Here is a 57,187-nt window from a genome sequence, read left to right on the forward strand (position 1 = left end):
GTTTTCGCGCGGGCCACCTGTCGTAACCGGTGGGTGGCGCGAAAACGGGTGGAGGAGTCGGCGATTCAGGCCAGGCAGCGCAGGTCAGGTCAGACCGTGCAGAGTGGGCGGATCTCGTTCGAGCCACCGGTGGTCGGTGAGGTGAGGATCGTGCAGGCGTTGTAGCCGCGGTCCTCGGCGATTTTGCGGATCTGCTGCCACTGCGCGGTGGTCACATCCGGCGACCGGGAGAGCACGAATGCCGAGGTGCGCTCGGGGCTTCCGACGAAGGCCCAGGAGTAGTCGTCGGCGATGTAGGTGACGACGTAGTTGGTGGGGCCGGACTTGGACTCCTGCGTCGGGACGCCGGGGAAGCTCACGTGCAGCTGCGCGCCGGTGACGGCGTCGTTGACGCGTGCATTGCCGACGATCTTGTTCTCGTCGTTTGTCCATGTGGTGCAAGTATTCTCGACCCGGATGTTGCTCGCATCGATCAGGTCGTACCGCGCCTGGGTGTCGCGCGCGCAGATGAGGTTGAACGGCTGCGGGATGGCGGCGATCTGGTTCCAGGTGCCGAGGTACTTCGTGGTGTCCAGTTTTGCCACCGGCTTCAGCGGCTGAGGGAGTGAACTGGTGTCGGCCGAGGCCGGGGCCGCACAGGCGAGCGCGAACGCGATCGCGATACCACCGATCACTGCGCGGGTGAGTTTTCGAGGTGAGAACGCCACTGTTGCCATCTCCTAATTCTGTTGCGGTTGTAACTGCGGGTGTGGACGCGCTTGTGTATCCACATTGCCGGGCCACCACATGCGAGGCCCGATCAGGCTGAAGAGAGCCGGTATCACCACTGTTCGTACCAGGAAAGTGTCGAGAAGGATACCCAGTCCGACAATGATCCCGATCTGTGTCAGCGTGATGAGTGGCAGGATGCCGAGCACGCAGAAGACGGCTGCCAAAACTATTCCGGCACTGGTGATCACGGCTCCAGTCGAGGCCACTGCTCGGATGATCGCTTGTCTCGTACCGTATTCCGGGGTTTCCTCGCGGGCGCGGATCACCAGGAACATGGTGTAGTCGATGCCGAGAGCGACCAGGAACAGGAACGAGTAGAGCGGGACGTTGTTGTCGAGGCCGGGGAATCCGAAGACGTGTTCGCTGATGAGGCTGCCGATCCCGATGGCTGCGAGAGTACTCAGGACGGTTGTCGCAACCAGTACCGCGGGCGCGACCAGCGCTCGCAGGAACACGATCAGGATGACGAACACCACCGCGAGAATCAGCGGGATGATGACCAATCGGTCACGCTCGGAGGCATTTTGAATGTCGAGGGCTTTGGCGTCCGATCCGCCGACCAATGCATTGGCACCGCGCAATTCGCCGGTGGATGTACGTAGCTCGTCGATGATGTCGAAGGCCTGCTGCGACGCGGGGTCTGCATCGAGGACCACGGACCACTTCGTGAAACCGGTGTCGGACTGTCCGGTCTCTGTTACGGACACCACCCCGTCGGTGGATTCGATGATTCCCTGAATCTGTTCGGCCGCTGATGTTTTCGCGATGATAGTGGTGGGGTCGGACTGTCCGGGTGGGAAGTGTTCGGACAGCTCGTCGAAACCCTCGACGGAGTCGGCGCTGACCCGGAACTGTTCGGTCTGCGAGAGGCCGATGTTCGCCCCGACCAGTCCGAGCGAACAGGCGATCAGTGCGGTCAGGGCGACGGTGAGGACTCGCGCGGGGTGTCGGGAGACCGCACCCGCGATGCGGAACCACGCGCCGCCCTCGGTGGGCACCGGATCGCCGACCTTCGGTACGAACGGCCAAAAGAGTTTTGTGCCGAACAAGGCCAGCAACGGTGGTAGCACAAGCAGTGCGAAGATCACTGCCACGACAAGACCCGCTGCGGCAAGCGCGCCGAGGCTCCGGGTACTCGGTAGCACGGCGAGCAGCAGGGTCAGCAGGGCCAAGACCACCGTCGCGTTGGACGCCAGGATCGCCGGTCCGGCCTGGCGGACCGCCCGTCGCAACGCAATTCGATGATCGGCCTCCGCACGCAGCTCTTCGCGATAGCGAGAGATCAACAGCAGAGCGTAGTTGGTGCCGGCGCCGAACACGAGGACGCTGGTGATACCTGAGGTGGAGCCATCGAACGACAATCCGGTGAGCTCGGCCAACCCGGTGCCGACGGAACTGGCCAGTCTGTCGGCGAAGGCGACGACGATGAGCGGTACCAGCCACAGAACCGGTGATCGATAGGTGACGATGAGCAGCAGGGCGACCACGAGCGCCGTGACGGCGAGCAGTGTGACGTTGGCGCCGGAGAACGAGTTGGCGGTGTCGGCGCCGAACGCCGGGCCGCCGGTGACGTAGGTCGTGAGGTCGCTGGGCAGCCCGTCGTCGGCCGCGGCTCGGAGTTCGTCGACGAGGTCGGTGAGCTTGAAGCCGTTCAGGTCGGCGCTCACCGGCACGATCGAGATCGCCGCCATCTGGTCCGGTGAGAGTGCCACCGGCGGGCCGGTGGGGCTGACTGTGGGGACCGACCGCTCGACGGCGAGCATCCGCTGTTGGGCCGCCGCGACGGCCTCCTGATCCGCCGGGGACAGCGCGTTGCCGTCGTCGCGGACAACGACGAGAACAGCTGGGGCGACGTCGGAGTCGGGGAACTGTTCCAACAGGTCGTCCACCTCGGCGGAGTCGGCGTTGGACGGCAGCGACTGAGGAGCCTCGCCGGCGGAGTCGTTTTCGCCGATGAGCCCCATGGCGGCGATCGAGATCAGGACGATCACCAGTGCGATGCACCACGATCGTCGTCCGGTCACCGAGGCGGCAAGCTGATCCCAAAGGGTGCGAGAATCAGTTGACGTGTCATTTATCGCCATATTTCAGACAGTCTCACATTTTCAAATATTGAGCAACTAAACTATCTTCCGGTGCAGTTGTACCACCGGCAGGAGGAAACCATGTCCGAGCAAGTCCCTTCGGGGGACCCGCGTGCCGAGTTGGAGTTCCAGATGTCGGCCGACGTGCGGGCCCTCTCGGCGGAGTCGGATCAGATCTCGCGGGTCTTCGCCGGGCTCAACGATCTCAGTGCCAATGATTTTCGTGCCCTGCTGCACGTGATGGTCGCGGACTCTGCCGGTGAGCCGCTCACATCCGGCGCGCTCGGTCAACGGATGCAGGTGTCCGGTGGTGCGGTCACCCACCTCGTGGAACGACTGATCGGGTCCGGTCACATCCGGCGTGAATCACACGAGAAGGACCGTCGAAAAGTGATGTTGCACTACGACGATCATGGGATGGCTGTGGCGAGAGCGTTCTTCGCGCCGCTGGGAAAGCACACTCACGACGCGCTTGCGGAGCTTCCCGACGAGGATCTCGAGGCTGCGCACCGGGTGTTCAGCGCGATGATCAGCGCGATGAAGACGTATCAGGACGACCTGAACCAAACGTAGTGACGCGCTGAAACGTCATGTGCTCAACGTTGATCAGGTGGTAAGTACTTCGGGTTGATGTTGTTGTCGTGGTACTTGTCGCCCGCCGGATAGACGAACTTGAACCACGACTGCGCAACAGTGAACGCACGTGGACCGCCGACACAGGTGACGCTGACCGGGCTCACCGCGCAGGTCGAACCGGCGACCGTGATCGACTGCCCGACGTCGAGCAAGGGCGGTTCGAACCATCCCTGGGGGGCGGTGCTGTACGTCGTACCCCGCGGCACCCAGTACGGGCCTTCTTGGCCTCCTGAGATGGCCACGCCCACCGCGTCGCGCGGAGCTCCGCCAGGCCGGCCGTTGCAGCCGACGTACGCGTATCCGGAGCCGAGTGCACACACCCGACCGCCCGGGGTGACGAAGAAGGTACGGCCGTTGTCTTTGTAATCGAGTGAGAAGTAAGGACTGGGGTCGACCGCGACGTAGCCGGAGAGGTTGGGCACCTGCGTGTAGTCGGGCCCTGGAGCGGCTGTAGCAGGCGAGCCGACTGTCAGCGTCGCCGCCGCCGCCAGCGCTGCCGCCACCACGCCGATGAGCTTTCTCATGAATGCCTCCCCAGCATCGCTTGCGTGATGATCATTGCACCACTTCGCGGGTCTGGATGTAGCGGGTTGGCAGGTTCGGGGGCGTGATCGTAACGATCAATTCGCGGCCGGTCAAGATGTTCGGCTGTTCGAGGGACGCCGGGCCGTCGACCGCCTGCCATGGAACGGATCGCCGAAAAGGAACACGCCGAAAGCGGACATGGAGAGACACGCCGCCGGCGAGGTATCCACAGCGTTCAAATATGCGAAACCTTCTCTGAAGTGGCGAAACGGGAGAAAGTCGCCGACTTATCCACAAGTTCCCAACAGGGCGCTAACAGGTATGCGCAGAGCGTCCACAGTTGGTGCACAGGGTGGTGCACAGCTCGGTTTGGCACGTCCGCGTTGACCCCTTAGTGTCTGGCCGAGTGGATTGATGGACCGGCGTGACCGGAGCTGGTCGGGGCTTGTCGGACAGTCCTGCGAGACTGATTTCGAACAGGTGAGCGAGAAGGGGTGGCGTCTTGGCCGTAGTTGACGACCGTGGGCATGCCGAGGCTCGAGAGCAGGCTCCCCCGAGCGAGGATTTCGGTCGTCAGCCTCCCCAAGACATGGCCGCAGAGCAGTCCGTGCTCGGCGGCATGATGCTGTCGAAGGACGCCATCGCCGACGTTCTCGAGAAACTTCGCCCCGGCGATTTCTACCGTCCCGCGCATCAAGCTGTGTACGACGCGATCCTTGATCTGTACGCCAAGGGTGAGCCCGCCGACGCGGTGACCGTGGCGGGGCAACTGGACCGCGCGGGGGAACTGCGCCGCATCGGTGGTGCCCCGTATCTGCACACCCTGATTTCGACAGTGCCAACTGCCGCCAACGCCGGTTACTACGCGGAGATCGTCGCGGAGAAGGCCATCCTGCGTCGTCTGGTCGAAGCCGGCACCCGCATAGTCCAGTTCGGCTACGCCGGAGCCGACGGTCAAGATGTCGCCGAGGTCGTCGACCGCGCGCAGGCCGAGGTCTACGAGGTCACCGAACGCCGGACCGCAGAAGATTATGTTGCACTCGAAGAGCTGCTGCAGCCGACGATGGACGAAATCGACTCCATCGCCTCCCGTGGTGGCCTGTCCCTCGGTGTGCCGACGGGTTTCCACGATCTCGACGAACTCACCAACGGTCTGCACGCAGGTCAGATGATCATCGTGGCCGCGAGGCCTGGTGTTGGAAAAGCCTTGGCGCTCGGCACGCCGCTGGCCACGCCATCGGGATGGACCACCATGGGGCAGGTGCAGGTCGGCGATCACCTCATCGGCGCCGACGGCAAGCCCACGCGCGTCGTTGCTGCTACCGGGGTGATGGCGGATCGGCCTTGCTATGAGGTCGAGTTCTCTGATGGTTCAGTGATCGTCGCCGATGAGCAGCACCAGTGGTTGGTGGACTCAACGGTGTCGACCACCGCCGAGATCGCAGCGGCGTTGGCCGCAGGCCAAGCACCGACTGTCGCCAACGTCGACCCGGTGGAGCTGCCCTTCGCCGACTTGGATGTCGACGCCTACGCGGTAGGCGCTTGGGTCGGTTCGCGCGGAACCCTGGAGTTCGCGGCGCCGGATGTTGCCATGCGTGTCGACGGCGTCGCCGCTGTGGATTCTCTCAACGCACTTGATATCGATCATCTTTCGGCCGACTACCTGCGAGGGTCAGCAGCGCAACGTCTGGATTTGTTGGCCGGTCTGTTAGATGTTGCCGGCGAGGTCGCCGAATCGGGCGCAGTCGAGTTCCGGGGGCCTGCCGCCTTGGCGATGCAGGTTCGCGACCTCGTGTCGGGGCTGGGCTATTCCGTCGACATGCGGTCTGAGGCGACGTCAGTCACTTTTGAAACCGACGACAAGGTCTTCTTTGCCGCGCAGAAAGCGTTGCTACACAAAGAACGTTCAAGAAGTGTTCGGCGTGCTCGAACGATCGTCGACGTACGCCCCATCGCCAGCGTTCCCGTGCGGTGCGTCCAGGTCGACAACGTCGACCACATGTACCTCGCTGGTGAGTCGATGATCCCGACCCACAACTCCACGCTCGCCATGGACTTCTTGCGCTCATGCTCGATCAAGCACCACATGACCAGCGCCATGTTCTCCTTGGAAATGAGCAAAACCGAGATCGTGATGCGGTTGCTCTCGGCCGAAGCGAAGATCAAGCTCGGCGACATGCGGTCGGGCAAGATGAGTGACGACGATTGGACACGACTCGCGCGCCGGATGGGTGAGATCTCTGAGGCGCCGCTGTTCATCGATGACTCGCCCAACCTGACGATGATGGAAATCCGTGCCAAGGCACGGCGTTTGAAGCAAAAGCATGACCTCAAGCTGGTGGTCATCGACTACATGCAGCTGATGTCGTCGGGCAAGAAGGTCGAATCTCGCCAGCAGGAAGTCTCGGAGTTCTCCCGAAGCATCAAGCTCCTCGCGAAGGAGCTCGAAGTTCCGGTGGTCGCGATCAGCCAGCTGAACCGTGGCCCGGAACAGCGAACTGACAAGCGCCCCATGATTTCTGACCTTCGCGAGTCGGGATCGCTGGAACAAGATGCCGATATGGTCATCCTCTTGCACCGCCCTGACGCGTTCGAGCGTGACGACCCACGTGCGGGTGAAGCCGATATCATTCTGGGCAAGCACCGTAACGGTCCGACAGCGACGATTACTGTTGCGCACCAACTGCATTTGAGCCGGTTCGTGGATATGGCGCGAGGGTAGACCGTGATTTGCTAGATATACACCAGGTCTGTCGTGGGCAGGGTTTTGCGCCTCTGGTGAGAAGCTCTGCGCGCAGTAGTTGATGCTGGCCACGCTGTGCACTCTTCAAGATGCAGTGAGTGAAGACACTGGTGACCTGCGCCCCTAGTGCGTCGCTGCATCAAAGCCAGTGCATGGCCTTGTCGGGACTTTGTTCTCGTGCCGCGCAATTGACGGAACTTCGATGGCGTCGAGTTCATGGCCCAGTTACGCGTAAGGCCATTTCGGTCACGCGGCGCAGCTGCTGTTCATCGGCGCCATCGCGGGCATAGGACGACAAGCCGACGAGCAGAACATGCGCGAACGCCGCAAGCGTCTCCGCGTCGGGGACGGCCTCGCCGTCCGCAGTCACTTCTCGCAACCGGGCGGCTGTGATCTCACGGTTCTGGGTGCGGTTCACGCTCAACCCGGGTTCGGTGTTGACCAGGCATCCACGCGGATGCGCCGCGCTCGGATACTCCTCCGACGCGCGGTCGAACATCGCTTTGAGCACCTCGCGTGCATTCGTCCCGTCGAGCCCGGCGGTGGTCACCGACTCCGGACTGGCTTCGTAACGCGCTACTGCCTCCTCGAACAGTGTTCGCTTGTCCACGAACGCCGCGTACAGACTCGGCGCCGATATTTCGAGCTCCCGCGTGAGGTCGCTGATCGAGGTCTGCTCGTACCCGCGCTCCCAGAACAGGCGCATGGCCTTATCCAGGGCGGCGTCTCGATCGAAGCTTCGTGGTCGGCCCATCCTTCGATTGTATAACGATCACTACAGATGTGATACCGTTCTGTATCGACCACTACAGAAGTGTCGCTACGCCACCAATGGCTCCAGAAAGGGCATTCATGAACACCACCGCAGAGACCACCACCGCGTTCCTGCAGCGCCTCGGCGCACAGGACGCCGAAGGTCTGGGCGAGCTCTTCGCCGACGAGATCGACTGGTTCGTGCCGGGCAACCCGGATCTCACCCCGTGGGCGGGCAAGCGGACCCGCAACAGCGAAGTACCGGAGTATTTTCGATCGCTCTGGGCTGCAGTCGAACCCGGTAAGAGCGTCGTCTCAGTCGAGACCATCATCGTGGACGGCGAGAACGCAGTCATCTTTGCCGTCTTCGACCATGTCGCAGTTCCCACCGGCCGACCCTTCCACACCGATGTCGCCCTGCGGCTGACCGTGGCGGACGGAAAGATCACGCGTATGCACCTTTTCGAGGACACCGCTGCGACAGCTGCGGCGTACGCGGCCTGAGTTCTACGGCCGTTCACCGCTGTTTCGACCGCTAGCGGGCTGCTCGGCACGTCCGTGCCTTCGACAGCGACTACGCGTTTCGAGGTGGCCAGCTGAACCGTCACGGCGCCACCGGGCGAGGACTGTGCTCGTTGTCGACAGGCTCGGCTGCCGGTGCGAAACGCATTTCGCTGTCTTCGAGTTTGCTGCGACGATAGAGGAGAGCGTCGCGAAACCAGTCGCCGTGAAACCTCCAGGGCGAGTGAGCAGTTTGGCGCGGAAGCAGGTGGCGGGATCGCTGGATGTAGCCCGACGTCAAATCCACGTAGGGGAGTGTCGGGGCACCGGGATCGGTCGGGATCGGGGTGCAGCTCGCGTGCCCGGACGTGTCCATGTAGGTCAGCAACCGGCACACATACGCCGCAACCAGGTCGCACTTCAGCGTCCAGGATGCGTTGGTGTAGCCGATCGCGAAGGACAAGTTGGGAACTCCGCTGAGCATCATGCCCTTGTAGGCGATGTGATCCGCCGGATCCACCGAGTTCCCGTCGACGGTGATGTGCGCCCCGCCCAGAATTTCTAGTCGCAGCCCGGTCGCGGTCACGATGATGTCGGCGGCGACGATCCCGTGATCAACCAGATCAACTCCCTCAGTGGTGAACTGGACGATCTGATCGGTGATCACAGATGCCTTCTCCGACCGGAGCGTGTCGAACAGGTCTCCGTCGGGTACGAAACACACCCGTTGTTCCCACGGTTCGTATCGCGGGCTGAAGTCGCGCTCCGCGTCGCCAGAGTCTCCGATGGCACGCGCGACCCGCTTGCGTATGGCCGAGCCAACAAGTCGTGGTGCGTGTTTCGCTGCGCGGTAGGCCAGTGTGATCGAGGCGATGTTCTTCCAGCGGATGACCGGGTCAGCGATTGCGTGGGGCAGCCATCGCATCAGCAACCGCGCCACACCGTCATCGGATGGCAGCGCCACCACATAGCTCGGTGAGCGTTGCACCATGGTCACGTGCGAGGCAGCCTTTGCCAAGGCCGGGACGAGGGTCACCGCGGTGGCACCGCTGCCGATCACCACGACATGCTGGTCGGCGTAGTCGAGGTCGGTCGGCCAGTGCTGCGGGTGCACGATGGGTCCGGTGAAATCGTCGGCGCCGGCAAAGTCGGGTAGGTAGCCGCGCTGATGGTCGTAGTAGCCGGTGCACAGGTGCAGGAACGAACAGCTCACCTCGCTGCGATGACCGGCCGTGGTGGATTCCAGCGTGACCGTCCAGCGAGCCTGAACGGAGGACCAGGTCGCCGACAGCATCCGGGTATTCGTCCTGATGAGCTCGTCGAGACCCTCGGCGTACGCGGTGCGGCGAATGTACTGCAGAATTTCCGAGCCGGGGGCGAGTGTGCGTGAACTGCGCCAGGGCCGAAACGAGTAGCCAAGTGTCTGCATGTCCGAGTCCGAGCGGATCCCCGGATACCGGAACGTATTCCACGTCCCGCCGATTTCCTCGCCCGCCTCGACGATCCTTATCGATTTGTGTGGGAGCCGTCGACGAATGAGCGCGGCCGCACCGATTCCGGCCAGCCCCGCGCCGACCACGAGCACGTCCACATGCTCCATCATCGCCTCCACCTGATACGCGATCGCGGCCACGGTACTCATGAGTACCGTTGATCAGCAAAGGTACTCGCGAGTACCGAAGTTCGCAAGTACTTTCTGTGAGAAACCCGCGATCGGGGAGTGGGGTAGGAGTTATGGGTTGAGCGCTGCGATCACCAGATGCACCGCGATCGGCGCCAGCCCGCTGAGGTCGTCATCGCCTCGTTCTATGGCGCGCACCACCATCGCATTGATGCCCGCGACAAGCATCACTGCAAGATCCGCGCTCATCGGGCGAACACCCGCACGTCGCATCGCCTCACCGCGCGAAATTCGCAGTACGAGCTCGGCGTATCTATCGACCCCTTCCTGCTGGACCGCGACGCCGGCGGGGCCGAGGCCAGCCAGATCCCGCGACCATGCGACCGTCAGCATGGGATCGACAGCAAGAAGGTCGAAGTAGGTGGTAACGGCGATGTGGACCTGCTCGCGCCATTCATCCGCTGGATCAACCGCCTCGTCGACTGCAGCAAGTCCCACCGTGGTCACGATCCGTACCAACTCGAAGAAACACGCATTCTTGTCAGAAAAGCACTTGTAAAAAGTCGACCGCGATGTCCGGGCGGTGGCGACAATGTGTGTCACCTGCGTTGCAGGAAGGCCCCGCTCGCGAATTGACTGGGCAAGACCCAACAAGAGACGTTCTCGAGGACCGTCCGTAGATGGCTCGTACGCTGCTCTGGTCACGCCGAAGCCGATTCAAGTTTGTCCACAGCTACTCTTTCGACGGCAACAGTTGACAGGCTAGCTCACACACAAGGGACTCGTAGCGTGGTCCTGGCTGTCGGCGAGCTGACCGATCGCTTGGCGTCGGAACTCGTTCCGTGACTGGTAGCGAAACCAGATGCGCCACTGGATATTGTGAGCGCAAGATTGGGTGAGACTACGGGTTCGCTCAGCAGCCACTGCCAGGTCGGCTTTGTGCTTGGTGTCGGCGGCTCGGAGCAGACCGTCGGGCGTGACGTCAGTGACCCGCGCCGACAAACAATCTCATGTAGAGCAACGTGAGCAGTCTCGTGTATCCGCCGGTGGTTGGGGTAGGGGCCGACGACTATGTCAGCGCGCGTCGCGGTTCTGCGCCTCACTTAGGTGTGCTTGCCCCAGTGCCCGAGCGCGATGATCGCCTCACGCAAGGCGAGCCCGCGATCGGTCAGCGCGTAGGCCCGGGTGTTGTGCCGGAGGGGTAGACGGGTCAGTACGCCGGCCGCTTCGAGCTCGCGTAGGCGGGTCGCGAGCATGTTCGTCGGGACTCCGAGATCGCGCTGCAGGTCGCCGTAACGCTGTGGCCCGTCGAGTAGCCGCTCCACGATGAGCAGGGCCCACCGTGCTCCGACGATGTCGAGGGCGGCGGCGAGGTCGCTCACGTGGCCGGGTCGGCGTCCGGCTTCATCCAGAAGGGTGAGTAGTGGTAGCCGTCGAGGTCATCGAACTGGCGCTGGTACATGAAGGGGTAGTCGTCGGTGTCACCGATTCGCCCGCCTGCGGCGCCCGCGCGCTCGATGAGTTCGTCCACCGCTTCGCGGCTGCCCAGGTCGAATGAGACCGTGACCTTCGAAGGGGTGTGGGGTCCGCCGACCAGCTCCTCGACGCCACCGACGCTCGCGTACATTTCGCGGCTACCGAGCATGACGTACTGCTCGGGAGCGATCGCGAAGCAAGACACGTTGTGGTCGGACATTTCGGTGTTGAGGGTCCATCCGAGGGCGGTGTAGAAGGCTGTTGCGCGCTCGACGTTCTCGACCGGGCAGGTGATGAAGAGGCTCATGCGACCCATACTTGCAAAATGCAAGTGCGACGTCAAGACATCGGCTCGCTGTCGTGCGGTGCGATTTCAAGCGTCATCCTGCACGTGGAGGGTGGACGCTCGTGGCTTCGATCGAGGTCAACTTCGTCGCCAGAGACGAAATTGAGTGCCGCACAGTATGCGGACCGACAGGTCGATGCGTACGCTCGCTTGCGTTTTATGCCCGATCCGATCGGCGACGACGATGACACCGACGACGAGCCTGATGGGCCCTCACGCGACCAGGCCAAAGTCGGAAGACTCTGCGACCTCATGCGTAAGAGCCTCCTGATGCACATTCCGAACCGGACTTACTACCTACTCCACGTACCTCTGACTGACTTCGGGCAATGGGGCGTCGGCGAAACCGGAAACAACCCTGCAGCATTCGTATGGCCAGCCGATCACGCCTGGTGTATTGCATCGGACGTCGACCAGCACTGGGCTGGAATCGGGGCAAGTACCGACACGATCATCCGAATACTTGCAACAGAAGTTAGACATCGTCGCTGCCGACCCCGATGTTGGCGGCCCCGTCTAGTACTCCAAGCAGCAAGATGTGCCCACCCGGCCCGAAGCGCCCACTCCGGGTCGACGAGGGCATCTGGCCCACGCCCTGTAACCGCCTTGGGCCCTTTGACTACTCGGACATGGCAACGCATGTGCAGCGGGACTCGCGAGGATTGTCGGTCCAACACTCCGTGCGTATCTATTGTCGCTCTTCGTGTTTGACGGGCAAGACGGGTCGCTGATGGAACCACCACAATCCGGCACCCAGCAGCGGAGTCACCCACACGACGAGTAGCCATAACGGCCGCGGCCGCGCGACGATTTCCGGCGCATTGAGGACGTTGGCTGTGGCGACCATCGAGGCAGCGACCCACGCCGTTGACGCGAGAACTGCAAGAAGCACGAACGCCACGTCGATCGCCGAAGGGCCTCCGCACAAGCCGGCGTGGGTGCACTCCGAGAGTCCAGATTCTGCCAGCATGACACCCATCCCAATACCGTACCGGCCCTGGGTAGCTGCATTCGTCCCATTCCCTTGGAAAACCCAGGCTGTCAGAAGCAATGGGCCCGCTGGTAGTGGATATTGTGTATGGCTGAAGCCCGAAAGCCTATCGATAGCAACATATTCAACACCTGTCTGGTTCAGATTATGGTTTTGAGTGGATCCGCGCCGATAAGAGCCGGGCCCGCGAAGCACGGCTCACCGCCGACGAGCGACGGGGCAAATAGGCACGTGGCGTTAGATGTGGTTGAGGTCAAGGCTCTGTAGCCAGGAGGCGATGAGTGATGCTGCCTGCTCCCAGTAAGTGTCGAGCATGATGCAGTGGCCGGATCCCGGTATGACATTTGATCGGGTGTTGTAGAAGTCGGCAGTGGCCCGTACGTCGTCGATGCTGACCATAGCGTCGTGTTCGGCTCCGACAACGAGGACCGGGGCGTCTGTAGGCGACGGCTTGTGCCGGATTGGGGCGCGTGATTGCGCCACCGCCAGGGCGCTCTCGTTCTGCAGCCTGGCGACAGTTCGGGTGATGGTCAGCTCCGGAGTGTCTGCGGTGAAGAAGAGCTGCCTGGCCAACGCTCGCGTCCCGAATAGATGTAGCTGTTGACCGGTGATCGCGGCGCGCGCCGCGGCGACCGGGTGGCGTCGAACGGTACGCAATGCTGTGGATCGGGTACCTGATGGTGAATTGGACGCCAAGAGCACCATGGCGGGCACTGGCAGGGAGTGGGCCACCCGCTGGACGATGGTTCCGCCGAGAGAATGGCCGATGAGCACTGGCCGGCGGTGAAATTTCGTCACTGTGTGGCGCACGTCGTCGGCGTAGTCATTGAGGTCGGTTCGCCACAGTGGCCGGTCGGTGTCGCTGGTGCCATGGGCTCGTAAACTCAATGCAGCGCAATCAAATCCGGCAGTGGCGAAGAAGTCCAGGAAGTGCTCCTCCCAGCACCACTGCCCCAGGCAACCGCCGTGGACAAACAGCAGCGGAGGATGATCTGTAGAGCCCATCGCTGTGCGCGTGACGACTTCGAGCGCAATAGACATCTCGAGAATGATCTAAGTCGTAGTCGGGAAGCGTTGTGGATGTGGTGGGTACCAGCAACCCGCAACCGTGACTGCGGTTGCCAGTGAAGTGCCCCAGACAATTTGGGTCCACCGCGGCGACAACTCAGATTCGCTCGAAGCGTCGGTGTGCATGCCTTCACAGTCGCACGGCACGGAGGTAACCGCCCTTGGTTACTTACGGTTGCCGGAGTCTGGTGTGGTGCCGAATGGCGTATGGGTTCGACGGTCTGCGCGTTGACGTTGTCGTGCGCCGTACGCTGCTGCTGTGACGGCGTCGTCGTCTTCCATCCCCGATCCCAAGGCGCCGCCCAGGGTGGATACCGCAGCCACCAGCCACGTCATTGTCGCCAGGGTTGCAAAGTCAAAGGGCTGTCCGGTGTTGTCGGTGACCATCTGTGGCGGCAGGGTCCACCATGCGGTGAACAGCAGTAGTAGGTAGACCCCGGCGTGAAAAACGATGACCCCGATGGTGAGGGTGAGGACGGTGGATGCGTTGTAGAGGACGGCGCGTTCCCGGTCACTAGCGCCGTGGGGGCGTTCCCACAACTTGTGTTCGATGATGAGCCAAGCGATCAGCGCCACGCTGGCCAAAACCGTTACCGCCGTCAGGCGCCAAGGACCCATCGTTGTCGAGAGCTGCCACATGGTCGGGTAGGCCAGACTCACCGCTCCGGTGGCAAAAGCAGCCATCATCACTTTCGACATCCCGGTGACGACATTCCAGGGCCGGTTCGCATACACCATTCCGCCGAGTAGTCGCAGCCTCGAAAGAGCTGAGGGTGCAAGATACCGAACCCTACTGCCGTCCTCGGACCGTGTCAGTCGGCCCTCGGGGTGGTTGTCCTGACTCGAGGGGTGGACGACTTCGGCCACTGCGGCCTGGGTCAAGGCTCGTACGCGGCGGTCAACGGCGATGCCACCGAGGCCGGGTACCGATATGACTGCGAATCGGTCGGGCACGCTGATGTCTGCGATGACTGGTGTCGTGCCGTCGTCACGTCGCGGTAAGTCCGTGAGGTAGAGGACCATGTCCTCCGTGCGACTTGCCGGGTCGATGAGGTCGACAATCTCATCCATGGACGCATCATCGTCCAACGGGTACGCATCGCTGTGCACAGTTACGTCCCACTGGACGCCATCCGAGCCTGCCTCATCGGACTCGTTACGCAAGGCGTCGGCCACGTGTTCGGCGATACCGGCTGGTGCGCCAGTATCGGTGACAAACAATAGTGTCTGTACTTCCCCCGTTGACATAAACGCGTGAATACCCGCTCTGCCTCGACTCAAACCTCCCGCCTCCGCTCAAACCTTGCGCATCGTCCCGAAGCCACTGCAACATGTTCTGCGACCGGCAAAAGTACCTAGGATAACGAAATACTCTGGAACGAAGGTCGTTTCGACTCTGGGTACCAGGGCCCAGCCCCGCCAGCCTTGGTGCCCCAAGGTCTGGCGGTACGTGCAGCTGCCCGGAGCCGGTCTCGTATGTTTACTGCTATGCCTTCTATAGACGCGCTGGGTCGATCGATCCATTACCTCGACGAGGGAAGCGGTCCTGCTGTCCTCTTCGCGCACGGATTCTTCATGGACGCAACAATGTTCGCGCCGCAGATGACCGCATTTCGAGATACCCACAGAGTGATCAGCTGGGACCTGCGCGGGCACGGTGAGTCGGCCGCGGATCGTGCCCCGTTCACGTACTGGGATCAGGCGGCGGACGGGTTCGCCCTGATGGATGCGCTCGATATCGACTCGGCAGACGTCGTCGGGATGTCGCAGGGCGGCTACGTCGCGCTGCGGATGGCGCTGGCCGAACCATCGCGAGTAAACCGTCTTGGTCTCATCGACACCCAAGCGGTGGCCGCTTCGGCCGAAGAGAAGGCGGGCTACGGGGCGTTGTTCGAGCAGTGGCTCGCGCACGGTCCGACCGACGAACTGGCGCTGCCCTTGGCGCAGCAGATCGTGGGTGAGCCCGAGCTCGTTCAGGAGTGGGTCGGGCGCTGGCGGCGGCGCGACCCAGAGCTGATCAGGTATGCCGCCGACTGCATCCTGAACCGCGACGACATCACCGCTCGCCTCGGCGACATCACGTGTCCCGCCGCCATCATCCACGGGTCGGCGGATCAGGCAATCCCGGTGTCCGAAGCCGAGCGCCTGCACACTGACATTTCTGGCGAATCGACGTTGACCATCATCGATGGAGCCCCGCATGCGGCGAGTCTGACGCATCCTGTCGAAGCGAATACCGCTATTGCCGAGCTGCTTTCCCGGTGATGCCGAGGTACAGCTGCAGGTGGAGTCGGGTGGGGTCGGGCCACACTTGAGCGGTCAACGTCAGGTCGACGTCATGGTCGAGGTCTCGGACCAGCATCTGAGACGACTGGCGCCCCTCGAAGACCTCCTGGTCGCTCCAGAACGCGCGGAACTGTTCGCTGACGAAACACTGCGCCAGCACCTCGTCGTATTCCCCGGGATACATGACCATGAGATGGCGCAGCCAGCCGATCGTCAGCCGTGCTTCGGCCTCCCATTCGAGCATGATGCGATGGGAGTCGGGTACGAGAAAGAACCAACAGAGGACGTTTCCCACTGTCTCGAGCCCGCGGTAGATCCGGTAGTAGTCGGTATTGGCATGCAGAACATTCCATTTCGAGTCGAGTATCGCCGCCAGATGCGGTGACAGCATGTCGACGTAGTCGATGTCGTCCTGGGTGATGCCGCCTGGCGGGATCTTGGGCGTTGCCGGCGAGAGCCCAGCAAGTCTGTAGAGGTGTCGAGTGTCTGTCGGGTTCAGTTGCAGTGCCTGGGACAGCTGATCCAAAACGTCCTTCGAAGGACGCTTCTGTTGCCCCTGTTCGATATGCGAGACATAAGTGTTGCTATAGCCGGTGATACGCGCGAGGTCGGACTGTGTGAGAGAAAGGGCCCGCCGGCGTTGGGCGACAAAGGTTCCCAATTGCGGGAGGTCTGTATTCTCGCGGCCCAACAGACTGCCCCACCTATCACTTTGAGTGATACCACTGATAATGGTATCGCGAGATCGTTGACGGACGGTTTACTGACTACCACACTCGAGACCAGGGGAAGCAAGAAGAGGTTGAACCGTCATTACTGAATCTGGCGATGACAAAGGGGGATCCGTCGATGGGGGTCAAGGCAGACTGGGCCGTCGGTTATCCGGACGGGGGCATCGTCGAGTTCGGCTGCAACGAAGCCGCCGCAAAAGCCACGTTTGACATGCAGCGCTCGGCAACCTGGACAACGACGGGGGAGTCCGTCCGCCCACGCTTACTCGCCAGGACAGATCGCCGCGGTCCGTACCGAGAGGTCGAGTACGACGCCGCATTGGCGCGAAGCGCGCAGTCTTAGACGAGCGCCATTCGTCCAGAAGCTCTATCCGCGTCCCGCCGACGACGTCAAGTCTTACGAACCATTGTCGTGGCCGCGTGCGGACTCCGGGCGGGGATACGCGCTGCGGTATTGAGACCGACGCAACCGCGCCATCCGGCTGGCCAAGTCCGGATCGTCGGTCTCATGCCGGTTCGAGATGATGACTGCGACGGTGATGGACGCGAAGACAACGGCGACCACCACTCCGATGACTGCACCCAGCGCAGAACCGCCCGCCCAGAAGAAGAGAGCAAGCGCTACGCCCGCGAAGGTCGCCAGACCGCTCAGGAAGCCCACCCATCCCTTGGCTCGCAGGCGGATGATTCTGCGGCGCCGTCCGATAGCGTCTCCCGGCATGTGATGTCCCTTCGATTGCGGATCGAGCGCGTCCGCCAGACCAGCTAGGCCGAACGCACGTCCTGAATGCAGCCTTGCCGGGCTGTCGAGAGTTGAATACCCATCGCCGGAACGGTTAAACGATCGACAACGTGACGCTAGGTCCATGTCGATGCGTCGCTCGACATCTGCGTGGCGGGACAGAGCGAAAAATGCCTCGCGCTCTCGTTACGGCGACTGTTAGCGTGGCGCTCCGCCCTATAGACCGACCTGAGCAAGGAATGAACACATGACCGCGATGACTGCCGCCACGGACGCCCTGCGTCCACATCCGCGTCAACTATTCAGTCAGCTCACAAAGGTCTCATCATGTCTTCATCTTCGAGAGAATTCGCTTCTGCTCACCTGATCGACCACGGTTGGAATGATCGGGTGGCGCACATGTTCGCGCCCTTGACCGGCGCAAGCAGGGTTCCAGGGCGCGTTGTCTGCGTCTACCGAGGTCACTGCGACGTCGCTACCCCGGCCGGCACCGTTCGCGCGAGCACCCGGCCTCTGACCGGTGCCGATCCGATGTCGGCGGTGTGCACCGGTGACTGGGCGGTGGTCGAAACACCTCCTTCCCCGAGGTTGGTCGCGCTGCTGCCCCGCAGTAGTGCCCTCGTCCGTTCCACCGCGGATCGGACTTCCCGGCAACAGGTGCTGGCTGCCAACGTGGACACCGTCGTCATCACGGTGTCGGCCGCGACACCTGCCAGAAGGGCTCGGATCGAACGCCTGCTCGCCGTGGCCTGGGACAGCGGCGCCACGCCTGTCGTCGCGGTGACCAAAGCCGACCTGTGCGAGGACGTGCTGGCATTCTCGGCTGACGTTTCGGCCGCAGCGGTGGGCGTTGATGTCGTCGTCACGAGCGCGACCACGACGGAGGGGCTCGATGCCCTGACATCGACGCTCGACGGCACTGCTGTGCTGATCGGACCGTCCGGCGCAGGCAAGTCGACGCTCGCGAACGCTTTGCTGGGTGAGGACGCGCTCGCCACGGGGCCAGTACGTTCCGCGGACGGCAAGGGGAGGCACACGACCGTGCATCGTGAGCTGCGTCCGATGCCCGGAGGCGGGGTGCTCATCGACACCCCTGGGCTGAGGGCGTTGGGTGTCGCGGATGTCGGCGCCGCGCTCGAGAACGTTTTCCGCGATATCGACCAACTCGCGAGGCAATGTGGTTTTCGCGATTGCACTCATCGCACGGAACCAGGTTGCGCGGTCGGTGATGCAGTCGCTGCTGGGCGGCTCGCTGCGGATCGGCTGGAGCGCTACTGCAAAATGAAACGGGAAAGCGACTGGGAGGCATCGCGTTCAGACCTCCGGGCGAGCAAGGAACGCAAGCGCCGTGACAAGGCGATCGCCAGGGACCAGCGGGCCATGTACCGGTTCCGCGACCGACACCGCTGACCCTGAAAACCGGCACATAGCGGCGCTCCGAGGGGAATGCTCCCTCGGAGCCCACCTATACGTCGGTTTTCAGGGCGAAACATTCCTGTGGTCACCCGGGAACTTTCTGCTCTGCGGGGTGCTCTTACCTACAACAACCGAGAACGACCACCACCGAGCAAAGGAACACATCATGAGCGTCGAAAACTACGACACCAACGCAGACGGCTACATCGACACCGTCCTGACCGACACCAACGGTGACGGCTGGGCCGACGTCGAAGAGTACGACACGAACTTCGACGGCTGGACCGACACCGTCATGACCGACGTCGACTACGACGGCTGGAGCGACGTCACCGAATACGACACCGACTACGACGGCTACTTCGACACCGTCGCCGCCTGAGCCATCTCCGCCCCTGACGCCCACTGATCGCCCTGGCGATCGGTGGGCGTTGTGGTGCGTGGGGACCACTTGCCAGATCCTAATTACTCATTTAGAGTAAAAGGCATGAACACATGGCAAGCGGCGGAGGCGGTGGATCTGATCACCGCGGCCCGCAGTGCATTTGACGTCTTCGGGCCAGATTCTTCGACACCGGCAGGCAAGCGCGCCGGCCGACGGCTTCACCGCGCACTGATTGCTGCTGTACATCCAGACCGCGCAGTGGCCGCAGGCCTCGACCGTGCAGTCGCCGCCCAAGCGACCGCGGACCTGAATCGGCTCTACGACGCATGGGTGACAGTCGGCTCCAACGTTCAAGGCCCACATGTTGTCGGCCCTCGGAACGTCTTCGCGTTGAGGGAGCGCCTATGGGCCACACCTGCGACTGTCGCTTACGGCACCGAGGATCCGCTGGTACGTGTCGAGATCACGAGGGGCGCCGGGGTCAGCGCCCAGCCGCTCGGGTTCTTACGCGACGCGCTTGCGGCCCAACGGATGGATGCGTTCGTGCCCGAGGTTCTCGAGTCGGCGATCACCGACGGCCATCAGTGGATGGCCTACCGGTTACCGGCAGGCATGCGATCCCTGCGTGACGTGCACGCCGCCTACCCCGCAGGCCTCGACGGACGCGACTGGGCCTGGATGGCCCGCCGCATTCTGATGACTTTGGCTGCGGCCAATCGCACCCACGGTGCTCTGACGCTCGACACGGTGCTGATTCATCCCGACGAACATGGCGTGATGCTGACCGGATGGGGGCCGGCGGGTCGTGGCTGCCACCTCGACGGGGCCGCAGTTGCTGACCTGTTCGCGATCATGCTGAATATTAAAGCTGCCCAGCAGGTCTCGTTCGCGAGGGCGTCCGAGCGGATCTCGCCGTCGAGGCAACTGCACGAATACGACCTGCTCTTGCAACGGCTATACGGAGAACGTCGATTCCGGCGTTTCACGCTCGCCGACCAGACCACAGCGACATCCACCGGGATGCGCTGAACGATAAAGGAGTATCACCATGGGTGGAGGATATTGGGACACCAGCGCCTACCAGGCGGCCGCAGCGTCGCGCCGGACCGCCGGGGTCGACGACTTCGGTTACTCGGCGACCATGCGGAATGTCCCCCGTAACAAGCGCAAAGCCGCGCCGGCCCTCGACGTGTTCGGAGCCCGAACCCGCGAGGCCCGCGATTCGGACGAGCACCCGAACTCGACCCCGATCGTCGTGCTGTTCGACGTCACCGGATCGATGGGACGCGTACCGATCACCGTGCAGCGGCGCCTTGCCGACCTGCTCGGGATGCTCACCAGGGGCGGATATGTCCAAGACCCGCAGATCATGATCGGCGCGATCGGTGACGACCAATTCGATTCTGTGCCATTGCAAATGGGACAGTTCGAATCCGACAACAGGATCGACGAGCAACTTCGCGACATCTACCTCGAGGGTGGCGGCGGGGGTGACAAGCGAGAAGGTTACGCGCTTGCCGCGTACTTCCTGAACACCCGTGCACAGACCGATGCCTGGGACAAACGCGGCAAGAAAGGATACGTCTTCATCATCGGTGATGAGATGAACAAGCAGATCCTGTTCGCGGAGTCGGTGCGCCGCTTCATCGGCGACGATTCCACCGAGAACATCGACGTCGAGCAGGTGTATCGCAGGCTGCAGGAGAGGTGGAATGTCTACTACGTCTTGCCGAACCTGACCAGCTACTACAACGATCCGGAGGTAGAAGCTCACTGGCAGGCCCTTGTCGGCGAGCGGTTTCTCAAGCTCGACAACCCGGACGGAGTTGCCGATCTGATCGCATTGACCATCGGCATCGTCGAGGACGCGATCTCACTCGAGGAGGGATTGGCGGATCTGCAGAGAGCAGGGGCGCCCACGGCCCCGGCCGTCGGCACCGCGCTTGCCCGGATACGCACCGGCACAGCCGTTGTCACCGACGGTGGCCGACTGCCGGCGGATCTGTGATGGACGCAGCAGCGGACGCTCCCGCCGGGGAAGGTCTTCTTCCCGGGCGGGCCGCCGGCGCACCGATCATCGTCGTCGGACTCGGTTACGGCGATGAGGCCAAGGGGGCAACGGTGGACTACCTGGCGTCGCAGATCCCTGACACCGCCGCGGTGGTGCGCTGGTCCGGTGGAGCCCAGGCCGCACACAATGTGTGGCACGGCCCGCGCCACCACACATTCCGGCAGTTCGGCTCGGCGTCGCTGCTGGACGTCCGGACGATCCTACGGGCCCCGATGATGGTGAACCCGCTCAACCTTGCTATCGAGGCGAGCGAACTCGAAGCGCTCGGAATTGTTGACTCACTCGGTTTGATCACGGCCGACGCCCGCGCCTTGGTGACCACGCCCATACATGTCGCGATGAATCGAGCACGAGAGATCCTGCGTGGCAACGCACGTCACGGATCGACAGGGGAAGGTATCGGTGAGACCACGGCGTACGCGCTCGCAGTGGCAGGGCGGGCTCGTGCCGGTTCGATGATCGGCAACTTCGAGGTTCTTGTCGATGCTCCCGGGGGACCGGCACCGACGCTGGCCACCCTGCGAGACCGCGCTGGCACCATCCGGGCACTCGACGCACTGGCCGAGTATGCGGCGCCGCTGTTGGCTTCCGCCGGTGAGGGTGCACCGCACGAGTCGATCGAGACCATCGCCGACGCACTGTGCAGCATCGCCGACCAGATCCGCATCATCGACGACGTCGACACCGAGATCGCGGCCGCGATGGCAACGGGAACCGTACTTTTCGAAGGAAGCCAGGGCGTCCTGCTGGACGAATGGAATGGGTTCCATCCGTTCACGACCTGGTCGACGGTCGTACCCGCCGATCTCATCGAATGGATCTCGCGGACCGGTCACAATCCCTACGTGTTGGGGTTGACCCGCTGCTACGCCACCCGTCACGGCGCAGGGCCGATGCCGACCGAGGATGCGAACCTCCAGTTGCCCGACGTCCACAATCGCGAGGGGCGCTACCAGGGAGCCTGGCGAATCGGTCATCTCGACCTTCCTGCCCTGCGCTACGCCGCTGCGATCACCGGCCAGATCGACGGTGTGGCGGTCTCACACCTCGATGTGCTGGGGACCGCTGACCTGCAGGTGGCCGATGCCTGGCGCGGTGATCCGCAACCGCTGACGCCGTTGCATACAGCAGACACTGCAGTGCTTGAAGAGCTGACCGCACTCGCCTCCGAGGCCCGGCCCGACTACCGTCCACTACCGGTGGGTGTCGACGCTGTCACCGACCTGATCGCGGGAGCAACGGGGGCTCCTGTGGTCGTCACCGCCGCAGGTCCACGTCGTACCGACAGGAGCTTCATTGTCCAACGCCCCTCTCTCAGGGCCTGATAGCAGCTACCTGAGCATCGTCTGCGTCGACGTGGTCGCACTCACCTACGACCGCAGCGCTCGGCGGGTGCTGATCGGGACACATCGTCGGGAGATCGCTCCCTTCCGCGGCAGGCAGGCGCTCCCCGGAGTCGTGGTGCACAGCGGTGAACGACTTCGAGACGCCGCAGGCCGGGCGCTGATCAAACTCGGGATCACCGCGCCGCCGCCTGCGCTCGGACAGCTGCGTACGTTCGACGAGCCGTCCCGTGACCCGCGGGGTCCGTCGCTCTCGATCGCGATGTGGGCGGCGTTGCCCGATCACACTGTGTTGCCGCAGCAGCCGGCGTTGTGGGCGCCGATCGACGCGGCACCCGCGTTGGTGTTCGACCACAACGAGATGGTCAGCGACGCGCGCGCAATTCTTGCGGAAAAGCTCTGGCGCGATATCGAATTCACCCGCAATCTCACCGGAGTCGAGTTCACCGCAACCGATGCGGTCGCGATCACCGAACAACTCAGCGGAAAACCACCGCATCGCGCAAATCTCAACCGGGATCTCGCACACCTGGTCGACCTGGTGGAAGCGGGCACCGCACCCGGGACCGGTGGAAGGCCGCCGAAGCTGTGGAGGTGGGAGGCCTGACGGCCTGACCTCAGATGTGTGCGACCTGCCGCCGCGCTGACCGTCGGTTGACGATTACCCGGTAGGTCCGCTGCAGGATGGTGGTGCGGGCGGTCTCGGGATCCATGAAATCGTTCTCGGCCAGCGGGCTGTCCTCGCCGTCGATGACGTCGTGGTCGAACTCCACGAGCGTCTTTCCCTCGCCGCAATGCAATTCGACTGCAGCGATGAGCGAGGACGTCTTGTCGAGGGTGCGCTGGAACTCGTCGGGAGCGATGTCCAGGTGCTCGCCGAGCAACCGGTTGCGTACGCCTCTGATGGCGGATCGCTGGTCGTCGCCGTTCACCGTTCCGGGTCGTACCTCGACTGCGAGATCGCATTCACTGTCGAAGCCGAGCGACCGGTTGTTGAGATTCGAAGAACCCACACGCAACAACTCGTCGTCCATGACCAGGATCTTCGCGTGGACGTAGATGGGTTCGCCGCTCTTCGTGACGGGATGGTATGCGCTGAAGCGGTTTTCGGTGTCGGCCTGCCACAGCATCTTCAGCAGGGTGTGGCGGGCACCATCCATCGTCGCCTGCTCGAGCCAGCCATCGGCATGCCGCGGGAGGACCAAAACGATCTCGGGCCCCTGCGGTTCCCGCAGCCTCCCTGCGATGGCTTCGGCGAGCGTTCTCGATGCGAGATACTGGCTTTCGATGTAGAGGTACTTCTTCGCGCCGGCGATGGCCGCCAGGTACAGCGCCTCGACTTCTCGAACTTCTTCGCGCCCTGGGATTGTGGGCAGTGTTCTGGCGATCGCCACATCCACGGACCGCATCGTCGGCTCGAGCTCTCGCGGCCAGTGGTCCGCCAGGCCCTCGGTGATCGGTTCGAGCACCTGCCCGGTGGCCGCCTTCCACCGATCGCGCGCCATTTCTCCCACCGCTCGTGCGGCCGCGCCGTCGACCGCGGTGGTGGCATCGTGCCACGGTCCGTAAGACCGGCCGTTGGGTTTCGTACGGTAACCGTTTCGGTCGTTGTGGTCGGATGTGTCCCACCGGTCGACGGTCATGTCGATGCCACCGCAGAAGGCGATCTGATCGTCGATGACCAGGATCTTCTGATGGTGCGCAGCGCCGACAGGGTGCGCGGTGTCGATTTCGAAATGTAGTTTGCGGTCGGTCAGCCAGTTCTCCACGAAGATCGGCGCCATGCCGCGAGTGACCGCGGCGAACGCGCCGAGGCTCCACTTGAGCAGGTGGATCTCGAGATCCGGGTTCTGTTCCGGCAGCCACTTGAGGAAGTTTCCGAGCCGATTGGGTCCATCGAGGGTCTTATCGGCCGGCTCGAGTTTGATCCTGGTGTCGAAATCCCAGCCGATCAGGATGATTCTGCGGCGTGCCTGCAGCATTGCGGCCTTGGCGTGCCGGAAGTAGTCAGCGGCGTCGACGATCACGGTCAGGCGGTCGGCTTCGGCGATCTGCCAACAGGTGTCGCCGGGCACCAGCACGGCTCGTTCATCGCTCACGGGTCACTCGATTTCCTTCGGCGCGGCTGATTCGGTCGATATCTGACAGTCGCGCATCACAACAAGATGGGTCACCCGGTACTCCGTGTGCCACATACAGAGTAGAGAGGGTGCGATGCCGCGACCAGATGGGCGTCGGGATTCGACCCGATCGGCCCTGTGGTCGCGCTGCGCTGCGGTTCCTCTCAGCGGTCGGCGAGGGTGAGCGACGCGCGCATCTGACTGAACCGGAACAGTGCCGGTTCGCCGACCTGATCCTGGTAACGCTCGATGACGTCGTCGACAAACGATCCGACGTCAGTTCCTGGGAGGCGGTTGGTCCAGTCCGTGGCGCCGACGGCAAACCACTGCGAAAAGGCCTCGATAGAGTCGAACTGCCACTGCAGATTCTGGACCTCCAGAGCGGAGACCGCGAACCCCGCCGTTGCTGCGAACTCCCGGAAACGGTCGGGTTCGACGTGAAGTACGGCGGGTCGTAGTCGGAGAAATGCTCGCGCCAGCGCGGACCCGTCGCCACGTCCGTCGCGACGTCTTCGATACTGCGCTGGTCGGTGGCGCAGACCATCTGGATGACCGCCCGGCCGCCGTTGTCGAGACCACGGGCGATCCCCTGCAGTGCAGCCGTCTGATCGCGCACCCAGTGCAGCGCGTTGAAGGACACCGCGATGTCGAAGTCGTGGTCGAACGGGAGCGCCAGGGCGTCGTCGACGTGGAATTGCACCCGGAGTTGTTCGGCAGGCACCCGGGTCAGGGCTTTGTCGATCATGCGTCGGGACGCGTCGACCCCCACCACGGACCCCTCCGGCAATCGCTCCGCCAACTGCATGGTGATGAACCCGTCACCGCATCCGACGTCGAGGAGGCGCTCATCGCCGGCCAGTTCGAGGCCACGAATGGAGACCTCGGCAACCATGCGCTGCAAGGCGCTGACGTCGGAGTATCGATCGCCATCCCAGTCGACCACGCGGTCCTCCTTCACAAGCCCCCGTTGTGTGGACAATTGTGCCGCACGGGCTACGGATTGCTATTTTGAAAACACACGTATTCAGATAGGAGTCGCAATGGGGGAGAGCACTCGGCGGATGTCGCGAGCTGAGATGGACGAGATCGACAGCAGCTTCTTTGCTTCGTCGTTGCTGTCCATGGGACGTTCGATGAGCACGGCGAACGTGATCATGCAATTGGCCAATCCGGCCGTCGGGTACGGCGTGGCCCGGAGCACGGTGGAAAACGGCCGCCTCGACAAACACCCGGTGAAGCGAGCGCGCACGACCGGGTCCTATCTCGCGGTGGCCGTGTTCGGCAATGCAGACGACCGCAGGCGCTTCCGGCAGGCGGTCAACCGTCAGCACGTGCAAGTGCGGTCCGACAGCGACAGCCCGGTGTCGTATGACGCGATGGACGTCGACCTTCAGCTCTGGGTCGCTGCCTGCCTGTACATCGGGTGGGAAGACATCTACGAACGTGTCCGCGGGCCGTTGACCGGGCAGGATCGTGAGACGTTCTATCAGCAGGGCAAGGTTTGCGGTTCCACTTTGCAGATGCCCGCCGAGAGCTGGCCGCGGGATCGTGATGCGTTCGGTCAGTACTGGGATGAGCAGTCGAAGCTGATCTCGATCAGTGATGAGGTGCGCGAGTTCCTCCTCGGCATCGCCAACTTCGACTACGCCCACCCGGCCATCAAGCGGCGATATGGACCGGTGAAATACCGGCGAACCATCGGTTATCTGCCGCAACCGTTTCGGGAGGCGATGAGGGTTTCCTGGACAGAGGAGGACCAGCAGTGGTTCGACGGCTATGTCGCCGGCCTCGTCGCACGGGAGCGCACAAAGCCGCTGTGGCTTTCGCAGCTGGGTTTTCGCCTGCTCTTGTGGGACGTCCGGGTGCGCTGCCGCCTGGGTCGCCCACTCGTCTGAGGGCTCGGTTCGCCTATGCCTGCCCACGATCGATCCCATCCGGATGGCGTTCTGCCACGAACTCCTATGAGATGCAACCGGAGAAGGGGCGGCGAGGATGGCTACCAGCGTGAAGGCGTCACAGGGCAACATGCGGCAGCGCGCCGCCGACGAGGTGCGCGTGCGGGTTCCCAGCGACCGCCCGACGAGCGGCGACAAGTTCATCGAGTTGGTCAATCCCGACGGCACCGTGACCTCGATCTGCCAGCGCGCAGACGGAACCATCGAGGTTCACACGGCGGCGATGGCACTGTCGGGACACGCAGTAGGGGTACCGCTTGCGGGATCCGCTGCGCCCGTCACCAGCAAGGACGTAGCGCGCTAGACCGGCGAACCGTCGTCTGTCGACGGCTTCGGCGATCTGGGCTCTGCCCGAGCATAGGTTGACTTATTCTGAGTCGCATGGGCACGTTCGCAGACACCCGCATCTATGGCGGCCAGTCGATGGCTGTGCGACGCGCCGAACGTCGGGCCAAGTTCATCGAAGCGGGGCTGACGGTCTTCGGCGGCAAGGGGTACGCGAACAGTTCTGTTGCCGACATCTGCGCGGAGGCAGGTTTGGCGCGCAGTCAGTTCTATTCGGAGTTCGGTAGTCGGGAAGATCTGTTGCTAGGCGTCTATGACGCCGTCCAAAATGATTCCCAGGCGGCTGTTGTCGCAGCGCTCGAACGCGAGGGCGCCGACGCCGAGAGGGCTCTGCTGACCGCTGCCGCGATGGCAGCCCTGGTTCGCTCCGTGGGCGACGACCCGCGGCGGGCCAGGATCGTCTTCGTCGAGATGATCGGCGTCAGCTCCCGTGTTGAAAAGCATCGCGCGAACCGCCGAGCGTTGTGGGCGGAGTTCATCGCAGCGACGATCGCCGAGCGTTCGGACGGAGATTTCACCCCGCCGGGTGGATACAAGTTGGCCACCACGGCCTTTCTCGGAGCTCTCACCGAATTGGTGCACGCATGGAGCACCAGCGACCCACGGCCGCCGATCGATGATCTCATCGCGGTGATCACTGCCGTTCTCAACGCGCTGGTGCGGCAGCCGGCCCCCTAGTCGGGGCACAGAGTGGATCAGGGCGCTACGAACCCGCCGCCGCCGGGAAGTGATGGCTGCCCGGCGTTGGGGTATGCCCAGGAGCCGGTGATCGACACGGTGAAAGCAACAGGGCCAGAACCGGTGTGCACGGTCTGATGGGTTGGTGCCGGGTCGAGGAAGTAAGGGCACGGCTTCACGACGCTGGTGCCGCGGTCGCCGGTGCGAACATTGACGTAATTGATCCGGACGAGCGAACCCCCGACTGTGGTCGCACAGGTCTCAGGACTGGCAGACGTGGAGAAGGTCGTCTTGCCCGGTGCGGCCGACGCGGCGTTCACCGAGGCCAGGTGCGGGCCAGGTATCACCAGCCCGCTGACTTTGACTCCGATGGCAGGTATCTGGAGTACCGATACCGGTGCCGCGGTAAGGGTCGGACCGACGGGCGCTGCTGACGCCGCGGGTGCTCCGGACACGGTGAATGCGCAGGCCGCCAGCAGGCTCACTGCTACTGCACTGAACTGTCGCGAGAACTTCATCTTCACTCCCCGGTTTGTTGACGACGAACCTTTACCTACCTATCGCAGCTTCCGGCGGCCCGTTAGCCGAACGTCTTTCCTGTCTTGCCCTCAAACGTCATTCGGCCGAAAGGAGTGCGGCGTAGTTTGAGGCCCGGAGGAGTCGACGACAGGAGATCCGATGCGGTCCATCATCACAACCGGTATCGGTACGGCAACGGCGGCAGGGGTTGGCGCTCTTGCGTCGCGGGATGCGGACTCGCGCTGGTACCGGCGGTTGTCGAAACCGCCGTTCCAGCCACCCGCAGTCGCCTTCCCGATTGTGTGGACGGCGCTCTACGCCGACATCGCGATCAGCTCGGCCGTCGCGATCGACACCTTGAACGACGAGATGCGGCATATCGACGCAGCGGCGTTCGAGCGCGCGCTTGCAGTCAATCTCGTTCTCAACGGCGCGTGGACGTGGGTGTTCTTTCGAGCGCACCGCACCGGTGCCGCCGTGATCACCGCTGCCGCCCTCACCGTCAGTGGCGTGGACCTGGTCCGCCGGGCCGTGCCGGCATCGCCGCCTGCCGCGGCAGCGCTGGTGCCCTATGCCGCATGGAGTGCGTTCGCGACAGCGTTGTCGACCGAGATCTGGCGCCGCAACCGCTGACCCGCGTCATCCTGCGGCGGGCGACGATGTGGTTGTCGTGGTGGTGGTTTCGGTCGGCGCCGGCTCTGCGGTGACCGTGGGCTCGGGCGCCGCGGTGGGCGTTTGGGCCGTCGGCGGCGGTGCGACCGTGGTGGTCGGCGTCGTCGCCCACGTCGCAGAGGTCACCGCGACCGACTGCGGTCCGCTCGCCCCGATCAGCGACACCGTCCAGACACCCGCCGAGTCCGTCGCAGAGGCGACCGCCGAGGTCTGCAGGTTCGACGACAACACGGTGCGGGTCAATCCGTCCGTGCAGCTCAATACCACCGGCGAAGCGCTGGGGTCATCTGCCGTGCAGGTCACTACGGCACCGGCGCCGCTGAACGACAGGCTCGAGATGACATCGCCACTGCCCACGAACTGGGTGGGTGACGGCGGTGCGGGCGCGGCAGGGGGCGCGCTGAACGGAGCTTCGGGTGCTGCGGGCGCCGGCGCGGCAGCCGAGCTGGAGGCGCCTGGAGCCGGCGGCACCACCGCGGGAGATTCGACCGTGGTGCCGGCAGATGCCTGCGAGGTCGACTCCGACGGTCCCGCCGCGGTGTCGGTCGCCGACGATTCCGTCGTGCCGGGGGACTCCTGCGCCTGGCGCAGGACGTTCTCGGCCGGCTGACCGTCTGCTTGCACGCCATTTGCGTCCTGCAGGACCGGGTCGTCGGTGGTGAACGGGACGTTCAACTGCGCCGGCGTGGGAAGCGTGCCTGCCATCGGCGGGAGCCCGGTGGTGTCGAGGATGCCGCCTGCGGTGCGCAGGAACGGTACGAGGGTGTTGAGGTCGATGAGTGTCAACTGCTGCGGGGCAACAGCTTCCGGTCCGGCCACCACAGTGGTGGTGTTGTTGATGACGGTGGTGTGGTGGTTGTGGTAGTTCACGGACACCACTTCACGGGTCGCGTATCCGGGCCAGGGGGCGTTCACGGTTCGGTAGCCCGCCAACGGGGTGCTTGCCGGTGGTGCGAGCGGATTTCCGCACGAGCACTGCACCCGTGGAACGCCATAGGCGTCGATGAGCACGGGGGTGCCGGCTTGCAGCACCGACTGATAAGGCGTCGCACCGCGTGAGGAGTAGGTGTGGTTGGTGACCCTGGTGTCGTTGCCGAGGACGACTGGGGTGAGGGTGTCCAGGTAGTAGGGGATCTGATCGACGGTGATGCCGAAGACCCCGGCCCACACCCTCGCCGTGGCGGGATTGCTCAGCAGATGGTTGGCCAAAGCTGCCGTGTCGCAGGGGGGTTCGTTCGAACTGGCGTAGAGACCGGGCGCGGTACCGTCGACGACCTGCCCGAGCGGCGTGGCACTGCCTCTGACGACGACGTTGCGCACGGCTGGGTCGAGCGGGCGGTTCGTCAGCGCCACCGTCGGTGAAAACGGTGCATTGCTGACACTGCTCGCCGATTCGAGTACCAGTTCGGGGGCCGGGGTTGCCTGGGTCTTGCCCGCCCCGGTGAACATCATCACCGAGGCGACGCCCAGGACGCTGAGCAACAGGGCGGCGACCACCGCGAGGACGAGGACGATGGTCCGGTTGCTCTTCGGAGTCGGCGGGATCGGGTGCGTCGGATACGTGCCGTACGGATAGCTCATGCGAGACCTCACAGGTTTTGGCGACCCACCCAGCGGCACGGCCTTCTGCTTGATTCTCTGATGTGGCGGCCGAAAGGTTTCACCTGTGCCGCAAGTTCATATGTTCAGGTGACGACCAACCGCGCGATGTCGGTGGCCTGCTGTTGCATCGGAACCTGCAAGGTCGTGGGGCCCTCGATCTCGATGGCGATCAGGGCCTCGTCGACGCAGATGGTCAGCTGCCCCTCGGCATCGGTCGAGTTCTCGAAGTCCTGGGTTTGCCACCAGGCCGATTCCCCCAGATCGTCGACCGGAATGACCGGGTACAGATGGTCGGAGGGTTCGACGCAGTGGACCATCCCGTCATCGAATTGTTCTGCGAACGACAGGTTCAGGTCTACTTCCACCTCCCCGTCGGAGGATTCGAAACTGCACCCGACGGTCTTGTAGTTGAAGTCGTCGATGGTGCTGACTCCGCCGCTGGACTCCGTCGGCAGTTCGAAGTCGATGGAGAATATCGAGCCGAGGTCGTCATCTGTCAGGCCGGCGCAGTCGTCGCGCAGATCCGTGGCCGATGTGGCCGACGGGGTGGTGGCCGACACGGCTTCGGTCGTCGAAATCGGAGCCTGCGCGGACGAAGTCGTCGTGGACCTGCTTTCGTCCGACGAGCCCGCACCGCCGTCGGAGCAGCCGGCCAACACCGTCGTACCCAGCGCCGCCGCACAGAAGACTGTCGCCACTGCTCGTCGCATGATCCATCCCTGCTGTTCCGGGCCGCATCGGTCGGCCGTCGGAAACGAGAGTAGGACCAAGACGGTCACTCCGGAACCGAAAATGTAGGGAGGTCCGGTGATCGCACGACGTGCAGTCGGCGACCGATCATCGCGGAGTGTGGCGCAGGTGCCGACTGACATCACCGAAAAGGTCGATGGTGACCTGTCGGTCGGCGAACCTCCAGTGCCCATCCACGTAATCGAACCGGTCGGCGTAGCGTCCGGCGACGATGGTCTGCAGGGGCAAGTCCGACAGCGCCTGAAGAACCGTGAAATACGAACGGGCTGTTGCGATACCGGATTCCTCATCGATGTCGATGAGCAGGTTCGTCGTCACATGATTGGTCTTCCGGGGTGCCGTCGGCGTACGTGACCACGGTCTTTTCGAACATCTCCTGGAGGGCCTCTGCCCCGTTCGCCGACCCGCCGCCACCGCCGAACGTCGCGTGTTCCAGCAGCCTCCCGACACCGGCGAAGTCTCCGGCGTCGACCAGTTCGGCGTAAATGGCGATCAGATTCTGGATGGCCCGATCGCTCGATGTGAATCGTCTGTTCTCGGACTCGGCAAACACGGCAGCGGGCTCCTCACGGTTGGCGACGAAGCCCATCGTGCCCTGCTGGGTGCGATCGAGGTGCGTGATCGGCCGTGCTCAGCGCTCGCTGTCCAGCGCCGCCATGTGTTCTTCCGGATACCGGGAACCGGCCGCAGCACCGGCAGGAACCGCAGCCTCTATGGTCGCCAACTCGTCCGGGGAGAGCCGGATGTCCACGCTGCGAAACGATTCCTCGAGTCGGGCCACCCGGCGGGTGCCGATCAGCGGCACGATGTCGTCGCCCTGGGCCAGCACCCATGCGATCGCCAACTGCGCGACGGTGACGTCGCGCTGGGCCGCGATCCGGGCCAGCGGCTCGACCAGGGTCAGGTTCCTGGTCAAGTTCTCACCCTGGAACCGCGGGCTGTGCGAACGGAAGTCGGTCGGCTCGAGCTGGGTGTCCGAGGTGATGGCGTTGCCCAGCAGGCCCCGGGAGAGAACGCCGTAGGCGGTGATGCCTATGCCGAGCTCGCGCGCGACAGAGCGGATCTCGTCCTCGATCCCTCTCGAGATCAGCGAGTACTCGATCTGCAGGTCGGCGATCGGGTGCACCGCGGCGGCGCGGCGGATGGTGTCGCTGCCGACCTCCGAGAGTCCGATGTGTCGAACGTATCCGGCGTCGACCAGTTCGGCGATGGCTCCGACGGTGTCCTCGATCGGAACGGTGGGGTCGAGACGGCCGGGTCGATAGATGTCGATGTGGTCGACGCCGAGTCTGGTCAGGGTGTAGTTGAGGAAGTTCTTCACCGCAGCCGGCCGGGTGTCGAAGCCGACCCAGTTGCCACCGGGGGCGATCATGCCACCGAACTTGACGCTGAGTTGGACGTCGTCGCGGTTGCGGTCACGGAGCGCTCGCCCGATCAGGAGCTCATTGTGACCCATGCCGTAGAAGTCGCCGGTGTCGATGAGGGTGACTCCCGCGTCGATGGCGGCGTGGATGGTTGCGATCGATTCTTTGTCGTCGGCAGCTCCGTACGAGCCGGACATGCCCATCGCCCCCAATCCGACGCGAGAGACCGAGGGACCTGTTTTTCCGAGTGTTGCCTGTTGAATGCTCATGCACAGAGACTGCAGCGGATGTGGAGTCGGTGGCAGAGACCGGTCATCGGGGGATCGCCGGTCCCTGGATGGTGAGCTGGGGACGGTGCACAGTGGACGGGGTGAGCAACCGAATGGACCGCGCCGAACTGGCCGACTTCCTGCGCCGCCGTCGCGCGGCCCTGGTCCCGCGTGATGTGGGACTGCCCGAAGGTATCCGCAGGCGCACGCCAGGGCTACGCCGCGACGAGGTCGCGTCGCTGGCGGGAATGTCCACCGACTACTACACCCGTCTCGAACAGTCTCGCGGTCCTCATCCGTCGACGCAGATCGTCGCGTCGATGGCCCGTGCGCTGCGCCTCACCGACGACGAACGTGACCACCTGTATCTGCTGAGCGGCCACGCGCCGCCACCGCGCATCGGCGGGGACTCCCACGTCGGGCCCGGGCTGCTGCATCTGCTCGACAAACTCGACGACATCCCCGCCTGCGTGGTCTCCGATCTCGGCGAAACGCTTGCCCAGAACCGGATGAACGTGCTGCTGGTCGGCGACCAATCGACGGTGACCGGACTCGACCGGTTCCACACCTGGCGCTGGTTCACCGATCCTGAAACCCGGACCCGGTTCAATTCCGAGGACTGGACTCGAATGAGTCGCAAGCATGTGAGCGACCTACGGGCCATAGCGGCCAAACGCGGCGGCGACGTCGTGGTGGCAGAACTGGTCGGCGCGCTGCAATCGGTGAGCGACGAGTTCGTCGGACTGTGGTCTGAGCACCACGTGGCCACCAGGACCAGCGCGCTCAAGAGGTTCATCCATCCGGAGGTCGGCGAGATCGCCTTGCTCTGCGAAACACTGGTCACCCAGAAGGAAGATCAGCACCTGCTCGTCTACTTTCCGCAACCCGGCACGGAGGCGAGAGAGCGACTCGATCTGCTCGGAGTCATCGGGACCCAGGTCCTCGGAGATGGTGAGCACCTGACCAACTAGATCTGGCGGGTTCGTCGCATTTCTTCAAGCCACGGCATCGGTGTCGTGCGACACTCAGGTCATGACAACCACAACAGTTGACCTGCTCCGACCGGTATTGGCCGATCTCGCAGTCGTGGTCGAGAACTCCGGCGGGCACGAGAGCGCACCGACCCCGTGTACCGAACTCGATGTGGCACAGCTGCGTAACCACATCGCGGGGTGGCTGACCACGTTCGCCTCCGGATTCGCCGATCCCGAAGGACGGGCCGAGGCCGCCGGCGCCGACGTGCCACCGGCGGCCGCAGACGCCGCTGCGGCGATCCGCTCCGCTGCGGACCGCCTCGACACCGCCGTGAGATCCGGAGCCGACCAGCGACCGCTGTACCTCGGTGAGAGTCCGATGCCCGGTGAGATGGCGATGTCGATGATCCTGTGGGAGTACATCGTTCACGGCTGGGATCTGGCGGTGGCGACCGGTCAGGAGTGGGACCCGGCCCCTGAGGCGGCCGCGGTATCCGCGGAGTTCGCGCCGACCATGCTGACCGACGACTACCAGGGCCCGGGCAAGACCTTCGGCCCGCGAGTGGAGACATCGGCCGACGCCACTGACCTCGACACCTTGCTGGGACTGTCCGGCCGTGATCCGCACTGGAGCGCCCCCGCCTGACCGTAACCGCCCGAATCTGCTTCGGCGGTAGAGTCGGCGTGTGACCGAAACCTTCACCGCACCTGTTGTCGCCGCCGGACTCATCGGCGGATTCGCTGCCGCCAGATACAGCGGCCGTCGCGAACTCGGTGGGGTCGTACTCGCCGCCGCGGGCGCCTGGTGCACGACCGAATGGTTCAAGGCCAAGGGGCCGGTCGTGGCCGGTTCGCTCCTCGGCGGCTATCTCGTCGCCTTCGGCGCTTCGCATCCGCTGACCAAGAAGATCGGCGCCTGGCCCGCAGTGTTCGCGGTGACCACCGCGGCCGCCGGTGCGGCATACGCGGTCGCCGACCACTGATCCACCACCGTCCGATGCCGACGTGAGCGACCACTGATGTCCGGGCTCGCGCTCACCATTGGTCTGCTCGCGGTGCTGCTCGTGGTGGTGGCGGCCGTCGCCCTGCGGGTCCGCACTCGGCCGACCCTGACGACGCCGGCCGAACGGGCGGTCCATGCGACGCTGCACACCGCTTCGATGGCGGCCCGTCCATTACGGCGTGGACTGGACGCGGACTCCGCGGCCGAGGCGGCGCCTCACCTGCGTGGGCTCACCGCAGCCGATGCTCTCGGTCTTGCCGACGCGAACGGCGTCGTCCTCGCTTGGACCGGTCCACACGGGCGTCTGAGCACGCACTTCGCCGACGCTGCGGTCCGCGCCTCCGAAGAGGGTCGGCGAATCCTCATCAAGGCCGACCAACTCGACGAACCCGGCGTCCGGGCGCTGGTGGTGCAGCCACTCCTGCCGGGTGAGTCCGGATCGGTGGGGGTGATGGGCGTGGTGACCCGCACCCAACCGGGGCCAGGAATGCTGTCGGCGATCGCCGAGGTGGCGCGTTACGCGGGCAATCAGATCGAGCTCGCCGAACTGGACGCGTCGCGGGCCCGGCTCGACCGCGCCGAGGTCCGCGCCCTCCGCGCACAGATCAGCCCGCATTTCATCTACAACGCACTCGGAACCGTTGCGTCGTTCGTGCGCACCGATCCCGAACAAGCCCGTGAACTGATCCTCGAGTTCGCCGACTTCACCCGGTACTCATTCCGTGCGGCAGGGGAGTACACGGTGCTCGCCGACGAATTGCGCAACATCGATCGCTACCTGACGCTCGAACGCGCCCGGTTCGGCGGCTCGCTCGAGGTCCGGCTCCAGGTGGCGCCCGAGGTACTCAACGTGGTGTTGCCGTTCCTGGCCCTCCAGCCTTTGGTGGAAAATGCTGTGCGCCATGGTATTTCAAGCAAGCCCGACGGTGGAACGGTGACCATCGTTGCCGCGGACGAGGGTACCGATTGCGTGATCAGCGTCGAAGACGACGGTATCGGGATGGACCCCGACCTCCTGCGGTCCGGCGATCTCGACGCCATCATCTCGGGCGTGAGCGGTCACGGCGCCGGCGAGAGCGCTCACGTGGGGCTGGCCAACGTCGACGACAGACTGCGCGCGGCGTTCGGGAACGACTACGGGTTGGTGGTGGAGACGGCACCCGGGGCCGGCACCAAGGTCAGCATGAGGGTGCCGAAGTTCCGTCCCGGTGTGGCGGTGTGACTGCGGTCGTCATCGCGGGGAGACAGTGGCGTTGTCGGCCACGAATCTGCGAACCAGGACTTTCTGGATCTTGCCGCTGGGCGTGCGGGGAAACTCCTGGACACCGTGGATCTCCTCGTCAATCGTCCCGATGTCACCGGTGCGGTACCAGCCCTCGCTGTCGAAAACGGTGTCGGTCAAGACATCGTCGGTGTAGCCGATGAACAGATCTGGTCCGCGGGAGAGGATCTCGCCATCGTCGGCGAGCGCGATCTCGACACCTGCGAGGGCGCGACCGCGGGGTGAAGCCGGGATGTTCGAGCAGGCTCGTCACGAAGAACGGTGCCCCTCCGCCGACCTTCACACCGCGCTCCTCCATGAGCGCTATCACGCGCTCCGGATCCCAGATGTCGATGAGATGCACCCGGATGCCCACTCATCACCGGCAGCAGCAGTGCGCTGACCATCCCGATGAAGTGGCCGACAGGTGCTCCGGTGATCTGTGGATGGCTGTCGGCAGGGTGTCGTGAACCGAGTTGTCGCGTCTCGAATCCCAGGGTGCGATGGCTGTGCACCACGCCTTTGGCTGCGGTCGTGGTCCCGGATGTGAAGGCGATCAGGGCAGGGTCGGAGGGATCGATCGGCACCGTGTCGGTGAAGGGGTCCGACGCCTCGGGCTCGGAGTCCGCCAGCCAATCGGCGTGCTGCCGTTCCACCACGGCGAAGGTGCCCGGCCACGGCCGGGTTGCCGAGTGCACCTCGAAGGTGATGTCGCCGTGCTCTGCCAAACCGCTGCTCAACAGGTCTCCGATGGTGTCATCGGTCCACCAACCACTCTTCACGTAGTGCGCTGCGAGGTGGTCGGGGGTGAGACGCATGCAGACACTCCCATTCAATCATTGTTAACATTGACAGGATAGAATTGTTGCACGCCATCTCTTGCGGCGGCGCCGAGTACGCCATCGCACTTCGACGTGTTCGACGTGGCACTATAGATACGTTGTGACGCAGAACTCATCGCCGCCGAACCGGCACGGACCGCTGACGGTGCTGGCTGTCGACGATGAGGCACCCGCCCTCGACGAGTTGGCCTATCTGCTCGGTAACGAAGAGGCTGTCGGCGAGGTGGTGACGGCTGCGGACGCCACAACTGCCCTGCGGGTGATCAAAGATCGGCCCGACACGATCGACGCGGTGTTCCTCGACATCAACATGCCCGGCCTCGACGGTCTCGAACTGGCCGGGGTGCTGGCTGCGTTCGCCAATCCGCCCGCCGTGGTGTTCGTGACCGCGCACGACGATCGCGCGGTCCGGGCGTTCGACCTCGGCGCCGTTGACTACCTGCTCAAACCACTTCGAGCACAACGGCTCTCCGAATCAGTGCGAAGGGTGGTCGAACTTCGAGAGCAGCGTGACGTGTCGACCACCCCGCCAGGTCCCACCGCGGAAGCCGATTCCGATGAGGTGATCGCCGTCGAGATGGGTGGTGCCACCACTCTCGTCCAACGCTCGGCGGTGTTGTGGGTCGAAGCAGAGGGCGACTACTCCAGACTGCACACCGAGACCGGCTCCCACCTGGTCCGAATACCTATCTCGACTCTCGAAAACCGATGGGAGAAAGCGGGATTCCTCCGGGTGCACCGCTCCTACCTGGTGTTGCTGCGACGGGTCACCGGGATTCGCACCGTCGGATCGGGGACCGTGGTCTGTCTCGGTCCCGGCCAGGACGGTGCCCCCGTCGAACTCCCGGTCAGTCGGCGGCATACGCGCGAACTCAAAGACCGTCTGGTTCGAAGCTCCAAGCAGGGTCGATGACCTCCCCGGCCGGCGCCCCGCGGCCCCGCGAACGCGTGGTGCTCGCCAAGCGTCGCGGGGCTCGAAAAGTCCGCTCACGGGTAGAGGTGCAAGAGCACACGGAGGTCGGCGATGCCCTGATCCGCGGTCTGATGCGAGCTCAGCTCGGACTGGCCTTACGGCTGGGTGGCCTGACCCTGCTGGTGCTGGGAGCGATCCCGTTGCTGGCGGCCATCTTCCCCGAGCTCTCGGACGTGACGGTGTTCGGTGTCAGACTTCCGTGGCTGGTGCTCGGTGCGGGGGTCTACCCGATGTTGCTGGCCGTGTGCTGGCTCTACAACCGGCTGGCGGACCGCAACGAACACGAGTTCGCCGACCTGGTCGACGACTGACGCAACCCTGAAGATGCAGACGATATCCGGCCAGTCGGTGCCACTGCCGACATTGATCGCGCTGATCGCCGCTGCGGTCGCAACGGTCGCGATCGGAACCTATGGGGTTCGGCTGGCGCGCACCACCTCTGACTTCCTGGTCGCTTCCCGTAGCGTGGGGTCGAACTGGAATGCCGCAGCGATCTCGGGCGAGTACCTGTCGGCGGCTTCATTTCTCGGGGTCGCCGGACTCATCGCGAAGTACGGTGCCGACGCGCTGTGGTATCCGATCGGGTTCACCGCCGGCTACGTCGGACTGCTGCTGTTCGTCGCCGCACCGCTGCGCAGATCCGGTGCCTATACGGTTCCCGACTTCGCGGAGTTCAGGTTGGGCTCCAAGCGACTTCGCAAACTCGCCACCGGAGTGGTGGTGCTGATCTGCATCCTCTATCTCGTCCCCCAGCTCCAAGGCGCGGGCTTGACCCTCAACATCCTGCTGGGCGTGCCCGCGTGGGTTGGGGCGGTGGTGGTCGGGGTGATCGTGATCGCCAATGTCGTCGGTGGCGGCATGCGATCGATCACCTTTGTCCAGGCGTTCCAGTACTGGCTCAAGCTGACCGCGATCGCGGTACCCGCACTGGTGCTCGCCGTCCACTTCTACGGAGATGATCAGAAATTGGGTTCGGACGCACCCCCGACGGTGGCCGAACAGACCACAGTCGACGTCACCACGGACGTCGTCGTGCGGGTCTCGGGCGACCTGGTGGTGACCGCGGTCGGACAGATCGATGGTGTCGAGGTCGGGGGGCCGGTGCGCCTGGACCCCGGCGACCATGAGATCAGCGGGGGTACGTCGCTGGAGCTGGCCGCGGGTTCTTCGGTGCCCGTGGTCGCCGGCGCGCCCGCCACCCACGACGAATGGGCCGCGCCCGGATGGGGTTTCGGCGGCGACCATCCGATGTATCAGGTGTATTCGCTGATCATCGGGATCTTCCTCGGCACGATGGGGCTGCCGCACGTGCTGGTGCGGTTCTATACGAACCCCGACGGCCGGGCCGCCAGGGCGACGTCGCTGGCCGTGGTCGGCCTGCTGGCAGTCTTCTATCTCTTCCCCACCCTGCTCGGTGCCTTTGCCCGGCTGTGGGTTCCGCAGCTTCTGATCACCGGTGCGTCCGACGCCGCGGTGCTGCTCCTGCCGGGGACCGTGGTGTCCGGCATAGGTGGACAACTGTTGGCGGCGCTGGTGGCCGCCGGTGCGATCGCCGCCTTCCTCGCCACGTCGTCGGGCTTACTCGTCAGCGTCGCCGGCGTTCTGAGCACCGACGTCCTGCGCGGACGAGTCCGCGACTTCAGGATCGCGTCGCTGCTCGCAGGCATCGTGCCGCTGTTGCTGGCGGTCGCGGTCACCTCCATCGATCTGTCCCGCACTGTCGGCCTGGTGTTCGCCGTTGCCGCCTCCACCCTGTGCCCGCTGCTGGTCCTCGGGATCTGGTGGCGGGGACTGACTGCGACCGGCGCCGCGGCCGGACTGATCGTCGGCGGTGTCGTTGCCGGCGGGGCGGCGCTGGCGACGTCCGTGGGTGGCTTCTCCGACAACCTCCTCGGCGGTTGGCCTGCGGCGCTGGCGGGTTATCCGGCTGCGGTGAGTGTGCCGTTGGCCTTCGCGACGATGCTGGTCGTCAGCAAGTTCACGGCGGCGCAGATCCCGTCCGACGTCGGTCGTGTGTTGACCCGACTACACGCGCCGGAAGGCCTCGGCCTGGGCAAGGACCGCGAGGCGAACCTGAATCCGGGGGAGCGACCGCACGCGGAGTGAGTGCCGTTCGTCGCAGATTTCCGACCGTTCACCGCATAGATCGACAGCTCGCCGTGTGAGCGCCGCCACACCATTCTGTTGTGACCCAGACCTCACTAATGTTCGAACGAGTTCTCCATCCCTTCACACCAGGAGTCTCCCGTGACCACATCAGACCTGAGCCCGGAGGCGTCGCCCGGACGACCTGCCCCGGACGCGCAGGCGTTCATCGACATGCAGGCCAGTCCGGAATTCCAGGACCTGCGCCGTCGACTCCGCGTCTTCGTGTTCCCGCTCACGGCGTTCTTCCTCGCCTGGTACATGCTCTACGTGCTCGTCGCCACGTACGCGCACGAGTTCATGGCCACCAAGGTGTGGGGCAACATCAACATCGGCATCATCTTCGGACTCGGCCAATTCGTGTCCACGTTCATCATCACCGCCGTCTATGTGCGGTTCGCCAACCGTGATCTCGATCCCCGCGCGGCCGCCATTCGTGACGAGCTGGAAGGCCCGCTCAAATGACCACACTCGCCGCGGACGCCGCATCGGTAGGCAACCCCGCCCTCAACATCGCGATCTTCGTCGCGTTCGTCGTCATCACGATGACGATCGTGATCCGCGCCAGCAAGACCACCAAGAAGGCCTCCGACTTCTACACCGGTGGCGGACAGTTCTCCGGACCGCAGAACGGTTTCGCGATCGCCGGTGACTATCTCTCGGCGGCATCGTTCCTCGGTATCGCGGGCGCCATCGCCGTGTACGGCTACGACGGCTTCCTCTACTCGGTCGGCTTCCTGGTCGCCTGGCTGGTGGCATTGCTGCTAGTCGCCGAATTGCTGCGTAACACCGGCAGATTCACGATGGCCGACGTGCTGAGCTTCCGGCTTCAGGAGCGTCCGGTTCGCATGGCGGCCGCACTGTCGACCCTCACGGTCTCGCTGTTCTACCTGCTCGCCCAGATGGCCGGTGCCGGTGGACTCGTCGCGCTGCTGCTCAACATCGACGGCAAGTTCGGCCAAGGCGTCGTTGTCGCCGTGGTCGGTGTGCTGATGATCGCCTACGTGCTCATCGGTGGCATGAAGGGCACGACATATGTGCAGATGGTCAAGGCCGTGCTGCTCATCGCCGGTGCCGGCGTCATGTTCGTCCTGGTGCTCTTCGCCGTGAAGGGCAACTTCTCGCAGCTGATCGCCGACGCCCAGGCCACCGTCAGTGGTTCGGCGAGCGAGGCGGTCGCGAATCGCGACATCGCCGCGCCCGGTGCGAAATATGGGATCAGCGACATGTCGAAGCTCGACTTCATCTCGCTCGGCATCGCCCTGGTCCTCGGTACCGCGGGTCTGCCCCACGTCCTGATGCGCTTCTACACGGTTCCCACCGCCAAGGAAGCTCGTCGCTCGGTCACCTGGGCCATCGCCCTCATCGGCGCGTTCTACCTGTTCACCCTGGTTCTCGGCTATGGCGCAGCGAAGTCGGTCGGCCCGGACAAGATCCTCGCGGCGCCCGGTAAGGAGAACTCGGCGGCCCCACTGTTGGCCTTCGAGCTCGGCGGGACGATCTTCCTGGCGGTGATTTCGGCGGTCGCGTTCGCAACGATTCTCGCCGTCGTCGCCGGCCTGGCGATCACCGCGTCGGCGTCGTTCGCACACGACATCTACGCCAGCGTCATCAAGCGCGGCAACGCCACCGAGGAACAGCAGGTGCGGGTCTCCCGGATCACGGTGGTTGTCATCGGCGTCATCTCGATCGTGCTCGGTATCGCGGCCATGGGTCAGAACATCGCGTTCCTGGTGGCGCTGGCCTTCGCGGTCGCCGCCTCGGCCAACCTGCCGACGCTCCTGTTCTCGCTGTTCTGGAAGCGCTTCAACACCACCGGCGCGCTCTTCAGCATCTACGGCGGCCTGCTCACCTGCATCGGTCTGATCGTGATCTCGCCGGCCGTGTCGGGTAAGCCGACATCGATGTTCCCGGACGCCAACTTCGACTTCTTCCCGATGTCGAACCCGGGCATCGTCTCGATCCCGGCGGGCTTCATCCTCGCGATCATCGGCACCTACGTCGGTGGCCGTCGCAAGGAGAACGCGGCCAAGCAAGCCGAGATGGAGGTCCGCAGCCTGACGGGTGTAGGAGTCGAAAAAGCAGTAAGTCACTGAGTTATTTACTCGCTCCACCGGCACCGACCCCAGCATTCCGTCAATGCTGGGGTCGGTGTTTTTCGGAGGACGTGGCCGCGGTTGTTCTGGACTGCCGACGAACGAGCGCCAGCGAGGTGAGGAGAAGGGAAGAACGACCGCCTGATGGCCACATCCGACAAAGCGAGCGGAGCGAGCAGATAGCTCAAGCGAGTAGGCGCCACAAGCCGATGATGCCGACGATCACGATCACCGCGCGTAGTGCGGTGGGGGAGAGTGTGCGGCCGTACTTGGCGCCGATCACGCCTCCGGCCAGGGAGCCGATCGCGATGAGGCCGGCGGCGGCCCAATTGATGCGGTCGAAGGCGACCACGGTGTACGCCACCGCGGCAACAACGTTGACGATCAGCGACAGCAAGTTCTTGGCCGCGTTCAGGCGCTGGATCTTGTCGTTGACGATGACGCCCATCGCGCCCATCAGCAGGATGCCCTGCGCGGCGGTGAAGTACCCGCCGTAGATGCCGACGAGGAACGTCGAGCCCGTCAACAGCCCGGTCCGGGTCGGGCTCAGGAAAGTGTCGTGGACATCGTCAGGGTCCGCGGTCATTCGGGACGCCGTCCACCGCTGGATCCGAGGCTGCAAGATGACCAGTACGAGTGCGAGAACCAAGAGCACCGGAACGATCGTCTCGAAGGCCTTTTCCGGGAGGTGCAGCAGAAGCCAGCTACCGATGATCGCACCGACCAACGACGCCGGGATCTGCCACTTCAACCGTGGCCACTGTCCGGCCAGCTCGCGTCGGTAGCCCCAGGTCCCGGAGACGCCGCCCGCGACGAGACCGACGGCGTTGGTCATGGTGGCGGTGACGGGAGGGAAGCCGAACGCGATCAAGGTGGGGAAGGTGATCAGGGTGCCGCTTCCGACCACGGCGTTGATGGCCCCGGCACCGACACCGGCGAACAGGATCGCCACCACTTCCCAGATCGACATTGGTATACCGTGCCACGCTCGGTTTGCGACGCACCAATCGCCTGACTGGGCTTCACTGGTCAGTGATGAGTTACGACGTCTCGGTGACCGACGACAATCTGTCGGCTCGGCCGCAGGAATATCCCGGTCGGCTTGTGCCCGGTCCCGGGTTGCTGCACGAGGGCCGGTTCTCGACCGCACTCGGCGTGGACGATCTGACTGACGTCCTTCGCCGCCACGGGCTCGCCGATCTCGCCGGACGTACGGCGGTACTCGCGATCGGGTCCAATGCCTGTGCCGCGGTTGTCCTCCGAAAACTGGAGTCGGTGGGTGTCGACGCCACGGTGCCGTTCCTCTCGGGTAGCGCGCCCGGTGTATCGGTCGGGCACAGCGGACACCGCAGCGTCGCGGGGTACATCCCAGCTGCGCCGTACGCCACGGTCGACACCCGGAACACCTTCATCATCAACATGTTCTCCGGCCAGCAACTCGCGGCCATCGATGAGACCGAGCCCAACTATCGGCGCATCACCGTCGAGTGTGACCTGGCTGGACGAGGTTCGGCCGAACTCTACGTGTCCCGGTGGGGTGTGATCGCGCCGCCGGGCGGGCCGGTCCTGTCCTTGATGTCGCAAACAACACTGTGTCGCCGGCTGAGCGATCAGTGCCGGGGCTTCCAAGAGGCTCAGGCAGACGTCAACACCCGAACCGTCGCTGACCTCCTCATCGAGCGGGGCTGGGCGCGGGACCCCGGTCTGGGGTGAACTAACCTCGCGGGTGTTGACAACTCTCGCCCGTCGGATCGGAACAGGAGGTGATCGGTGTGGCTTGGCTGATCGTCGTTGCCGCTGTGGCGTTCGCGGTGCTGACACTGCTCGGCTTTCTCTGGTTCGCCTACGACTCGAACAAAAGAGTGCGTAGGTTCGCCAACTCGACCGATCTGGTGCCGGGTAAACCGGGTCGTGCGCCGGTGGAGTGGAAGAAATCGCCGGAACCGGAAGCCCTGCTCCATCGCCGAATCCGTTATGCGATGGGTCTGGTCTACGAGAATCCGTCCCTGCGCAATGACGATGAACTGCGGGCCGCCCGGGAGCGCCTGGACGATGCGGTGTTCGTGCTCGACGACGAGCTGATCGCGGCCGCGGCCGCGCCCGATCGGGATGACGACGACTTCCGACGGATCGGCTGGGCCGTGCGCTGGCTGGAACTACTGCCCGGCGAGTTGTACTACGCGCCGAAAGCGGAAGCGCTGGTCAAGATCGATGCCGCCATCGCGAATCTGCGCGACCCCGCAGAGCCTCCGCCTGTCGAACCCGAGAACCCGGACGATCCGGACGAAGAGGCCTGATCCGAGTCAGGGGTCAGCTCCGCGCGGCAAGCGGGGCGACGACTTCGGCGATTGCGAGACACGAAGTGAGCCCGGGAGACTCGAACCCGAACAGATTGATCAGGCCGTCGATGCCGTGCTCGGATGGGCCCTGGATCAGGAAGTCGGCATTGGGTTCACCCCGGCCGGCCAGTTTGGGCCGGATGCCGGAGTAAGCCGCGCTCAGCGCATCATCGGGTAGCTGTGGCCAATACTTCCGGATCTCGGCATAGAACGCATCTGCTCTGCCTGCGTCGACGGTGTAGTCGACTGCGTCGCTCCACTCGACATCCGGCCCGAACCGGGCCTGGCCCGCGAGGTCGAGGGTGAGGTGCACTCCTAGTCCACCGTCGGCGGGTATCGGGTAGACGAGGTGGGAAAACGGCGCGCGACCATGCGTGAGCGAGTAGTAATTCCCCTTGGCCAGTGCGCGTTTCGGTATCCGCTCGACGGGAAAGCCGTCGATCGCGTGCGCTACGCCCCAAGCGCCGAGACCTGCGCAGTTGATCAGGATGGCGCACCGGACCGGCGTTCCGTCCAGGTCGATTTCGAGCCGTCCGTCGACGATGCGGCCGGATGTCACCGGTGTACGAAGGACAGTGGTGGTCCCTGCGTCACCGGCGTCGCGGTGCAGAGCCGACATCAGCCCGTGGCTGTCGACGATTCCCGTCGAAGGCGACAGAAGTGCCTCCACCGCAGCAAGTTCCGGCTCGAGAGCGGTGAGTTCGACGGCACCGACCCGGCGCAGGTCGAGCACACCGTTCGCGGCGGCCTGTGCCTTGATCTCGGTGAGCCTCGACACCTGCTCCGGATCGGTGGCGACGATGAGCTTTCCGAGTCTGCGATGCGCGATGCCGCGGTCGGCGCAGTAGCGATAGAGCATCTCGCGACCGCGCACGCACAGGCGGGCCTTCATACTTCCGGTGGGATAGTAGATTCCGGCATGAATCACTTCTGAGTTGCGGGAACTGGTCTGCGTTCCGATCGCGCCTTCTGCATCGACGATGATCACTTCCCGACCGGCGAGAGCGAGTTCTCTGGCCACCGCCAGACCGATCACACCGGCACCGACCACCAGGCAGTCAATTGTCTCGGCCACTGGCACTCACCTCCGCGTCTCGTCTGGTCGTGCGACATCGGTGTGGTATCGCCCTGGAGAGGTTACGTCGCGACCGGGTAAGCCCTCACCGCAACCGCGATATCGCTATCGTCGTGGCAACCAGGATCGAAGGTAGGTGAAGCGTGGGCATCGAGCGGATGTTGACGGTGAGCGGTGTGGATCTATGCGCGGAGTCCTTCGGCGATCACCATCACCCCGCTCTGCTACTCATCGGCGGCGCCGGATGTTCCATGGACTACTGGGAGGCCGACTTCTGCGATGAACTCGCAGCAGCCGGTCGTCACGTCATCCGATACGACTTCCGCGACACCGGCCGGTCGGTGAACTATCCGCCGGGAGCGCCGACCTACACCTCGCGTGACCTGATCGATGACGCCATCGGGTTGCTCGATGCCCTCGACATCGACGCGGGGCACGTGGTGGGGATCTCCATGGGCGGTGCCCTCGCTCAGCTCCTGTCATTGACGCACCCTTCGCGAGTTGCGACGCTGACGTTGTTGTCGACCACTGCGATCGGCCCGGTCGATGCCGATCTGCCAGGACCGAACAAGGCCCTCAGCAGGCATTTCGCTGATCCGCCGCCGGAGCCGGACTGGGGAGATACGGCGGCGGTGACCGATTACCTCGTGGACGACCTCCGTGCCTACGCGGGTCAGCTCGCTGCGAACACCGCTGCTGTACGAGAGCTGGTGCAGGGAATGGTTGTGCGTACCAAAAACATCGAGTCCAGCGTGAAGAACCATTCGATGCTGCCGGATGCCGAAGCTCCGTCGGATCTGCGTATGTCAGCGATTTCAGCGCCGACGTTGGTCATGCACGGCACCGCCGATCCGCTGCTCCCCATTGAACACACGGAGTCCCACGGTCTCTAGCGACTGTGCTCTGGGTGTCAGACTGCCGCTCGCGGAGTCGTCGATGCACGGACTCGCACATCCCATCGGTCGCGAGCGATCGACTTCGCGATCTCACCAGCACGAACAGCGCTGTTGGACAGCAGCGATGACGAGATGCCGTGCGTGTGTTCGGTCCCTCCTTGCAGGAATACGCCGCCGGGGAGGGCTGTCTTCGTGACCAGGCGGTAGTCGCGAGCGACCTGAGCGCCGTGGGCGTCGAACGCGATGCTGTCGGTGAGATCACCGAGGATGACGCGCAGGTTCATCGGGTTGAAGCCCGTCGCGCACACCACGGCGCCGCAGATGATGTCCTCGGTCAGGCCGGACGGTTCGTGGCGCACGGTCACGACCACCTCGTCTGCGCGTTCGACGACTGCGACGACCTGCGACGCGCCGTGTACGAAGAGTCGGCGCTGCCCGCGGACCCGTTCGTCGTACTCGCGCGCGTACAGCTCTTCGATGAGCGGCAGGTCGACGGCCGAGTAATTGGTACCCCGGTGGTATCTCATGAGCTGCTGCCGAAATTCCGGTGTAGCCGAGTGGAAGTCGTCGACGGCGCCGGGGTCGAAGATCCGGTTGGCGTACGGGCTGTCGTCGGCCGGACTGTAGCCGTACTTGGCGAAGACCGCGTGGATGTGTGAATCCTGATGGTGGGTGTGCAGGTACTCCACCACTTCGGCGGCGCTCTGGCCGGCGCCGATCACCAGGAAGCTCGTAGGAGTGGGATCCGGGAGTTCGGACAGATGTGCCAGCAGTTGATGATTGTGGAAAACCCGCTTCGATGCGGCCACGCCGTGAGGCATCTTCGCCGCCAGCCCCGCTGCGACCACTATGTTGCGGGCGTGCACCACGCCGGCATGCCGTCCCTCCACCCGGACTGCGAATGTGTCGCCCGTGCTGTCGATGGAGACCACCCGGCTTCCGTACGAGACGTCGGCGTCGACACCGCGGGCCGCCCACTCGAGGTAGTCGTGAAACTCGTGGCGCGTGGGGAAAAATGTCTGGAAATTGACGAACTCGGTGAGTCGGTTCACCTCGGACAAGTAGTTCAGGAACGTGTAGCGGCTGCGTACATTGCGCTGCGTCGCCAGGTCTTTGAGGAACGACACCTGCATGGTGGTGCGGGGCAGCAGCATCCCCGGATGCCAACCGAACTGCTCTTTTGTCTCGACGAATCGCGAAGTGAGCTGTTGCTCCGCAGGCAGTTCGGCGTTGAGCTCTTCCAGCGCTATCGCGAGGGCAAGATTCGACGGGCCGAACCCGACGCCGAGGATGTCGACGACCTCCGTGTTGTGGTCATTCATGGTCCGCATCCTTTCCTTGTCCGTGGATGTTCCACGCGGTCCACAACTGGGCGAAGGGGCCCGGCGTGGCGAGTAGTTCTGCTGGTGTTCCCTGCTGGACCAGTACTCCGCGGTCCATGACGACCACGCGGTCACATGCGACCGCCTGGCTCAGTCGGTGGGCGACGATCAGGGTGGTACGTCCTGCGGTGGCAGCCGCAGCCGAACGATCGAGGTCCCGGGCGCCGAGGCTGCCGGCCTCCGCGGTGGCCTCGTCCAGTACCGCAATCGGTGGGTCGATCAGCATGAGCCGGGCGAGCGCGAGTTGCTGTGCCTGGGCATCGGTGAGTTGATGACCGCCTTCTCCGACGACGGTGTCCAGGCCCTGTGGCAGCTTCTCGGCCCAGTCGAGCGCGCCGACTCCGGCGAGTGCCGATCGGATGTCGTCGGGTTTCGCCGCCGGTTTCGCCAGTTGCAGGTCCTCGCTGACGGTGCCTGCGAACACGTGCACCTCCTGGCTCAGCACGACGACGTGTTGGCGAATGGTGTGATAGGGCAAGGCATGTAGATCGACTCCGCCGATGGTGGCGGACCCCGAGGTCGGGGCATACGTGCCGGCAGCGATGGCCGCGAGGGTGGACTTGCCCGCCCCGCTCGGACCGACGAGCGCCACAGACGTCCCGGGTTCGATCCGGAGGTTCACCCCCCGCAGTACGGGACGCTCGGCCGCGTACTCGAAGTGCACATCGCGGAGTTCGAGAGCGCTGTCGGCCGGTACTGTTCCGCGTCCTCCTGCGTCTGCCTCATGCGTGGTGTCGGCCTGGGCGACGCCGACGAGTCTGGTCAGGCCGGCTGCTGCCAACTGCAGATCGGCGAAGCTGTACAGGATCATTCCGATCGGGTTGAACAGTCGGTGGAAGAGCAGTGCTGCGGCGGTGGTCGCTCCCACGGTGACCGCGCCGTCCTCGACGAGGATGAAACCGACCACCAGAATCGCTGTGAGGCCGATGAACTCGGCCCTGTTGACGCGCCCCACCAATCGTGTGAACAGGGTGAAGGCCGAGATGGAGATGTCGCGGGCGGTCGCCGATGCTGCGTCGACCCGCGCGATCTCCCGCTCCTCGATTCCGTAGGCGTGTACGGTCCGCGCACCGACAATCCTCTCGACGAGCACCTGGGAACGCTCGGCGACTGCTCGGCGTTCGGCGCTGTAGCGGGGTGTCGAGCGTGGCAGGTACCAGTGCAGCGCCAGGCCGTACAGGGGGATCGCGATGGCGCCCGCCAACCCGAGCCGCCAGTCGAGACCGGCCATCGTGATGATGCTGACGACGGTGAGAACCGCGGAGATCACGACCGTCGGCAGGACCGTCGAGACCGCTTTGCTCACCGCAGCAACATCATTGCTCACCCGGGAGAGCAGGTCGCCCCGGCCGGCGTCCTCCATGGTGTCCGCGGGCAACCTCAACGCGGTTCGGATGACCGACTCCCGCAGGTGCGCCAGTAGGTCGGACCCGAGCGCGGCGATGACGTACATCGAGAACCCGGTGGCCAGTCCGCCCAGCAGGGCGGCGGTGGCGGCGACCGCGGTGATCGGCAGCAGGACCGAGAGCCTGCCTTCGCCCGCCACCTCGTCGACCAGGATCCCGAGGACGAGCGCAGGCGCGACCGCAGCGATCCCGGCGATCAGTGAGGCCACTGCTATCCGCGTCAGGGCGGGCCTGCGTTGAGCCAGTGCAACGGCCAACCAGTGGCGCGTCGTCGCACCGCTTGCCACCGGGAGCGCCGTGTTGCCTGTCGGGTCGGGCGCGAGCGTCATCGGAGCACCGCCTCGCGGTATCGGAGGTCGGCCGTGGCGAGATCGGCATGGGTACCTTCGCCGCGCACCCTGCCGCCGTCGACGAAGATCACGCGGTCGGTGGAGGCCAGCAGGGCAGGACTGCTCGTGATGACGATCGTGGTGCGATCGGATCGGCCTTCATGGCGCTGTCGATAGAGTTCGGTTGCCACCGTTCGTTCGGTGACGGAGTCGACCGAGGTCGTCGGATCATGAAGTACGAGAACCGAACTGTCCGAGGTCAGCGCCCGGGCCAGCGCGACCCGCTGGCGCTGACCTCCGGACAGGGACTGCCCGCGGTCGGAGATCATCCGGCCGATCCCGTCCGGATGGGAGTCGATGAGGTCGGCAGCCGCGACGGCCCGCAGGGCAGCTGCCGCGTCCGACTGGGCCGCGGCAGGCGCGCCCGTTGTGACGTTGTGCAGCAGGGAACCACTGAACAGGTCCGTCACGTGTGGTTGCACCAGCAGTGCCCGGGGGAGCTCGGTCAGATCGGCTGCGGCCGCAGGTATGTCGGAGACCCACACCTCACCGCGGGTGGGCGTGGCCTGTCCCGCGAGCAGGTCGATGATGTTCGTACCGTCGACAGGGTCGACGACCACCACACCCAGACAATCGCCGGGTTTGGCGACCAGACTGAGTCCGTGCAGCGATGCATACTCGACATCCCGGAACTCCACGCCGTGCGGTCCGGGACCGAGCCGCGAGACGCCGGCCGGTTTGATGAAGTCTGCGTCGGCGATCAACGCCAGACGTTCGGCAGAGGCGCGGGCAGTTGCTGCCTTGCCCGGTAGGAGCGAGAGCATGGCGAGCGGTTCCAAGAAGAACTGAGCCAGCCCCAGCACGGTGATCAGTTCGCCGATGCTGATGCGGCCTTCGAGCGCGTACCACCCCCCTCCGGCTGCGACCGCCACCGCCAGGATCGCGCTCACCCCGATAGCCGCGCCCATGAACGCTCCTTGGCCGGCGGCAGTCCGGCGCATGGCCGTCAGTGCGTGTCGGCTCGCGCTGGTGTACCGCTGTGCTGCGGCATCTTCGGCGCCCAGACCGCGCAGTGGTCGCAGTCCGGCGATCAGATCGGTCGCAGCGCCCGTCGCTGTGGCGATGCGGGTCTGCTGGGTGAGGGTCTGACGGGTGAGCAGGGGAGCGGTGAGCTGCAGAAGAGCCAGTACGAGCGGTACCCCGAACAGCACCGCGAGACCAAGCGGCACGTCGATGACCAACAGGGCCACCGCGCACACGGCGAGCGCGGCCAGAGCGCCGAGTGCTTGTGGTAGGTAACGCAACAGCGCGGCGGTCTCATCGGCGTCGGTGCCTGTGACGGCCAGCAGTTCGCCGCTTCGGAGATCGGTCCGCAATCTCCGCGGACCGAGTATCCGCCGCACTGCGTCCATGCGCAGCCGATGCGCCTGATGCAGTGCTGCCCTCATTCCGAGGCGGGCGCCGAGGCGGTAGCAGATCGTCAGTGCCAGGAAGACCCCGCCGAGCACACCGATCCACAGTGCCAGGGCTCCGAGGTCGCCACCATCGACGGCCTGGTCGACGATGACGCCGATCAAGATGGGCACCGCGACCTCGCACATCTGATGTAGGCACAGCAGTACCGAACCGGCCGCGAGTGTTCCACGCCGATCACGCAGGCTCTGCCGGATGATCATCCAGCCGGTGGTCGAGTGTCGCGACGTCATTCGCCGGCCTCGACGGTGCTGGCCGAGCGCGATTCCTGCTCGAGATGTCCGGCGATGATGGGACCGGCCGAACGCAGCGCACCGGGGCTGCACATCTGCCAATGTGTGACCGGTAACGGGTGCTGGGTGCCGCCTGCGACATGGGGAGCCCAGGAGTCGAACGCTGCCGTCGAGCCGGGATCATCCGCGTCCGCGGAGAAGAAGAGCAGGTCTCCGCCGAATGTTCCCGGAACATGTGTGTGGAGCAACGCTGCGTGGTGCTCGGCTGCGGCGATCAGGCGCTCCACCTGCGGTTGTCGCAGTCCCGGCGGCATGTCCTCGATCTCGGCGAGCACGTCGGCTATGGAATCGGTGGTCAGGTGACTGAGGTGATCTGCACCGACATCGCCGAGGCCGAGTGCGCCGAGGATGTCTGCGGCGCGCAGTCCGGCGTCTTCGGTGAGCGAGGCGGGAACCGCGCTGCTGTCGAGGATGATCAGTGACCCCACCTCGGCGCCCGCACGCTCGAGCTGTACCGCCATGGCGTGCGCGATGACGCCACCCAACGACCAGCCGAGTAGGTGGTACGGCCCTTCAGGGGCAATGCGGCGAATCTCCCGGATATAGCGATCCGCCGTGGCCGCAATCGAGTCGGCTAGAGGCTCCTCGGTGTGCAATCCGGGTACCTGGAGGCCGTAGACCGGTCGGTCGTCGTGGAGGTGGCGGACGAGACCGGCGTAGCTCCACGACAGGCCGAGAATCGGATGGATGCAGAACAGTGGTGTCGCCGTGCCGGTCTCGCGGATCGGGAGTACGACGTCCAGTGCGGAATCGGCAGCCACCGGATCGAAGGTGTCGATACGTCGGGCCAGCGCGAGCACGGTCGGATCAGAGAGGAACCACTGCAGTGGAATCGGGCGACCCAGCTGTTCGCGGATGGTTCCGAGCACCCCGATCGCGGTGAGCGAATTGCCACCAAGCGCGAAGAAATCATCGTGGACACTGACTGTCTCGAGACCCAAGGAGTCGGCGAACGCGGCAGCCACGATGACTTCCGTCTCGGTGGCGGGCGGGCGATGGGTCGACCCCGAAACGAAATCGGGTTGCGGGAGCGCCTTCTCGTCGAGCTTCCCGGTTGGGGTGAACGGAAGGGAGTCGGTTGCCATGATCACGCCGGGCAGCATGTGCCGTGGCAAGAACTCGGCCGCGAACTCCGAGATCTCACCGGTCGGTGATCCGCCGTGTGCGGGCGCGACAACGTAGGAGACGAGCACGACCTGTCCACCTGGACCGGGCCGGGCAATGGTCACGGCGCGATCGACGTGGGGATGTCGCGTGAGGACCGCGTCGATCTCACCCAGTTCGATCCGATGTCCGCGGATCTTGACCTGATTGTCGGATCGTCCGTGATAACGCAACTCACCGTCGGGCATCCTCGTGACGAGGTCGCCGGTCCGGTACATCCGCGCACCGCCGCCGGCAAAGGGGTTGGCCGTGAATCGATCTGCGGTGAGCGCTGGTCTGCCGTGGTAGCCGCGGGCGAGCGCTGGGCCCGCCAGGTACAGCTCGCCGGTCACCCCTGCGGGTACCGGGCGAAGGCGTGAATCGAGAATCAAGAGTTCGAATCCGTGGACCGGTCGTCCGATGGTCACCGCGTGCCCGGCATGCAGCTCGGAGACCGTGGCGATGTCGGTCGCCTCGGTGGGGCCGTAGCCGTTGCGCATCTGCCGTCCCGGTGCCCAGCGATCGACCAGCTCGGCGGAGACCGATTCGCCGCCGACGCCGAGAACCAGCAGGCCGGGCAGGTCGACCGGATCGAGCATGCCGAGCATGGTCGGGGTGATCAGGGCGTGGGTGACACCGTGATTGCCGATGAGATCAGCGAGTTCGCCAGGTGTCAGATCGGGCGGGGACACGACCAACGTGGCCGCGGCTGACAGGGCAGAGATCTGTTCTCCGACAGCCATGTCGAAACTCGGTGACGTGTTGTGCAGGACGCGTGCCGTGCTGTGCACACGGTAACTGTGCAGACGTTCCGCGGCGAGATTGGCCAGCCCCTGGTGGGTGACGACGACACCCTTGGGCGTACCGGTCGAACCGGAGGTGTAGATCATGTAGGCAGGGTGGCGAAGATCCGTCTGGTGGTGGCACGGGGACTGGGCGGGAGTGTTGAACGTCGTCTGCGGAAGATCGTCGAGAACAATCCATGTCACCGAGTCCGGCAGGTGTGCTCGGCGATCGCGAGTGGTGATGCCCAGTGCCGCCCCGCAATCGGAGAGCATGTGGGCGATGCGATCAGCGGGATAGTGCGGATCGACCGGGACGAACGCCGCACCGGTCTTCGCGACCGCCCACACCGCGCGTACCGAATCCAGCGAACGGGGCAGGGCGACGGCGACGAACGTCTCGGGGCGGGCCCCGCGGTCGATGAGCAGACGGGCGAGACCAGCTGTCCACTCGTCGATGTCGCGGTAGCTGTACTCGCGGTCCCGCCAGAGGACCGCGGTTCCCGCTGGGTTCGCATCCACCGCCGTTGCGATGAGCTCCGCCAGGGTGGACGGTGGCACCGCGCTCGGGCCGCGCATCGGAACGAGTTCGGCGTATTCGCGCTCCGACAGCAGCTGCAACTGTCCGGTCGGCGATTCGGGTTCCTCTGCGACAGCCTGCAGGACTCGTAGCAGCCTCTCGGACAGCGCTTCGATGCTTCCACGGGTGAAGGCATTCTCGTGAAAGGTCAGGCGCAGGGCCAGTTCCGGGCCAGGATTCGCGGTCAGGGACAACGGATAGTGGGTGGCCTCGGTGCCGTCAACGCCTGTGATGCGCATGCCATCGATGGAACCGGCCGCCGCGATCGCGTCCGCGTCGAGTGGGTACGACTCGAAGACGGTCAGGGTGTCGAAGACGGAACCGGGACCGGCGGCGGCCTGTACATCGACCAGGCCGAGGTAGTGGTGCTCGAGAAGCCGGGTCTGCTCGGCCTGTTGTCGTTGCAGCAGGGCCGAAAGCGGTTCGTCGGCGTTGATCTCGACCCGGACCGGAACGGTGTTGATGCACAGTCCGACCATGGCCTCGACGCCGTCGAGATCCGCAGGTCGCCCCGAGACGGTGGCACCGAAGACGACATCGTGCGAATCGACCTGCTGCGCGATGACGATCGCCCAGGCGGTCTGGACGATGGTGTTGAGGGTGACGCCGAATCGGGCTGCGACCGCGCTCAGTTGGGACGTCCTGACCTCATCGACGACACCGGTCACAGAGTCGATCTGTCCGGTCGCGGTGTGGTTTTCGACCAACAAGGTGGGCTGGTCGCACCCGCGGAACGCATCGGCCCATGCTGCCCGTGAGAGGTCGTGATCCTGTCTGTGTACCCAGAGCAGGAAATCGCGGTACGACGGGGCGGGCGGAAGAGCCGTGGCGTCGGCGCGTGTCGCATAGAGCACCAACAGGTCTCGGAACAGCAGCGGCATCGACCAGCCGTCGACGTTGATGTGATGGAGGGTCACCACGAGCTGCCACCGGTCGAGCTGGGTTCTGATGAGGGCGAACCGCAGCAGCGGAGGGCGCTCAAGGCTGAACCGTTGGGCGAGTTCGCTGCGGCGCACGGCATCGACGGCACGGCTGGTCTCGTCGAGGTCCAGATCGCTCACGTCTACTTCTTGCCAGTCGGGTTCGAGATGGTCGACCACGATCTGCATGGCTGCACCGCCGCCGCTTGTGACGAACGCGGTCCGGAGATTCTGGTATCGCCCGACCAGGGCAAGTGCTGCAGCCCGCAGACGCGCGCCGTCGACCACACCTTCGAGGTCGAGCACGGTCTGCGACACGTAGACATCGCGGACGGGCGTCAACTGAGCGTGGAAGGCAAGACCCTGCTGCAGCGGAGACAACGGCCAGACGTCGGACATGTCGGGGTAGCGCTGCAGCCAGCGGTCGAGGTCGGCCTGGGGGACCTGGAACGGATGAAGATCGGAGGGAGTGAGCTCTCCACCAATGGTTCTCACGTGATCGGTGAGCACTTTCAGCGAGCTCGTCCAATACTCGGTCAAGGTACTCACGTCCGAGTGGGAGAGCACACCGCTCGCATACCCGAAGACTGCGGAGAGGACGGCGGACCCGTCCGACTCCGAGACGAGCGCGTTGATGTCGAGCGCGGCGGCCGCAGGCATGTCCCGGTCTGCATCGGGCTCGAGGATGCCGTCGGCCGCGGGCAACCAGCCGAGCTGGGCCAATTCCTCGGGAACAGTCTGTGCGCCCGTGCGTCCGAGGTAGTTGAAGCTGATCTCGGGCGGATGAGCCATGGTGAGGGCAGCGCTCGATACCGGGTTGAGGTGGCGCAAGATCCCGAATCCGATCCCGCGCCGCGGGACGGCCCGGAGGTGTTCTTTCACCCGCTTGAGGACCGCGACCGCGGTCCGCCCGGTGAGGGTCGCGGGCAGCTCGAGTCCGCTCAGGTCGAATCGGACCGGGAAGACGCTGGTGAACCAGCCGACGGTGCGGGACAGATCGGCGCCCGGAACCACGGACTCTTCACGGCCGTGGCCTTCGAGCTGCGCGAGCACGGACATATTCCGGTCGCCGTGCTCGGCCCGCCAGATGCACAGGGCGTGCATCAACCCGGCCAAGAGCACGTCTTCGACGTTGCTGCGGAAAGCGTTCGGTACCTCATCGATCACGGCCCGGGTGAGATCCCGGTCGAGTTCGACCGTGATCCGCTCGACACGTGCGACGGTATCGAGCCGGGGGTCGAGGTGTCGAGATCCCAGCGGGTGATCCGGCGCCGTGAGCACCGACTCCCACCACGGCAGTTCGTCGGTGGCTTCCGGTGCGATCGCATGCTCGAGCAGGGCATGCGACCACCTGCGCAACGACGTGCCCACCGGTGCGAGTACAGGAGGCACTCCTGCCGATATGGCAGCCCACGCGGAAATCATGTCGGGCACCAGAATTCGCCACGAGACGCCGTCGACGATCAGATGATGGAGCACGACGACGAGTCGACCGGAATGGCCGGTATCGATCCAGACGAATTGCATCATGTCGCCGGAGCGAGGGTCCAAACGGCCCAGGGCTTCTCGATATTCGGCCGATGTCGTGGTACTCGGGTCGGTGCCGGCGGGCACCTCGACATGTCTGACCAGACGGTCGACCGCGACCGAACCGGCCGGCTGAATTTCCAGGCCGGCGTCGGTGAGGACGGCCCGCAGGGCATCGTGGTGATCGATGGTCGCCGACAGGGTGGCCACGATGCCCGCTCGATCGATACCGTCCGGGAGCACGAGCACCAGACTCTGGGAAAAGCGCCCGAACCCTCCGGGTCGTTGGACCATGTCCCGCATCACCGGGGTCAGGGGCAGCGAACCGGTGCCGCCGCCCGGAAGCTCCTCCAGCCGTACGTCGTCTGCCGGATCGGTGCCGGCCACCTTGGCCAGCGCGGCGATGGTCTTGTGTTCGAACACGTCCCGAGGGGTGAAGTGCACACCTCGGGCTCGGGCGCGGGACACGAGCTGTATCGAACCGATGCTGTCGCCGCCGAGCGAGAAGAACGAATCGTCGACTCCGATCCAATCTCGTCCGAGCAGATCTGCCATCAACTCGGCGATGGTGGTCTGAACCGCGTCCGCGGGAGCCCGGTAGGGCGTCGTAGCGGTGGCGAAGTCGGGCACGGGCAAGCGATCGTGATCGAGTTTTCCGTTGACGGTCAGCGGAAGTCGATCCACCACCACGTAGGCCTCGGGCACCATGTGCGCCGGTAGCGCAACTGCCAGGGCAGTGCGAACCGCGGCGGTGTCGACGGCGACGTCTGGACGCGGCACCAGGTAGACCACCAGACGGTCGCCGTGGTCGGTGGCTCGTTTGAGGACCACCGCCTGCCGGACGCCGGGTAGGCGACTCGCCGCGGATTCGATCTCGCCGAGTTCGATGCGATAACCGCGGATCTTGACCTGGTTGTCGGATCGGCCGTGGTAGCGCAGTTCGCCGGACACCCACGACACGAGGTCGCCGGTCCGGTACATCCGC

General features: G+C 64.6%; 53 protein-coding genes and 3 pseudogenes (1 of these 56 cut by a window edge). 27 read left to right on the plus strand and 29 right to left on the minus strand.

The features are described from left to right. Positions 1 to 89: 89 nt before the first annotated feature. The gene (locus J3S28_RS00270; RefSeq protein ID WP_207835558.1) at positions 90 to 716 is read right to left on the minus strand and encodes a lipocalin family protein; all 627 of its coding nucleotides are present in this window, start codon (positions 714 to 716) and stop codon (positions 90 to 92) included. Between the two features lie 3 nt (positions 717 to 719). Beyond that, positions 720 to 2,855: an MMPL family transporter gene (locus J3S28_RS00275; RefSeq protein ID WP_207835560.1), complete on the minus strand. Its 2,136-nt coding sequence runs from the start codon at positions 2,853 to 2,855 to the stop codon at positions 720 to 722. Positions 2,856 to 2,936: 81 nt separating this feature from the next. Here J3S28_RS00275 and J3S28_RS00280 point away from each other — a divergent pair, with 81 nt between their 5' ends. Next, positions 2,937 to 3,428 carry a MarR family winged helix-turn-helix transcriptional regulator gene (locus J3S28_RS00280; protein WP_207835573.1) on the plus strand — a complete coding sequence of 164 codons (492 nt, stop codon included), beginning with the start codon at positions 2,937 to 2,939 and terminating at the stop codon, positions 3,426 to 3,428. 23 nt (positions 3,429 to 3,451) lie between these two features. Here J3S28_RS00280 and J3S28_RS00285 read toward each other — a convergent pair whose 3' ends face one another. Continuing rightward, on the minus strand, positions 3,452 to 4,015 hold the full coding sequence (locus J3S28_RS00285; RefSeq protein ID WP_207835574.1) for a hypothetical protein: 564 nt from the start codon (positions 4,013 to 4,015) through the stop codon (positions 3,452 to 3,454). Between the two features lie 503 nt (positions 4,016 to 4,518). Here J3S28_RS00285 and dnaB point away from each other — a divergent pair. Next, entirely contained in the window at positions 4,519 to 6,738 is a 2,220-nt protein-coding gene (dnaB, locus tag J3S28_RS00290; protein ID WP_237340894.1) for a replicative DNA helicase, read from the plus strand. 235 nt (positions 6,739 to 6,973) lie between these two features. Here the strand turns inward: dnaB and J3S28_RS00295 are convergent, their stop codons facing one another. Next, positions 6,974 to 7,513 carry a TetR/AcrR family transcriptional regulator gene (locus J3S28_RS00295; RefSeq protein ID WP_237340895.1) on the minus strand — a complete coding sequence of 180 codons (540 nt, stop codon included), beginning with the start codon at positions 7,511 to 7,513 and terminating at the stop codon, positions 6,974 to 6,976. 98 nt (positions 7,514 to 7,611) lie between these two features. On the opposite strand from J3S28_RS00295, the gene J3S28_RS00300 reads away from it, so the two are divergent. Beyond that, entirely contained in the window at positions 7,612 to 8,016 is a 405-nt protein-coding gene (locus J3S28_RS00300; RefSeq protein ID WP_207835575.1) for a nuclear transport factor 2 family protein, read from the plus strand. A gap of 100 nt (positions 8,017 to 8,116) precedes the next feature. Here the strand turns inward: J3S28_RS00300 and J3S28_RS00305 are convergent, their stop codons facing one another. The 8 genes and pseudogenes from J3S28_RS00305 to J3S28_RS00335 all read right to left on the minus strand — a co-directional run bounded on the left by J3S28_RS00305 (position 8,117) and on the right by J3S28_RS00335 (position 14,691). Next, on the minus strand, positions 8,117 to 9,655 hold the full coding sequence (locus tag J3S28_RS00305; protein ID WP_372435921.1) for a flavin-containing monooxygenase: 1,539 nt from the start codon (positions 9,653 to 9,655) through the stop codon (positions 8,117 to 8,119). 90 nt (positions 9,656 to 9,745) lie between these two features. Next, the gene (locus J3S28_RS00310) at positions 9,746 to 10,141 is read right to left on the minus strand and encodes a hypothetical protein (protein WP_237340896.1); all 396 of its coding nucleotides are present in this window, start codon (positions 10,139 to 10,141) and stop codon (positions 9,746 to 9,748) included. A gap of 21 nt (positions 10,142 to 10,162) precedes the next feature. Continuing rightward, positions 10,163 to 10,339: pseudogene (locus tag J3S28_RS28850) on the minus strand (TetR family transcriptional regulator); the annotation flags it as partial. Between the two features lie 398 nt (positions 10,340 to 10,737). After that, on the minus strand, positions 10,738 to 11,016 hold the full coding sequence (locus tag J3S28_RS00315) for a winged helix-turn-helix transcriptional regulator (protein ID WP_207835580.1): 279 nt from the start codon (positions 11,014 to 11,016) through the stop codon (positions 10,738 to 10,740). Then, entirely contained in the window at positions 11,013 to 11,417 is a 405-nt protein-coding gene (locus tag J3S28_RS00320) for a VOC family protein (protein WP_207835583.1), read from the minus strand. The genes J3S28_RS00315 and J3S28_RS00320 overlap by 4 nt, the downstream gene beginning before the upstream one ends. 727 nt (positions 11,418 to 12,144) lie before the next feature. Next, positions 12,145 to 12,435, minus strand: coding sequence for a hypothetical protein (locus J3S28_RS00325; protein WP_207835590.1), 291 nt, complete (start codon positions 12,433 to 12,435; stop codon positions 12,145 to 12,147). A 249-nt stretch (positions 12,436 to 12,684) separates the two neighbouring features. Then, a complete protein-coding gene (locus tag J3S28_RS00330) occupies positions 12,685 to 13,488 on the minus strand; it encodes an alpha/beta hydrolase (protein ID WP_207835593.1) in 804 nt (267 codons plus the stop codon). A 192-nt stretch (positions 13,489 to 13,680) separates the two neighbouring features. Next, positions 13,681 to 14,691 (minus strand): hypothetical protein, encoded by a 1,011-nt coding sequence (locus J3S28_RS00335; RefSeq protein ID WP_307796704.1) that lies wholly within the window; start codon positions 14,689 to 14,691, stop codon positions 13,681 to 13,683. A gap of 312 nt (positions 14,692 to 15,003) precedes the next feature. Here J3S28_RS00335 and J3S28_RS00340 point away from each other — a divergent pair, with 312 nt between their 5' ends. Then, positions 15,004 to 15,780 (plus strand): alpha/beta fold hydrolase, encoded by a 777-nt coding sequence (locus J3S28_RS00340; RefSeq protein WP_207835597.1) that lies wholly within the window; start codon positions 15,004 to 15,006, stop codon positions 15,778 to 15,780. Here the strand turns inward: J3S28_RS00340 and J3S28_RS00345 are convergent. After that, complete coding sequence (locus J3S28_RS00345) at positions 15,755 to 16,492, minus strand: helix-turn-helix domain-containing protein (protein ID WP_207835599.1); 738 nt, start codon at positions 16,490 to 16,492, stop codon at positions 15,755 to 15,757. The genes J3S28_RS00340 and J3S28_RS00345 overlap by 26 nt on opposite strands. Before the next feature lie 137 nt (positions 16,493 to 16,629). On the opposite strand from J3S28_RS00345, the gene J3S28_RS00350 reads away from it, so the two are divergent. Further along, positions 16,630 to 16,875, plus strand: coding sequence for a hypothetical protein (locus J3S28_RS00350; protein ID WP_207835601.1), 246 nt, complete (start codon positions 16,630 to 16,632; stop codon positions 16,873 to 16,875). A gap of 54 nt (positions 16,876 to 16,929) precedes the next feature. Here the strand turns inward: J3S28_RS00350 and J3S28_RS00355 are convergent, their stop codons facing one another. Then, positions 16,930 to 17,253, minus strand: coding sequence for a hypothetical protein (locus J3S28_RS00355; protein WP_207835603.1), 324 nt, complete (start codon positions 17,251 to 17,253; stop codon positions 16,930 to 16,932). A gap of 348 nt (positions 17,254 to 17,601) precedes the next feature. Here J3S28_RS00355 and rsgA point away from each other — a divergent pair, with 348 nt between their 5' ends. The 6 genes from rsgA (at position 17,602) to J3S28_RS00385 (ending at position 23,096) form a co-directional block, all read left to right on the plus strand. Continuing rightward, on the plus strand, positions 17,602 to 18,684 hold the full coding sequence (gene rsgA / locus J3S28_RS00360; RefSeq protein ID WP_207835619.1) for a ribosome small subunit-dependent GTPase A: 1,083 nt from the start codon (positions 17,602 to 17,604) through the stop codon (positions 18,682 to 18,684). A gap of 172 nt (positions 18,685 to 18,856) precedes the next feature. Further along, the gene (locus J3S28_RS00365) at positions 18,857 to 19,072 is read left to right on the plus strand and encodes a hypothetical protein (RefSeq protein WP_084839588.1); all 216 of its coding nucleotides are present in this window, start codon (positions 18,857 to 18,859) and stop codon (positions 19,070 to 19,072) included. 105 nt (positions 19,073 to 19,177) lie between these two features. Continuing rightward, complete coding sequence (locus tag J3S28_RS00370) at positions 19,178 to 20,104, plus strand: protein kinase family protein (protein WP_207835636.1); 927 nt, start codon at positions 19,178 to 19,180, stop codon at positions 20,102 to 20,104. Positions 20,105 to 20,123: 19 nt separating this feature from the next. Beyond that, positions 20,124 to 21,083, plus strand: coding sequence for a hypothetical protein (locus tag J3S28_RS00375; protein WP_207835638.1), 960 nt, complete (start codon positions 20,124 to 20,126; stop codon positions 21,081 to 21,083). Then, positions 21,083 to 22,471, plus strand: a complete 1,389-nt coding sequence (locus J3S28_RS00380; RefSeq protein WP_207835641.1) for an adenylosuccinate synthetase — start codon at positions 21,083 to 21,085, stop codon at positions 22,469 to 22,471. Before J3S28_RS00375 ends, J3S28_RS00380 begins: the two co-directional genes overlap by 1 nt. After that, complete coding sequence (locus J3S28_RS00385; RefSeq protein ID WP_207835643.1) at positions 22,443 to 23,096, plus strand: NUDIX hydrolase; 654 nt, start codon at positions 22,443 to 22,445, stop codon at positions 23,094 to 23,096. The genes J3S28_RS00380 and J3S28_RS00385 overlap by 29 nt, the downstream gene beginning before the upstream one ends. 10 nt (positions 23,097 to 23,106) lie before the next feature. Here J3S28_RS00385 and J3S28_RS00390 read toward each other — a convergent pair whose 3' ends face one another. Next, a complete protein-coding gene (locus J3S28_RS00390; RefSeq protein ID WP_207835660.1) occupies positions 23,107 to 24,588 on the minus strand; it encodes a phospholipase D-like domain-containing protein in 1,482 nt (493 codons plus the stop codon). A 185-nt stretch (positions 24,589 to 24,773) separates the two neighbouring features. Next, positions 24,774 to 25,552, minus strand: a pseudogene (locus J3S28_RS00395) (class I SAM-dependent methyltransferase). 97 nt (positions 25,553 to 25,649) lie between these two features. Between J3S28_RS00395 and J3S28_RS00400 the strand changes: the two are divergent. The 3 genes from J3S28_RS00400 to J3S28_RS00410 all read left to right on the plus strand — a co-directional run bounded on the left by J3S28_RS00400 (position 25,650) and on the right by J3S28_RS00410 (position 27,587). Next, positions 25,650 to 26,504, plus strand: coding sequence for an oxygenase MpaB family protein (locus J3S28_RS00400; RefSeq protein ID WP_207835663.1), 855 nt, complete (start codon positions 25,650 to 25,652; stop codon positions 26,502 to 26,504). 97 nt (positions 26,505 to 26,601) lie between these two features. Continuing rightward, positions 26,602 to 26,868: a hypothetical protein gene (locus J3S28_RS00405; RefSeq protein ID WP_207835665.1), complete on the plus strand. Its 267-nt coding sequence runs from the start codon at positions 26,602 to 26,604 to the stop codon at positions 26,866 to 26,868. 77 nt (positions 26,869 to 26,945) lie between these two features. Then, a complete protein-coding gene (locus J3S28_RS00410) occupies positions 26,946 to 27,587 on the plus strand; it encodes a TetR/AcrR family transcriptional regulator (protein ID WP_207835669.1) in 642 nt (213 codons plus the stop codon). A gap of 17 nt (positions 27,588 to 27,604) precedes the next feature. Here J3S28_RS00410 and J3S28_RS00415 read toward each other — a convergent pair whose 3' ends face one another. Beyond that, entirely contained in the window at positions 27,605 to 28,105 is a 501-nt protein-coding gene (locus J3S28_RS00415; protein ID WP_207835672.1) for a hypothetical protein, read from the minus strand. Between the two features lie 160 nt (positions 28,106 to 28,265). On the opposite strand from J3S28_RS00415, the gene J3S28_RS00420 reads away from it, so the two are divergent. Further along, positions 28,266 to 28,739 (plus strand): TspO/MBR family protein, encoded by a 474-nt coding sequence (locus tag J3S28_RS00420; RefSeq protein WP_207835674.1) that lies wholly within the window; start codon positions 28,266 to 28,268, stop codon positions 28,737 to 28,739. A gap of 6 nt (positions 28,740 to 28,745) precedes the next feature. Here J3S28_RS00420 and J3S28_RS00425 read toward each other — a convergent pair whose 3' ends face one another. The 5 genes from J3S28_RS00425 to J3S28_RS00440 all read right to left on the minus strand — a co-directional run bounded on the left by J3S28_RS00425 (position 28,746) and on the right by J3S28_RS00440 (position 32,763). After that, the gene (locus J3S28_RS00425) at positions 28,746 to 30,359 is read right to left on the minus strand and encodes a DUF6777 domain-containing protein (RefSeq protein WP_207835677.1); all 1,614 of its coding nucleotides are present in this window, start codon (positions 30,357 to 30,359) and stop codon (positions 28,746 to 28,748) included. 104 nt (positions 30,360 to 30,463) lie between these two features. Then, positions 30,464 to 31,090 (minus strand): hypothetical protein, encoded by a 627-nt coding sequence (locus J3S28_RS00430; RefSeq protein WP_207835679.1) that lies wholly within the window; start codon positions 31,088 to 31,090, stop codon positions 30,464 to 30,466. Between the two features lie 127 nt (positions 31,091 to 31,217). Next, a complete protein-coding gene (locus J3S28_RS28855) occupies positions 31,218 to 31,448 on the minus strand; it encodes a nuclear transport factor 2 family protein (RefSeq protein ID WP_372435922.1) in 231 nt (76 codons plus the stop codon). After that, a complete protein-coding gene (locus J3S28_RS28860; RefSeq protein ID WP_237341112.1) occupies positions 31,417 to 31,719 on the minus strand; it encodes a hypothetical protein in 303 nt (100 codons plus the stop codon). Before J3S28_RS28860 ends, J3S28_RS28855 begins: the two co-directional genes overlap by 32 nt. Positions 31,720 to 31,761: 42 nt before the next feature. Continuing rightward, entirely contained in the window at positions 31,762 to 32,763 is a 1,002-nt protein-coding gene (locus tag J3S28_RS00440; RefSeq protein ID WP_207835690.1) for an aldo/keto reductase, read from the minus strand. A 113-nt stretch (positions 32,764 to 32,876) separates the two neighbouring features. Here J3S28_RS00440 and J3S28_RS00445 point away from each other — a divergent pair, with 113 nt between their 5' ends. From J3S28_RS00445 to J3S28_RS00460, 4 genes are all read left to right on the plus strand, one after another. Continuing rightward, positions 32,877 to 33,734, plus strand: coding sequence for a helix-turn-helix transcriptional regulator (locus tag J3S28_RS00445; protein WP_207838020.1), 858 nt, complete (start codon positions 32,877 to 32,879; stop codon positions 33,732 to 33,734). A 61-nt stretch (positions 33,735 to 33,795) separates the two neighbouring features. Further along, positions 33,796 to 34,383, plus strand: a complete 588-nt coding sequence (locus tag J3S28_RS00450) for a TIGR03086 family metal-binding protein (RefSeq protein ID WP_207835692.1) — start codon at positions 33,796 to 33,798, stop codon at positions 34,381 to 34,383. A gap of 40 nt (positions 34,384 to 34,423) precedes the next feature. Further along, on the plus strand, positions 34,424 to 34,720 hold the full coding sequence (locus tag J3S28_RS00455) for a hypothetical protein (protein WP_207835695.1): 297 nt from the start codon (positions 34,424 to 34,426) through the stop codon (positions 34,718 to 34,720). Between the two features lie 36 nt (positions 34,721 to 34,756). Next, positions 34,757 to 35,962 (plus strand): sensor histidine kinase, encoded by a 1,206-nt coding sequence (locus tag J3S28_RS00460; protein ID WP_207835698.1) that lies wholly within the window; start codon positions 34,757 to 34,759, stop codon positions 35,960 to 35,962. A gap of 111 nt (positions 35,963 to 36,073) precedes the next feature. Here J3S28_RS00460 and J3S28_RS00465 read toward each other — a convergent pair. Further along, positions 36,074 to 36,819, minus strand: a pseudogene (locus J3S28_RS00465) (AMP-binding protein); the annotation flags it as partial. Between the two features lie 124 nt (positions 36,820 to 36,943). On the opposite strand from J3S28_RS00465, the gene J3S28_RS00470 reads away from it, so the two are divergent. The 5 genes from J3S28_RS00470 (at position 36,944) to J3S28_RS00490 (ending at position 42,057) form a co-directional block, all read left to right on the plus strand. Then, on the plus strand, positions 36,944 to 37,756 hold the full coding sequence (locus tag J3S28_RS00470) for a LytR/AlgR family response regulator transcription factor (RefSeq protein WP_207835701.1): 813 nt from the start codon (positions 36,944 to 36,946) through the stop codon (positions 37,754 to 37,756). After that, entirely contained in the window at positions 37,753 to 38,127 is a 375-nt protein-coding gene (locus J3S28_RS00475; RefSeq protein ID WP_084893101.1) for a DUF485 domain-containing protein, read from the plus strand. The genes J3S28_RS00470 and J3S28_RS00475 overlap by 4 nt, the downstream gene beginning before the upstream one ends. A gap of 13 nt (positions 38,128 to 38,140) precedes the next feature. After that, complete coding sequence (locus J3S28_RS00480; protein WP_207835704.1) at positions 38,141 to 39,922, plus strand: sodium/solute symporter; 1,782 nt, start codon at positions 38,141 to 38,143, stop codon at positions 39,920 to 39,922. Between the two features lie 141 nt (positions 39,923 to 40,063). Beyond that, on the plus strand, positions 40,064 to 40,426 hold the full coding sequence (locus J3S28_RS00485; RefSeq protein ID WP_207835706.1) for a DUF485 domain-containing protein: 363 nt from the start codon (positions 40,064 to 40,066) through the stop codon (positions 40,424 to 40,426). Further along, positions 40,423 to 42,057 (plus strand): monocarboxylic acid transporter, encoded by a 1,635-nt coding sequence (locus tag J3S28_RS00490; RefSeq protein WP_207835708.1) that lies wholly within the window; start codon positions 40,423 to 40,425, stop codon positions 42,055 to 42,057. Before J3S28_RS00485 ends, J3S28_RS00490 begins: the two co-directional genes overlap by 4 nt. A 184-nt stretch (positions 42,058 to 42,241) precedes the next feature. Here J3S28_RS00490 and J3S28_RS00495 read toward each other — a convergent pair whose 3' ends face one another. After that, positions 42,242 to 43,027: a sulfite exporter TauE/SafE family protein gene (locus tag J3S28_RS00495; RefSeq protein WP_207835710.1), complete on the minus strand. Its 786-nt coding sequence runs from the start codon at positions 43,025 to 43,027 to the stop codon at positions 42,242 to 42,244. Positions 43,028 to 43,092: 65 nt separating this feature from the next. Between J3S28_RS00495 and J3S28_RS00500 the strand changes: the two genes are divergently transcribed. Both J3S28_RS00500 and J3S28_RS00505 read left to right on the plus strand, forming a co-directional pair. Continuing rightward, positions 43,093 to 43,770, plus strand: a complete 678-nt coding sequence (locus tag J3S28_RS00500; protein WP_207835712.1) for a hypothetical protein — start codon at positions 43,093 to 43,095, stop codon at positions 43,768 to 43,770. A gap of 59 nt (positions 43,771 to 43,829) precedes the next feature. Then, entirely contained in the window at positions 43,830 to 44,354 is a 525-nt protein-coding gene (locus tag J3S28_RS00505; protein WP_307796710.1) for a hypothetical protein, read from the plus strand. Between the two features lie 13 nt (positions 44,355 to 44,367). Here J3S28_RS00505 and J3S28_RS00510 read toward each other — a convergent pair whose 3' ends face one another. Further along, a complete protein-coding gene (locus J3S28_RS00510; protein ID WP_207835713.1) occupies positions 44,368 to 45,471 on the minus strand; it encodes an NAD(P)/FAD-dependent oxidoreductase in 1,104 nt (367 codons plus the stop codon). A gap of 143 nt (positions 45,472 to 45,614) precedes the next feature. Here J3S28_RS00510 and J3S28_RS00515 point away from each other — a divergent pair, with 143 nt between their 5' ends. Then, on the plus strand, positions 45,615 to 46,364 hold the full coding sequence (locus tag J3S28_RS00515; protein ID WP_207835716.1) for an alpha/beta fold hydrolase: 750 nt from the start codon (positions 45,615 to 45,617) through the stop codon (positions 46,362 to 46,364). A gap of 17 nt (positions 46,365 to 46,381) precedes the next feature. Here the strand turns inward: J3S28_RS00515 and J3S28_RS00520 are convergent, their stop codons facing one another. The 4 genes in view from J3S28_RS00520 to J3S28_RS00535 are tightly spaced (each overlapping or abutting the next) and all read right to left on the minus strand, a layout consistent with a single transcriptional unit that may run on beyond the window. Continuing rightward, positions 46,382 to 47,689 (minus strand): lysine N(6)-hydroxylase/L-ornithine N(5)-oxygenase family protein, encoded by a 1,308-nt coding sequence (locus J3S28_RS00520; RefSeq protein WP_372435923.1) that lies wholly within the window; start codon positions 47,687 to 47,689, stop codon positions 46,382 to 46,384. Further along, positions 47,682 to 49,484 carry an ABC transporter ATP-binding protein gene (locus J3S28_RS00525; protein ID WP_207835721.1) on the minus strand — a complete coding sequence of 601 codons (1,803 nt, stop codon included), beginning with the start codon at positions 49,482 to 49,484 and terminating at the stop codon, positions 47,682 to 47,684. The genes J3S28_RS00520 and J3S28_RS00525 overlap by 8 nt, the downstream gene beginning before the upstream one ends. After that, positions 49,481 to 51,190 (minus strand): ABC transporter ATP-binding protein, encoded by a 1,710-nt coding sequence (locus J3S28_RS00530; protein WP_207835723.1) that lies wholly within the window; start codon positions 51,188 to 51,190, stop codon positions 49,481 to 49,483. The genes J3S28_RS00525 and J3S28_RS00530 overlap by 4 nt, the downstream gene beginning before the upstream one ends. Further along, positions 51,187 to 57,187, minus strand: the 3' portion of a protein-coding gene (locus J3S28_RS00535) for a non-ribosomal peptide synthetase (RefSeq protein ID WP_207835733.1). It continues 5,642 nt past the right edge of the window; the window shows 6,001 of its 11,643 coding nt (coding positions 5,643–11,643); its start codon lies beyond the right edge, outside the window; the stop codon is at positions 51,187 to 51,189. Before J3S28_RS00535 ends, J3S28_RS00530 begins: the two co-directional genes overlap by 4 nt.

The sequence above is a fragment of the Williamsia soli genome, assembly GCF_017377795.1.
GTDB lineage: Bacteria > Actinomycetota > Actinomycetes > Mycobacteriales > Mycobacteriaceae > Williamsia > Williamsia soli.

Bases quoted from the DNA above. Each gene is read 5' to 3' on its own strand.
- J3S28_RS00530 (WP_207835723.1), bottom strand. From the start codon at position 51,190: ATGACGTCGCGACACTCGACCACCGGCTGGATGATCATCCGGCAGAGC.
- J3S28_RS00525 (WP_207835721.1), bottom strand. From the start codon at position 49,484: ATGACGCTCGCGCCCGACCCGACAGGCAACACGGCGCTCCCGGTGGCA.
- J3S28_RS00500 (WP_207835712.1), top strand. From the start codon at position 43,093: ATGAGTTACGACGTCTCGGTGACCGACGACAATCTGTCGGCTCGGCCG.
- rsgA (WP_207835619.1), top strand. From the start codon at position 17,602: ATGTCTTCATCTTCGAGAGAATTCGCTTCTGCTCACCTGATCGACCAC.
- J3S28_RS00410 (WP_207835669.1), top strand. From the start codon at position 26,946: ATGGGCACGTTCGCAGACACCCGCATCTATGGCGGCCAGTCGATGGCT.
- J3S28_RS00400 (WP_207835663.1), top strand. From the start codon at position 25,650: ATGGGGGAGAGCACTCGGCGGATGTCGCGAGCTGAGATGGACGAGATC.
- J3S28_RS00460 (WP_207835698.1), top strand. From the start codon at position 34,757: ATGTCCGGGCTCGCGCTCACCATTGGTCTGCTCGCGGTGCTGCTCGTG.
- J3S28_RS00270 (WP_207835558.1), bottom strand. From the start codon at position 716: ATGGCAACAGTGGCGTTCTCACCTCGAAAACTCACCCGCGCAGTGATC.
- J3S28_RS00380 (WP_207835641.1), top strand. From the start codon at position 21,083: ATGGACGCAGCAGCGGACGCTCCCGCCGGGGAAGGTCTTCTTCCCGGG.
- J3S28_RS00295 (WP_237340895.1), bottom strand. From the start codon at position 7,513: ATGGGCCGACCACGAAGCTTCGATCGAGACGCCGCCCTGGATAAGGCC.
- J3S28_RS00375 (WP_207835638.1), top strand. From the start codon at position 20,124: ATGGGTGGAGGATATTGGGACACCAGCGCCTACCAGGCGGCCGCAGCG.
- J3S28_RS00415 (WP_207835672.1), bottom strand. From the start codon at position 28,105: ATGAAGTTCTCGCGACAGTTCAGTGCAGTAGCAGTGAGCCTGCTGGCG.
- J3S28_RS00480 (WP_207835704.1), top strand. From the start codon at position 38,141: ATGCAGACGATATCCGGCCAGTCGGTGCCACTGCCGACATTGATCGCG.
- J3S28_RS00330 (WP_207835593.1), bottom strand. From the start codon at position 13,488: ATGTCTATTGCGCTCGAAGTCGTCACGCGCACAGCGATGGGCTCTACA.
- J3S28_RS00285 (WP_207835574.1), bottom strand. From the start codon at position 4,015: ATGAGAAAGCTCATCGGCGTGGTGGCGGCAGCGCTGGCGGCGGCGGCG.
- J3S28_RS00520 (WP_372435923.1), bottom strand. From the start codon at position 47,689: ATGAATGACCACAACACGGAGGTCGTCGACATCCTCGGCGTCGGGTTC.
- J3S28_RS00305 (WP_372435921.1), bottom strand. From the start codon at position 9,655: ATGAGTACCGTGGCCGCGATCGCGTATCAGGTGGAGGCGATGATGGAG.
- J3S28_RS00350 (WP_207835601.1), top strand. From the start codon at position 16,630: ATGACAAAGGGGGATCCGTCGATGGGGGTCAAGGCAGACTGGGCCGTC.
- J3S28_RS00475 (WP_084893101.1), top strand. From the start codon at position 37,753: ATGACCTCCCCGGCCGGCGCCCCGCGGCCCCGCGAACGCGTGGTGCTC.
- J3S28_RS00300 (WP_207835575.1), top strand. From the start codon at position 7,612: ATGAACACCACCGCAGAGACCACCACCGCGTTCCTGCAGCGCCTCGGC.
- J3S28_RS00340 (WP_207835597.1), top strand. From the start codon at position 15,004: ATGCCTTCTATAGACGCGCTGGGTCGATCGATCCATTACCTCGACGAG.
- J3S28_RS00450 (WP_207835692.1), top strand. From the start codon at position 33,796: ATGACAACCACAACAGTTGACCTGCTCCGACCGGTATTGGCCGATCTC.
- J3S28_RS00495 (WP_207835710.1), bottom strand. From the start codon at position 43,027: ATGTCGATCTGGGAAGTGGTGGCGATCCTGTTCGCCGGTGTCGGTGCC.
- J3S28_RS00440 (WP_207835690.1), bottom strand. From the start codon at position 32,763: ATGAGCATTCAACAGGCAACACTCGGAAAAACAGGTCCCTCGGTCTCT.
- J3S28_RS00280 (WP_207835573.1), top strand. From the start codon at position 2,937: ATGTCCGAGCAAGTCCCTTCGGGGGACCCGCGTGCCGAGTTGGAGTTC.
- J3S28_RS28860 (WP_237341112.1), bottom strand. From the start codon at position 31,719: ATGGGCTTCGTCGCCAACCGTGAGGAGCCCGCTGCCGTGTTTGCCGAG.
- J3S28_RS00370 (WP_207835636.1), top strand. From the start codon at position 19,178: ATGAACACATGGCAAGCGGCGGAGGCGGTGGATCTGATCACCGCGGCC.
- J3S28_RS00325 (WP_207835590.1), bottom strand. From the start codon at position 12,435: ATGGGTGTCATGCTGGCAGAATCTGGACTCTCGGAGTGCACCCACGCC.
- J3S28_RS00430 (WP_207835679.1), bottom strand. From the start codon at position 31,090: ATGCGACGAGCAGTGGCGACAGTCTTCTGTGCGGCGGCGCTGGGTACG.
- J3S28_RS00445 (WP_207838020.1), top strand. From the start codon at position 32,877: ATGGACCGCGCCGAACTGGCCGACTTCCTGCGCCGCCGTCGCGCGGCC.
- J3S28_RS00320 (WP_207835583.1), bottom strand. From the start codon at position 11,417: ATGAGCCTCTTCATCACCTGCCCGGTCGAGAACGTCGAGCGCGCAACA.
- J3S28_RS00275 (WP_207835560.1), bottom strand. From the start codon at position 2,855: ATGGCGATAAATGACACGTCAACTGATTCTCGCACCCTTTGGGATCAG.
- J3S28_RS00355 (WP_207835603.1), bottom strand. From the start codon at position 17,253: ATGCCGGGAGACGCTATCGGACGGCGCCGCAGAATCATCCGCCTGCGA.
- J3S28_RS00405 (WP_207835665.1), top strand. From the start codon at position 26,602: ATGGCTACCAGCGTGAAGGCGTCACAGGGCAACATGCGGCAGCGCGCC.
- J3S28_RS00420 (WP_207835674.1), top strand. From the start codon at position 28,266: ATGCGGTCCATCATCACAACCGGTATCGGTACGGCAACGGCGGCAGGG.
- J3S28_RS00365 (WP_084839588.1), top strand. From the start codon at position 18,857: ATGAGCGTCGAAAACTACGACACCAACGCAGACGGCTACATCGACACC.
- J3S28_RS00490 (WP_207835708.1), top strand. From the start codon at position 40,423: ATGACCACACTCGCCGCGGACGCCGCATCGGTAGGCAACCCCGCCCTC.
- J3S28_RS00425 (WP_207835677.1), bottom strand. From the start codon at position 30,359: ATGAGCTATCCGTACGGCACGTATCCGACGCACCCGATCCCGCCGACT.